The following is a 57,671-nucleotide window of genomic DNA, read 5'->3' on the forward strand; positions in this document are numbered from 1 at the left end:
GACGAATCCGCCATGCTGATTGCCACCGGGTCCAAGACCACCAGCGAGGTGCTCATGCTGGATTTGAATGAGCCAGAGGGCGAGTTTGTGCCCTTGATCCCTCGCAAGGAGGGGGTCGAGTACGACATCAGCCTGGCCAGGTTCGAAGATGCCGGTCCGGCAGGGGAGGATCTGCCGGTAGCTGTGGTCTACCACAATGTAAACAACCCCAACTTCGAGGTGGATCTGATCGATCTGCGCAGCCACCGTCCGCCTTTTCGACTGGGAGAAGGGGTGCGGCTGGCACAAGGCAGCCCCTATGGTTGCGAGCGCTCCGGAGACCTGGCCTCCCTGCCGCCCGAGAAGCCCTTTCGGGATCCGGGCAATCCGGCCATCCTCCAGGGCGCTCGCGGGCTGGGAATCGAAGGTCTGGGCATCCATCGCAGCTTCGTGGTCCTGACCTACCGGGCTGACAGTCTTCCTCATATGGCTGTTATTGCCAAGGATCAGGCATTTGAGGATCTGCGGGCGGGTCGGCCCTGGCGCTTCCGTGAGGTCCTGCCCGACCAGGCCAGGGACGGCATTGACCGTCTTTACAGCATCGGTCCCACTGATAACCCCTCCTACCAGGCTCCCGGGCTGCGCTACATCCGGGGCAGCTATGGGACCCCGGCCGAGCTGCGCGAGCTGGACCCGGTCCGGGGCGTGGATCGGTTGCTCAAGCGGGCCCGGGTGCTGGGTGATTTCCGGTCTGAGCGCTATGCCGAGCGTCGGGTTCTGGTTCGTGTCAGGGATGGGGCCCTGGTGCCGGTCTCTCTGGTCTGGCGGCGGGGCATGCATCCGGGGCTGGATGCCTGCGGGAGGACCGGGCCTGATGACACGATTATCCAGGCTCCCGACCATCCTGAGCGCCGTCCCTGGCCGGACCATGATCCGGACAGGTCCGCACCCATGTTCATCACCGGATACGGAGCCTACGAGATCAGCCAGGACCCGGGGTTCTCCACCGGTAGGCTCAGCCTGCTGGACCGAGGCGTACTCTACGCCGTCCCCCATGTGCGCGGCGGCGGGGAGATGGGCCGCGCCTGGTACGAGCAGGGCCGCCGGCTGCACAAGGTCAACACCTTCCTGGACTTCATCGACGTGACTGCCGCCCTGCAGGCCCAGGGTTGGGCGGATCCACGTCATACCGTGGCCAACGGTGGTTCGGCCGGCGGGCTGTTGATGGGGGCCGTGGCCAATATGGCTCCCCAGCTCTATGCCGGCATCGAGGCGGACGTCCCCTTTGTGGACGCGCTGACCAGCATTCTGGACCCGGACCTGCCGCTGACCGTGACCGAATGGGACGAGTGGGGAGACCCCCTGCATGACCAGCAGGTCTACCGGTATATGCGCTCCTACTCGCCCTACGAGAACGTTCCCGATGCGGATTGTCGGCGTCGGCTCTTTGGCAGCGACCATTTCCCTGCCATCCTGGTGACCACATCCATGAACGACACCCGTGTGCTCTATGTGGAGCCGCTTAAGTGGGTGGCCAGGCTGCAGGAGCCGCAGGTGGGGGCCGATGCGCTGATCAGGATCGAGGTCCAGGCAGGCCACGGAGGCATCAGCGGACGCTACCGGCAGTGGGAGGAGCTGGCCTTCGAGAACGCCTGGTGCCTGTCCATCATGGTTCCTGAAAGCCGCTGAACCTGGCCTGTCCGGGATTCGGTCGGGGTCGGGAAAGGGCCCTGGCAGGCTCGTTATGCTCGGGGTATGACAAATAGCAAGCAGAAAACATATCACATTGCGGTCATTGCCGGTGACGGCATCGGCAAGGAGATCGTTCCCCAGGCTCAGGCTGTGCTGGAGAAGGTGACCCGGGGCAAGGCTGATATCCGCTATGAGGACTTCGACCTGGGCGCTGAGCGCTACCTGCGCGATGGAGCCATTCTGCCCGACGAGGATCTGGACCGGCTCAAGCAGCAGGATGCCATCCTCCTGGGGGCCATCGGCGACCCCCGTATCAAGGCCGGCATCCTGGAGCGGGGACTGCTGCTCAAAATGCGTTTCGAACTGGATCAGTATGTCAACCTTCGTCCATCCAAGCTCTACAAGGGCGTGGTATCACCCCTGGCCAACCCGGGTGACATCGACTTCGTGGTCGTGCGTGAGGGCACCGAGGGGCTCTATGCCGGGGCCGGTGGCTCCATTCGCCGGGGCACCCCCCAGGAGGTGGCCACCGAAGTCTCCATCAACACGGCATACGGGGCGGAACGGGTCATCCGCTACGCCTTCCAGCTGGCTATGAAGCGTCGCCGTCGTCTGACTCTGGTTCATAAGAAGAACGTGCTGACCAACGCGGGAGATATGTGGCAGCGGCTGGTCGACCAGGTGGGTCAGGAGTACCCCGACGTGGAGCGCGAGTACCTGCACATCGATGCCTCCACCATATTCCTGGTGACCGAGCCCAGCCGCTTCGACGTGATCGTGACCGACAACCTCTTCGGCGACATCCTCACGGACGAGGCGGGGGCTGTGGTGGGAGGCGTGGGCTACTCGGCCTCCGGCTGCATCAACGCCTCGGGCACCTACCCATCCATGTTCGAACCCATCCACGGGTCCGCCCCCGACATCGCCGGCAAGGGGATCGCCAACCCCACGGCTGCCATTCTCTCGGCTGGGATGCTCCTGGATCATCTGGGCTTTGAGGATGAGGCGGCCAGCATCGAACGGGCCGTGGAGGACGACATCGAACGCTCCGGCTCCACCCAGCGGAGCACGGAGCAGATCGGCAGAGATATCCTAAGCCGGCTGTGATCGGGCCGGATGGCGGCTAGACTGGAGGGCATGACTATGGATGATGCCCCCCAGCCGGACGACCGGCAGTCCAGCGATATGCCGACAGGGAATCCCGGCTTCGGTCCCTCCCCGTCCCCGCAGGTTTCGCCCGAGCAACAGGAGCCTGCCGGGGGAGATGCCACTGCCAAAACAGCGCAGTCGGGCCAGTCAGGTCCAGATGCAGTCGACGGGCAGCAACAGGCTTCGGGCTATCCCGCTGGCCATGATTTTGGCGGGGGGAATCAGAATCCGTATCAGACCGGTCAGTATTCCTCCGGTCAGTATCCCACGAGTCAGTATCCCCATGGTGGGTATCCGACAGGTCAGAGGGCCAATGCCGGATACCCGTTTGCCCCTCAGAACGGTGGCCAGTATCCTGGGGCGTATCAGCCAGGGCCCTATCAGCCCGGTCAGTATCCGACCGCCGGGTATCCAGCTGGTCAACAATATCCAACCGGTCAGCGATATCCTGGTGGCCAGTATTCCGGTGGCCAGTATCCGCCAAGGCCCTATCAGCCGGGACCGGGCTATCCCGGCCAGTACCCGTCTGGCCAGTACCCACCGAGCGGGTATCCGGGCAATCAATACCCAACAGGCCAGTATCCGGGCAATCAATATCCTGGTCGGCAGTATCCCCCGCAGGCTCCTATGCCTTGGCCCTATCCGGGCATGCCCCAGGGCGGGTATCCAGGGGCTATGCCCACCGGCAGGAGTCCCTATCCAATATCACCCACTCCGCACAGCAAGTTGGCGGCAGGTCTGCTCAGCATCTTTCTGGGCTGCTTCGGCGTGGGCAACTTCTACCTGGGCAGAACCGGCCGGGGTGTGGCTCAGCTCATGCTCACCCTGATCGGCTTCCTCTTCTTCTTCATTGGGCCGACCATCGCCATAATCTGGGGGCTGATCGAAGGCATCCTGATTCTGACATCTTCAACCGGCTCCTTCTGGCATCGTGACGCTCGCGGATGGGAGTTGACGGATTGAATCCGGCCCCTCTGCGCGGCGTCGGCAAGCAGATGGGCGGTAAACTTGCGGGCGTAACCCTGACCTTGGGCCGGGGGGCAGACTCCCGTCCAGTCATCACTTCCTGCAGGATTGATGGCGACTTCTTTACGGAGCCGGCTCCTACCGCCTCCCGTGAATCCGAGGATGATCATGGGCCGGTATCCCGGCTGGAATCCGCAATTTGCCGTATCCCGCTGCCTTTGGATCCTGGTCTGGCTCTGAAGCGGCTGGGCAGGATCATGGCAGAAGGGGATGGCCAACGGGTTGTCGGCGTGTCCCCATGGACCCTAGTGACTGCACTGGAGCGCGCCCTGCCGTCTGGGCTGGTCATCCACAGGCACGAGGAGCCCGACCAGGCGTCTTTTCAACAGTCGCAGCCGGACGAGGTCGAATGCCGCCGCCGTTGGTCTGGCCTGAAGCTGGACCTGATCAGGGACCGTCCACGTCAGCCGGCCATGCAGATGGCCATGGATCAGGCTCTCAATGATGCCGTGGCCCAGGGCCAGCTGCCACCCACCCTGCGCATCTGGAACTGGGCGGCGCCAGCGGTGATCCTGGGACGCTTCCAGTCCCTGAGCCGGGAGGTCCACGTGGAGCGGGCGCGCAGTCTGGGCTTTACCCTGGTTCGCCGCTGTACCGGCGGTGGCACCATGGTCATCCAGCCCGACCGGGCCATCACCTATTCCCTCTATTTGCCCCTGGACTTCGTCAAGGGGACCGACCTGATCGACTCCTACCGGATCTGCGACTATTGGCTGGTTCGTGGTCTGCGCATGCAAGGGATTCAGGCGGGCTGGCAGGGCATGAATGACATCGCCTCCCCGCGGGGCAAGATGGGGGGCGCCGCCCAGCGCAGACTGCCGGCAGGCTCCCGCGGACCGGGCGGACTGCTCCACCACACCACCCTTTCCTACTCGGTGGATGCCGATCTGATGGCCCAGGTACTCAACGTGGACCCGGCGAAATTCCACGACAAGGCCGTGAACTCGGTCAAAAGCCGGGTGGATCCCATCGACAGGCAGACCAGTCTGACCCGTCAATCTCTGATCGATGCCCTTCTGGACACCCTGCCCTCCCTGGTGTCGGATCTTCGCATATCAAGTCCTGCGCCCGAGGTTGAGCAACGGGCCCGCACCCTGGCCCAGCAGCGCTACGGCCGTGGGGAGTGGACCGCCCAGATTGCATGACAGGCGAGGGGGTTGATGTGTGTGGGTATAATCGTGCTCAGTCGCGTCGAACCCGGCGTGAGGTCATCAACCATGCGTGAGTCGGTGCAGACCCGCCAGACATGGCGAAAAGGAGTGCGGAGTATGGCGGTTCACAAGCCCAACGAGATTCCCGATGACGGGAACGCCCTCCGGCAGACCGCCCTATTCAAACAGGTGCCCAGGCAGGATGCCGACCAGCTTTTGGACACCATGCACGAGTCCACTTATGCCAAGGGGTCCACGGTCTTCCGGCAGGGGGACACCGACCACCGGATGTATCTGCTGGAGGAGGGCAGGGTCAAGCTGGTTCGCCAGTCGCCCGACCGCCGCATCCAGCTGCTCAGTATCCATGGACGTGGGGAGATCCTGGGCGAGATTCCCGTCTTTGACCCCTCCGGCGGGCCGCGTACCGCCTCGGCTGTGGTCATGGTCAACAAGACCAAGGTGGCTGCCCTGGATCACGATGCTCTCTTTGACTGGCTCAATCAGCACCCCAAGGTGGCTGTGGACATGCTTCAGGTGTTGGCCCACCGCCTGCGGACCGACAACGAGCGCATCTCCGACCTGGTCTTCCTGGACGTGCCGGCCCGTCTGGCCAAGACCCTGCTGGATCTGGCCACGCGCTTCGGCGAACCCTTCGAGCAGGGGCTGATGGTCCCTTACGATCTGACTCAGGAGGAGCTGGCCCAGCTGGTCGGTGCCTCACGGGAGACCGTCAACAAGGCCCTGATGGACTTCTCCAACCGGGGATGGATCTCTCGCAAGGGCCGTACCATCATCATTTTCCAGCCAGGACCGCTGATTCGACGCTCACGCATGTGAACGCCGCTGTCCGGTAGAGCCAACGGCCTAGGATGGAGACCATGCCCGAACAAAAGAAATCCATGTCGGTCAGGCGCTTTTTCACGCTGCTGCTGGCTTACCTCATCTTCTGCGTCGCAGGTGGCGTGGTCGTCTCTGGTTTTCTGTTCCCCGCAGTCTTCGGCATCAACGCCGTCTCCAAGAATCTGATGCCTGCCCTGAAGACGGAGAACATCGACTTCAACGTCAATGATCTGCCCCAGCAGTCCCGCCTTTACGCCTCCGACGGGCATACCGTCATCGCCACTTTCTACGCGCAAAACCGGATTGTGGTACCCATCAAGGATGTTTCTGACTACATGCAGAAGGCCGTGGTGGCCCGTGAGGACCGTCGTTTCTTCGAGCATGCGGGCGTGGATACCCAGGGCGTGCTCAGGGCCTTCATCCAGACCTACATCAAGCAGGGTGACACCCAAGGTGGTTCCTCCCTGACCCAGCAGTACGTCAAGAACGTGCTCATGAACCAGGCCGAGGAAAACAACGACCCCATCGCTGAGTACCACGCCCAGGAGGAGACCATAGCCCGCAAGATGCGGGAGATGCTGATAGCGGTGCAGATGGAGAAGAAGTACTCCAAGGCCGAGATTCTTCAAGGGTACTTGAATATCGCCCAGTTCGGAACCAACGTCTACGGGGTTGAGTCGGCGGCCAGGCGCTATTTCAGCAAGTCGGCCAAGGAGCTGGATCCGGGCGAGTCGGCCACCATCGCCGCCGTGACCAAGAATCCCGCACGCTTCGACCCAACCGTCAATATCAAGGCCGCTCAGGAGCAGCGGAACATCGTCCTGGATCTGATGAGGCAGGAGAACTACATCAGCCAGCGTCAGTATGAGGAGAACAAGGCCAAGCCGCTGGATCAGATGCTGCATGTGCAGTCTGCGGACGCCGGCTGCCAGGCGGCCGGGGACGCGGCCTTCTTCTGCGACTACGTGACCAAGCAGATCCTCAACTCCAAGGAGTTCGGCAAGAGCCAGGAGGATCGCAACAAGCTCCTCAAGGAAGGCGGCTTGGACATCTACACCACCATGGACGTCAATGCCAACGCCGCAGCCATGAAGGCGGCTCGGGACACCATCCCCGTGGATGATCCGACCGGCTTCGAAGTCACGATGGCGGCCATTCGCCCGGGTACCGGCGAGGTTTTGGGCTTCGGCATCAACCGCATTTACGATGCCACCCAGAACTCCGGCGGTGGCACCCGCACGGCCATCAACTATGCAGTGGACCAGCAGGACGGCGGCGGCTGGGGTTTCCCCGTGGGCTCCACCTGGAAACCCATCAATCTGGTGGCCTGGATGAAGGCCGGCAAGTCCATCAATCAGCCCCTGCGCACCTCTACCAGCTATCCGCAGACCGCCTTCGCCTGCAAGACGGCTGACGGTACCTCCTACGGATTCGGCACTGGCAGCTGGCACGTTGAGAACTCGGGCGGCGGCACCACTTCGCCGGAGAGTCCCCTCCAGGGCCTGATCCGCTCGCACAATACCACCCAGGCCTCCATGGCCCAGCAGATTGGCCTGTGCAGCATAGCGGACACAGCCAAGGACATGGGCTACCACAATTCGCCCAAGGACCAGATGGACATCCACTCAGACAACAGCTTCCAGCCGCCCATGACCATCGGATCGGTCCAGGCCTCCCCGCTGACCATGGCCAACGTCTACGCCACCATCGCCGCCAAGGGCGTGGCCTGCAGCCCTATCGCCATGACCAAGGTGATCGATAAGAACAAGCGGTCCATCAAGGTGCCCAAGGCCAACTGCCATCAGGCCATCGACCCGGGCATCGCCGAGACCACCGCCTATGCCCTCAACCAGGGCGTGGTCCAGCCCGGAGGCGAGGCGGCCGTGACCCAACTGGACGGGGGCCGCAAGACCTTCGCCAAGACGGGCACCCATGAGGACAAGTACATGCTGACCGGCGGATTCGTGCCCCAGGTGGCCTCCTTCGTCACTGTGGGCAATGCTGAGGGCCAGGTCTCCTTCAATGGCAAGGTCATCAACGGACGGTCCATGGGCACTTGGTACGGCATGTACATCGCCACCCCGGCATGGAAGGAGTTCATGAACACCTACCTGGCCGCTGCCAACATTCAGCCCGATAATTCCTACGGCAACCCCGACGCTCGCTTTACCGGCGGGGTCCAGCCTCAGCAGTCGGCTCCGATGCAGCAGCGTCAGATGACCCGTGGTGTAGGCGTGCAGGAGCCGGAGAGCCAGGAGCTCGCTTCGGAAGCGACTCAGAGCGTGCAAGCGGCTGACTAGTACCTGGCCTGATCCGCTTGATGGGTTCCGGCTGGGACCCGAGCGAGGCTGTGCTTACAATGGAGACCATTAGGGATTCGTCGACGGGCGGGACCACGAGGGGTACGGCCGTCCGCCGGGAGAGGCAGGAACAGATGGTCCAGGAATATTCAGAGCTGGATGACAAGGCCCCTCGGGCCGACGGCCGGGTTCATGAGGATCAGGTGATGCCGGGGCCGGTAAGCGGCTCCGGCAGGTTGGATGTTTCCAAACCGATCTGGCCCTTTGAGCCGGATGCCGCCGAGGGCAAGAAGAAGACTGGCAAGGCTGCCAAGGGGATCAAATCGTCCAAGAAGGACAAGAAGGCCAAAAGAGTCAAAAAGGCCAGGAAATCAAAATCAGGAAAAAGGCGGGAGACGGCCCTGCCTGCGCTCTTCCAGCCCATGGAACTGCGCGACCAGCACATCCGCAATAGGATCTGGATGCCGCCCATGGACACCTATTCGTCCCTGCGGCATGACGGGGTTCCTACCAACTTCCACTATCAGCACTATGTATCCAGGGCCCTGGGCGGCTTCGGGGTCGTCATCGGGGAGGCCACGGCTGTAAATCCCCAGGGGCGGATCTCTCCCTGCGATGTGGGGCTATGGGATGACGAGCAGACCAGGGCCTGGCAGGGCATCGTCCGGGATGTCAAGGCCGCTGGAGCCGTCCCCATCGTCCAACTCAACCATTCGGGGCGCAAGGGTTCCTCCGGGTGCTCCTCCATGGGCTATATCAACGCCACCGTGCCCGTGGCCGAAGGAGGATGGCAGCCCGTGGGCCCCAGCCCCATCGCCTTCGGGAGGATGGCGGTCCCGGTTCAGCTCTCGCGGGCGCAGATAGCCTCCATCGTGGCTGACTTCCGTTCCGCTGCCGTGCGAGCCGTTCAAGCCGGCTTCCTGGGAGTGGAGCTGCACGCCGCCCACGGCTACCTGCTCTCACAATTCCTGGATCCCCTGATCAACCGACGCAGCGACGAGTACGGGGGTGACCTGTCCGGCAGAATGCGCCTGCTGATCCAGGTGACCGATGCCGTGCGCGAGGTCATTCCCTCGGGCATGCCCCTGCTGGTGCGCATGTCCGCCACCGACTGGGCCACTGGCGGATGGGGTCTGGACGAGACCATCCGCACCGCCAAGGTGCTCAAGCTGCACGGGGTGGATCTGATTGACGTTTCCACCGGGGGTCTGGTGCCAGGCGTGAAGATCCCAGCCGCTCCCAACTACCAGGTGCCCTTCTCCTACCAGGTGCGCAGCCAGGTGCTGATTCCCACCACAGCGGTGGGGCTGATCACCAAGCCCAGGCAGGCTGACCGGATCGTACGCAAGGGTCTGGCCGATGCGGTCGAGATCGGTCGAGCCAGTCTGCGCGACCCCTACTGGCCGCTCAGGGCCGCCTACAAACTGGGGCTGTCCGCTCAACAGGCCCCCTACCCTGAGCCTTACCGGCGCGGGGCCTACGGCATCGCACGCTGAGAGCGGCCATGGACGCTGTTCGTGGTGGAGCAGGGACCGTTGTGGTCATGCCTACGTATCAAGAGGCTGACAATATCGGAGTGACCCTTCCACAGCTGCTGGCCTGCTGCCCGGAAGTCGATGTTCTGGTCGTCGACGACAACTCGCCGGACGGCACCGGCGCCAAGGCCGAGGACATGGCTAAGCGCGACCCTCGCGTGCACGTCATCCATCGGCATGACCGCCGCGGGTTGGGCCCTGCCTACGTGCAGGGTTTCCGCTGGGCTTTGGGGCATGGCTATGGCCTGATCTGCGAGATGGACATGGATGGCTCCCATCGACCCCAGGATCTGGCCAGGATGCTGGCGGTGGCCCGAGGCGAGGCGCATCCGGATCTGGTCATCGGCTCGCGCCGGGTGCGCGGAGGCCGCACCCAACATTGGCCCTGGTATCGGGACCTGATCTCGCGTATGGGATCCTGGTATGCCCGCACCGCCCTGGGATCCTCAGTGCGTGACATGACCGCCGGCCTACGGGTCTATCGAGCGGATGTACTCAGGCGGATCGACCTGCGAAGGGTCCGCTCCAGCGGCTACGTCTTCCAGGTGGATATGCTGCGTCGGGTCCAGGCCATGGGTCTGAGCGTCGTCGAAGTGCCTATAGTCTTCGTGGAGCGGGTTCGCGGCAGCTCGAAGATGGATGCCGGGATCGTACTGGAGGCCATGGTACAGGTGACCCTGTGGGGACTTGAACGGTTGACCCATCGAAACTGACATTGCATCACCATCGTGTTCGCTTTCTCAGGCGACCCAGCAGGCCCTTGTGGGCGACTTGAAGACAGAATGTGCCTTGGTTGACAGATTGCTGCAATAGCCGCGGCAGGCCTCTGGCATATGGAAGAATGGTCGGGGTATCGAAGAAACATCGATTGTTCGCCCCTGTTTTTGGACCGCGACCACAGTCCAATGGTCGGCTTGCCAATTTGGGCGAATGTGTGCGATAATGTTCGAATGATATCGTCACAACGCCAACACCTGATATTGAACCGGTTGCGTACTCGTGGCGCAGTCCGTATCACCGCCCTCTCCAAGGAGTTGGGCGTTTCCGCCATGACCATCCGTCGGGACATTGCCGACCTGGCGGACAAGGGCCTGCTCAAGAGGGTCCACGGAGGGGCCGTCACCACCAGCTCGCTGCTGGCTGAGCCGCTCTTCTCGGTCAAGTCGCAGATGGACATGGGCCTCAAGGACACCATCGCCCGTCATGCCATCGACTATGTCTCCCCGGGCGATGTCATCGCCATCGGCGGCGGAACCACGGCCTATGTCTTCGCCCAGCACCTCCTGGAGAGCCGTCAGTGCGCTGGCGTGACCCTGCTGACCAATTCCATCCCCGTGGCCGAGCTGGTTCAGGCCATGGAGAGCAAGGACGTCGAGGTCATCGTCACCGGCGGCGTCATCACCCGGTCCAACTCCCTGGTAGGCCCCATTGCGGATAAGGTCATCGCCTCCCTGCGGGTCAACACGGTCTTTCTGGGGACCCACTCGGTCTCCATCCCACGCGGCTTCCTGATGCCCAATTCCCTGGAGGCGGCCACCGATATGGCGCTGATGGACATCGCCGACCGGACCATCATCCTGACCGACCATACCAAGTGGAGCTGCACCTCCCTGTCCCTGTTCGCCTCCTTCGACCAGGTGGACACTGTCATCACCGACGACCAGCTGGACCAGGAGTCGGCCGAGGCCACCCGCTCCCTGGTCAAGCGGCTGGTGTTGGTGCCGGTCAATCCCGAGGAAGGCCAGGCTCAACCCACCGATGGGTCTGAGGATCAGGCTCAATGAGCGGCCGGTCACACTGGAGTGCGCGGGTTGCCATAGCTGGTTGCCATGGATTGTCAATCATCACGGACGATGAAGGAGCAGCATGAAGTCAGAGCAGTATGTCCCTCAGCGGTATGTTCCCGGCGAGTATGCCAGGGAGCACATCCGCATCACCCCCACCAGGCTGGCCGACGGGCGCCGGTTCTTCTACCTGGACGATGATCCTGAATATGTCTCCGGCCGCAGGACCAGGCGTCTGGACGATCCCCGTCCGCTGACCGACCGGTTCGCCCCCCATCAGGATCAGGAGGGCAGAACGGTGCCCTTCCAGCCGCCGCAGATGCGTCGGGACCCTCTGACCGGCGACTGGATTCCCATGGCCACGGCCCGGATGAACCGGCCCATCACCGCCGGTCCGCAGGCCACCGCCAAGGGCAACCCCCTGGCAGCCAGAAAGCCCGGGGACCCCTACCAGGATGGGGAGATCCCCGATGTGGACTACAACGTGGCGGTCTTCGAGAATCGCTTCCCCTCCATGATGCAGGTGCCCAATACCCAGGCGGCTGACCAGCCCTCCCTGGTGGACGGCAACCCCCTCTGGCCGGTGCGCGAGGCCAACGGGCGCTGCGAGGTGGTCTGCTTCGACCCTGATGAGCACGCGTTGCCTGCCGATCTGCCGGTTTCCCGTCTGCGGACGGTGGTGGAGGCCTGGGCCTTCCGGACTGCTGAGATCTCGGCCATGGAGGGCATCGAACAGATCTTCCCCTTCGAGAACCACGGCCAGGAGATCGGCGTCTCCCTGGCCCACCCCCACGGACAGATTTACTGCTATCCCTTCATCGCCCCCAGGCTGGAGCAGGAGTTGAGGCAGTGCGCCGACTACCGGGAGCGCACCGGCGGCAACCTTCTGGCGGACATCCTTAAGGCTGAGCTGGACTCCGGACGGCGGGTGGTCTTCCGCAACGCCACCTGGGTGGCCTATGTGCCTGCCGCCGCCCGCTGGCCCCTGGAAGTCCACGTGGCCCCCGTCCGCGACGGGATCCTGAGCCTGGACCAGCTCAACGACCAGGAGCGCTGGGACCTGGCCGTCATGTATTCCACCCTGCTCAAGCGGGGCAACGCCTTCTTCGACAAGGGCGACGGCAGGGGGATGGATCTGCCCTACATCGCCGCCTGGCACCAGGCACCGCTGCACGATCCGCGGCGGGAGGACTACCGGCTCAACCTGCAGTTCTTCTCCTTCCGTCGGGCCGTGGACAAAATCAAGTATCTTGCCGGATCCGAGTCAGGCATGGCTGCCTGGGTGTCGGACACCACCCCTGAGCGGATCGCCGACCGTTTCCGCCAGCTGGGGCCCCTGGATCTGGAGAATGGAGAGAATCAATGACGACGACAGTGGAATTCATGCAGGCCTGGACCCAGGGCGCCGACGGCCAAGGTGCCACCAAGGCCCGGGAGCTCTTCCAAAAGGTCTATGGGGAGGATCCTCAGGGTGTCTGGAGCGCCCCCGGCCGGGTCAATCTAATCGGTGAACACACAGATTACAACGCCGGGCTCTGCCTGCCCATCGCCCTGCCCACTCGTACCTATGTGGCCGTCAGCCCCAGGACGGACAGCCGGGTCCGTCTGGTCTCCACCATGGATCCGGAGCATCCGGTCCAGACTGATCTGGATGGTCTTCAGGCTCGGGGAGTGAGCGGATGGGCGGCCTATCCGGGTCGGGGTGGCATGGGCCCTGCAGCGGGACGGCTTCCCTCAGGTTCGAGGGTTCGACCTGGCCCTAGCCTCCTGCGTGCCCGTGGGGTCCGGGTTGAGCTCTTCGGCGGCCATGACCTGTGCCGTGGCACTGGCCCTGGATGACCTGTTCGATCTGGGACTGGGCGGCGACGAGGCTGGCCGGGTCAGGCTGGTCCAGGCTGCCATTACGTCGGAGAACGATATGGCCGGAGCCTCCACTGGTGGCATGGATCAGAGCGCCTCCATGCGGTGTCGATCCGGTTGCGCCCTGCGGCTGGACTGCCGGCCAGAGCTGGATGCCATGAGCAATGTGCGCCAGGTCCCCTTCGACCTGGAGGCTGCAGGTCTGGAGCTGCTGGTGGTCGACACCAGGGCCCAGCACCAGCTCAACGATGGCCAATACGATCAGCGACGGGCCACCTGTGAGCAGGCTGCGCATCTGCTGGGAGTGGCCAACCTGCGACAGGTGGCAGACCAGGTCAATGGCGCTGCTGATCCCCCATCCGCCCTGGTTGCCCTGCTGGAGCAGCTGCCCGATGAGACCATGCGTCGGCGGGTACGCCACGTGGTCAGCGAGATAGGACGGGTGGACCGCTTTATCGAGGCCTTCGGTAGGGGCGATTACGTCCTGGCCGGCCGCCTGTTCAACGCCTCCCATGACTCCCTGAGGGACGACTACGAGGTCACCTGCCCGGAGCTGGATGAGGCCGTGGATGCGGCACGTCAGGGCGGGGCCTATGGGGCTCGCATGACTGGCGGCGGGTTCGGCGGATCCATCATCGCCCTGGCTGATGCCGGCAAGGGCTCCGATCTTGCCCGTGAGATAGCCGAACGATTCGCCTCCAAGGGATTCAAGGCCCCCAGAGCCCTGATCGCCCTGCCATCATCGGCGGCCGCGCGAGAATCCTGAATTCAGACTGCAGACCTCTACGACCCCGCTTCTCCCGGCGCTCCTCTAAGCTAGGGGAGCGGGGTCCCGGTTTTCAGGGGTCCAGTCAAGGGCGAGGTGGATGAGGAGGACGGTCATGGACAAGGCGATCATCACGGTGGTGGGCAAGGATGCCATCGGCATCATCGGCAAGGTCTGCACAGACCTCTCCCAGCAGGGTGTCAATGTGCTGGATATTTCGCAGACCATTCTGGACGGCTTCTTCACCATGATGATGATCGTGGACTGCACCGCCTGTAAGGATGATTTCGACGCGCTGAGCCAGCGGATGGAATCCCTGGGAGAAGAGATCGGGGTCTCCATCCGCTGCCAGCGCGAGGAGATCTTCACCAGGATGCACCGGGTCTGAGGAGGTGGCCATGATCACACGCGACGAGGTCCTGGAGACCAACGACATGATCGACCGGGAGCGCCTGGACGTGCGCACCATCACCATGGGCATCAGCCTGCTGGATTGTGTGAGCGGTGATGTGGACATGCTCTGTCGGAACATCCATCGCAAGATCGTCTCTCTGGCCGGCGATCTGGTGTCCACAGGCGATGCCATCGCCCGCGAGTACGGTATTCCCATCGTCAACAAGCGCATCACCGTCACTCCTATCTCCCTGGTGGCCGCCGGCGCCTGCCACACGGTGGAAGACTATGTAGCCGTGGCCAAGGCCCTGGATCGTTCGGCCCAGGAGGTCGGGGTCAACCTGATCGGCGGCTATTCGGCCCTGGTCGGCAAGGGCATGACTCCGGCCGAGCGGCTGCTGATCAAGTCCCTGCCTAGGGCGCTGAGCCAGACGGAACGGGTCTGCGCCAGCGTCAACGTGGGTTCCACCAGAACAGGCATCGATATGGATGCCGTGGCCCTGATGGGCCGGGTCGTCAAGGCCACTGCCGAGAGCACCGCCGACTCAGACAGCTCCGGCTGCACCAAGCTCGTGGTCTTCTGCAACGCTCCGGACGACAACCCCTTCATGGCCGGCGGCTTCCACGGGGTCAGCCAGGGGTCGGCCGTCATCAACGTGGGGGTCTCCGGGCCCGGCGTGGTCAAGACTGCCCTTGAATCAGCCAAGGGAGCAGACTTCGGGCAGCTCTGTGAGACCATCAAACGTACGGCCTTCAAGATCACCCGCGTGGGGCAGCTGGTGGCTCAGGAGGCCAGCCGCCGCCTGGATGTGCCCTTCGGGATCATCGACCTGTCCCTGGCGCCCACCCCGGCGGTCGGAGACTCAGTGGGGGAGGTCCTGCAGACCATGGGCCTGGAGCAGGTGGGTGCCCCCGGGACTACTGCGGCCCTGGCCATCCTCAACGATCAGGTCAAGAAGGGCGGCATCATGGCTTCCAGCTCGGTCGGCGGGCTGTCCGGGGCCTTCATTCCCGTGTCGGAGGACGCCGCCATGATCCAGGCTGCACAAGAGGGGAGCCTGACCCTGGAGAAGCTTGAGGCCATGACCTGCGTCTGCTCGGTGGGGTTGGACATGATCCCCATCCCCGGCGGCACCTCTGCGGAGTCCATCTCGGGCCTGATCGCCGACGAGGCGGCCATCGGCATGATCAATCAGAAGACCACCGCAGTCAGGGTCATTCCTGTCATCGGCAAGCAGGTGGGCGAGTGGGCCGAGTTCGGCGGGCTCATGGGCGGCGGGCCGGTCGTGCCCGTCAATACCCGTTCCTGCGCGGACTTCGTCAATCGAGGCGGACACATCCCAGCGCCCATTCACAGCTTTAAGAACTGAGTGCGCTCGCGGGGTTCAGCGACCACCTTGGAATCCCAGTTGCCGCCAGGCCTCGTAGATGGCGATGGAGGCGCAGTTGGTCAGGTTCAGGCTGCGCAGGCTGGGCCGCATGGGCAGCCTGACCTGTTCGGCCACGTGAGGACCGGCCATGATCTCCATGGGGTCGGGGATGTCACCCGGTTCGGGGCCGAACAGGAGGATGTCGTCCGGCCGGTAGCTGACCTCGGTGTAGAGCTTGTCGGCGTGGGCGGTGAAGGCGATGATTCGGCTGTCGGGCATGGAGCGGACCAGGTCGTCGAAGTCCGGGTGCAGGACCACGTGGGCCATGTCATGGTAGTCCAGGCCGGCCCGGCGCAGCTTAGTATCTTTGAGGTTGAAGCCCAGGGGCTCTATCAGGTGCAGGATGGTGCCGGTCACGGCGCATAGGCGGATGGCCGAGCCGGTGTTGCCGGGGATCCGCGGCGAGTAGTAGCACAGGTGGGGCGTAGAGGTCTTGACACGGCTGGCCTGATCGGCCTTCATCATGGCATCCACTACCGATATGGGGTTGCCGTGGGCATCGGTGACCAGCTCGTCGGGACCATAGTTCGATTTGCGGTATCCGTACTCGTACATGCTTTCGACGGCCTTCGAGGGGTCGCCGGACCGCTCCTGTTCCTGCCTGTTCATGAGGCCAACCTACCGTCGCCAAACGACAGGCCAGGCAGTGCCGGTCGGCACCGTCGGGCAGAATACGGCGGTTGAATGAGGCGGAATCGGATGGTGAAGGGCGGTGTGACCCATGGAGCGTGCGGAGACGACCCTGGCGGAGACGGAGCCCATCCGTCTGCGGCTGTTTGACTGGTGGAGCCGATATGCCCGCGACCTGCCCTGGCGCTTCGGGCGAACCACGCCCTGGGGGGTCCTGGTCTCCGAGGTCATGAGCCAACAGACCCAGATGAGTCGGGTGGTGCCCTACTGGACGGCCTGGATGAAAGTCTGGCCGGATGCGGCCTCACTGGCCGCCGCCCCCAAGGCTGAAGTCATTACGGCCTGGGGCAGGTTGGGTTACCCGCGCCGAGCACTGCGCCTGCAGGAGTGCGCGCGGCAGGTGGCCAGTCAGTACGCAGACCGGCTGCCCCAGGATTACGACCAGCTGGTGGCCCTGCCTGGCATCGGCGACTATACGGCCAGCGCTGTCATGAGCTTTGCCTACGGCGAGAGGATCGCCGTCATCGATACCAACATTCGCAGGGTGCTCTCCAGGGTCTTTCTGGGACGTGAATCCAAAGGGGGTGCTGCCAGCCGAGAGGAGCGCCAGCTGGCCTGGCAGGTCCTGCCTGAGGACGAAGATTCAGAAGTTTCTGATCATCACGTGAACGGTGACGACAGCTTGGGAACGGCTGACCCGCAGATCCGGTCGGCAGCCTGGCGGGAGCCGCCCTCGGCCCGATGGAATCAGGCCGTTATGGAGCTGGGCGCCACGGTCTGTGTGGCCCGCAAGCCGGCTTGTGACATCTGTCCTCTGGCCGGCCACTGCCGTTTCCTCAAGGCTGGTCTGCCCGGTCTGGGTACAGGCAGAACCAGGCCCCGGCAGCGCTTCGCAGGCACCGATCGGCAGATTCGCGGATCCATCCTCCAGGCGCTGCGGCAGGCTTCGGGCGCGCCCGTCTCCAGGAAGGACCTGAAATCCCTGTGCGACGACGAAATCCGACTTGATCGGTGTATCGCCTCCCTGGACGAGGACGGCCTTCTGGAGATCGGCCAGGACGGCCGCTTGAGTCTGCCGCAGTGAAGGCCGCCCTGACGATTAGACTGGAGAAGTATGGCCAAGCGACGCATGAGCGAGAAGAAGCGGCGGATGTACCGTCGCCGGAGGATTGCTGCCGCCCTGCTGGCGGTGCTCTTCCTGCTGGTCTGCGCTGGTCTGGTCTGGGGCGTGGGGGCAGGCATCCGAGCACTGCGTGGAGGCAATGGGGCCCAGGGAACCTCGACCAGTGTCCAGCAGAGCTCAAAGACAAAGTCCAAGGACAAAGACAAGCAGAAGAAGGATTCCGGCAAGAAGCGTTCCTCAGGAGCTCCTGACTGCGGCAAGGAGGACTTGGCCTTGGAACTGGCTGCGCCCGATCCCAGTACCGGGGTCGGCGGATCCATCGATTTTACGGCGACCATTCGTCACAAGGGAACAGGCTCCTGCTTGGTGGACGGCTCCGACGGCGGCCGGGTGCTGATTATCACCAGCGGCGAGGAGACCATCTGGCGTTCCGACGCCTGTCCGGTTGGGGCTCGCACCCTGCTCATGGCAACCGGCGACAAGGATGTGCAGACCATCACCTGGAATGCTGACAGCAGCCAGGACAGCTGCCTGCCCGACGATCAGCTGCCCCGCGTCAATGCCGGTTCCTACCAGGCCAAACTGGTCCTCAAGGCCAATCCCCGAGTGGTTTCCCAGCCAGTGCCGGTCATGGTCCAATAGCAGCTTTCCAAAAACGACACGCCGATTGCGTTCATGGTTATTGTCTGCTATAGTTTTGTCTTTGCATGAGGTGTGTCATATAGCGGGCATGCATCATCGAGGAGATGCCCGCGAATAGGCATATGGCGGCCATTCGGCATCTCCCTGGGGTAACAGGAATGATCGAGTACGGCGAGCGATAAGGAACGTCCATTTTGGCTGCCAATAAAGCTGTAAGAAGTACCACCACTACGCAGGCACGCGCTGACGAACACGACATCAAACTGCACAAGGCCACCGACCGTGTCAACTTCGGATCCATCCGCGAACCCATCGAGGTGCCCTACCTCCTGGGTGTGCAGACCGATAGCTTCGACTGGCTGGTCGGCAACGACCGCTGGAAGAAGCGGGTCGAGGAGGATCAGGTCAACGGGACCCATACCGTGGCCCCCGTCTCCGGCCTGGATGAGGTCTTCCAGGAGATCTCTCCCATTGAGAACTTCGCCCAGACCATGAGCCTGACCTTCTCGGATCCCTACTTCGAGGAGCCCCGGCACACGGTTCAGGAGTGCAAGGAGAAGGACTACACCTACTCGGCTCCTCTGTATGTGAACGCCGAGTTCGAAAACGGGGACACCGGCGAGATCAAGTCGCAGACCGTCTTCATGGGCGACTTCCCGCTGCAGACCCCTCACGGCACCTTCATTATCGGGGGCTCGGAGCGCGTCATCGTCTCCCAGCTGGTCCGCTCCCCGGGTGTCTACTTCGACCGCACCCAGGACCGCAACTCCGACAAGGAGATTTTCGGGGCCAAGATCATCCCCAGCCGGGGCGCCTGGCTGGAGTTCGAGATCGACAAGCGCGATGTGCTGGGCGTGCGCGTGGACCGCAAGCGCAAGCAGTCCGCCATCGTCTTCCTCATGGCCATCGGCATGACCAAGCCGCAGATCCGCAAGGCCTTCAAGGGCTACCCGCTGGTGCTGGATGCCCTGGAGAAGGAGACCATCGAGACCCAGGACGAGGCCCTGACCGACCTCTACCGCAAGATCCGGCCTGCGGACACCGCCTCTCCCGAGGCCGGCCGCAACCTGCTGGACTCCTTCTACTTCAACACCAAGCGCTACGACCTGGCCCGGGTCGGTCGTTACAAGATCAACCGCAAGCTGGGCCTTGAGGCCGATTTCAACGACCGCAGCCTGCATCCCGAGGACATCATCGCCACCCTGAAGTACCTGGTGACCCTGCATGCCGGCGGGCAGACCTTCCCCGGCCGCCGCGACGGCCAGGACATCGAGCTGCGGGTGGACGTGGACGACATCGACCACTTCGGCAACCGCCGCATCCGCCAGGTGGGCGAGCTGATCCAGAACCAGCTGCGCACCGGCCTGAGCCGTATGGAGCGTGTGGTCCGCGAGAGGATGACCACCCAGGACGCCGAGGCCATCACCCCGCAGTCCCTGATCAACATCCGCCCGGTCAACGCCACCATCAAGGAGTTCTTCGGAACCTCCCAGCTGAGCCAGTTCATGGATCAGAACAACCCGCTGGCCGGCGTGACCAACAAGCGTCGTCTTTCGGCCCTGGGCCCCGGCGGCCTGTCCCGCGACCGTGCCTCCATGGAGGTGCGCGATGTGCACCCCTCCCACTACGGACGCATGTGCCCCATCGAGTCCCCTGAAGGTCCCAACATCGGTCTGATCGGCTCTCTGGCCACCTTCGCCCGCGTCAACCCCTTCGGCTTCATCGAGACCCCCTACCGCAAGGTCATTGATGGCCAGGTGACCGACGACGTGGTCTACATGACCGCCGACCAGGAGTCCGAGCACACCATCGCCCAGGCCAACCAGGAGATCGACGAGACCGGACACTTCGTCGAGGACGAGGCCCTGGTCCGTGATGCCGAGGCCGAGGCCAAGGATGTGCCCGTCTCCCAGGTGGATCTGATGGATGTCTCCCCCCGGCAGATGGTTTCCGTGGGCGCCTCCCTGATCCCCTTCCTGGAGCACGACGAGGGCCACCGAGCGCTGATGGGCACCAACATGCAGCGTCAGGCCGTCCCCCTGGTCAAGTCCGAGCGGCCTCTGGTGGGTACCGGTTCCGAGTGGCGGTCCGCCATCGATTCCGGTGACGTCATCCTGGCCGAGAAGCCGGGCGTGGTCACCTACGTCTCCGCCGACATCATCCGCGTCATGAATGACGACGGCACCCAGTCCTCCTACAAGCTGGCCAAGTTCCAGCGGTCCAACCAGACCACCTGCTACAACCAGGTTCCCCTGATCAAGGATGGGGAGCGGGTCGAGGCCGGCACGGTCCTGGCCGATGGCCCCGCCACCCAGAAGGGCGAGATGGCCCTGGGCAAGAACCTCCTGGTGGCCTTCATGCCTTGGAACGGCTACAACTACGAGGACGCCGTCATCATCTCCCAGCGTCTGGTCCAGGACGACACCCTGAGCTCCATCCACATCGAGGAGTACGAGACCGACGCCCGCGAGACCAAGCTGGGCGCCGAGGAGATCACCCGGGATCTGCCCAACGTAGGTGAGGATGCAGTGGCCAACCTGGACGAGCGCGGCATCATCCGCATCGGTGCCGAGGTCGAGGCCGGCGACATCCTGGTCGGCAAGGTCACCCCCAAGGGCGAGACCGAGCTGACCCCCGAGGAGCGACTCCTGCGGGCCATCTTCGGCGAGAAGAGCCGCGAGGTGCGTGACACCAGCCTCAGGGTGCCCCACGGCGAGACCGGCACGGTCATCGAGGTCAAGGAGGTCACCCGCGAGGATGCCGAGGAGGACGGCGACGAGCTGCCCAACGGCGTCAACCGGATGATCCGGGTCTACATCGCCCAGCACCGCAAGATCACCCAGGGCGACAAGCTCTCCGGCCGCCACGGCAACAAGGGTGTCATCTCGAGGATCCTGCCCGAGGAGGATATGCCCTTCATGGCCGATGGCACCCCCATCGACATCATGCTCAATCCTCTGGGCGTGCCCTCACGTATGAACCTGGGCCAGGTTCTGGAGCTCCACCTGGGGTGGATCGCCCACTCCGGCTGGGACATCAGCCTGGATCCCAACCTGGAGGCCGAGTGGAAGAAGCACATCCCGGCAGGAGCCGAGAAGGCCGAGCCCGGCACCGCTGTGGCCACCCCGGTCTTCGACGGTGTGCGTCAGGATGCTCTGAACGGTCTGCTCAAGACCACCCTGCCCAACCGTGACGGTGAGCGCCTGGTCGGCGACGATGGCAAGGCCGTGCTCTACGACGGCCGCACCGGTGAGCCCTTCACCAAGCCGATTTCCGTGGGCTACATGTACATGCTCAAGCTCCACCACCTGGTGGACGACAAGATCCACGCCCGGTCCACCGGCCCCTACTCCATGATCACCCAGCAGCCCCTGGGCGGTAAGGCCCAGTTCGGCGGCCAGCGCTTCGGCGAGATGGAGGTCTGGGCCCTGGAGGCCTACGGTGCCGCCTACACCCTGCACGAGATGATGACCACCAAGTCCGATGACGTGGATGGTCGTGTGCGGGCCTATGGCGCCATCGTGCGTGGCGAGAACCTCCCGGCGGCAGGCATCCCGGAGTCCTTCAAGGTGCTCCTCAAGGAGATGCAGTCGCTCTCCCTGAACGTGGAGGTGCTCAACGCCGAAGGCAACGTGATCGAGATGAAGGACGAGGACGACGACCCCAACGCCGCCTCCGACGACCTGGGCTTCAACATCGGCGCCCGCCCGGACGCCGCCGCCAAGGCCGACCAGTCAGCTCCCGAGCCGGAGTACCGCTGAACCACCAGTCACAGGGATGCCCGCCAGACGGGCATCCCGCTAAAAGGCAAACTTCAGAGCAGTTACAAGATCAGAGACAGGACATAGAGTGCTGGACGTCAATGCATTTGACAAACTGAGAATCGGACTGGCCACGGCCGACGACATCCGCGGCTGGAGCTATGGCGAGGTCAAGAAGCCCGAGACCATCAACTACCGTACCTTGAAGCCCGAGAAGGACGGCCTGTTCGGCGAGCAGATCTTCGGACCCACCCGCGACTGGGAGTGCGCCTGCGGCAAGTACAAGCGCGTGCGTTTCAAGGGGATCGTCTGCGAGCGTTGCGGCGTGGAGGTCACCCGCTCCCGCGTCCGCCGCGAGCGTATGGGCCACATCGAGCTGGCCGCCCCCGTCACCCACATCTGGTTCTTCAAGGGGGTGCCCTCCCGGCTGGGATACCTGTTGGACATCGCGCCCAAGGACCTGGAGAAGGTCATCTACTTCGCGGCCTACATGGTCACCAAGGTGGACGAGGAGCAGCGTCACAAGGATCTGCCCGACCTGCAGGACGAGTTTGACAACGAGATCAACCAGCTGGAGAAGAAGCGCGACCTGGAGATCGACAAGCGCGCCAAGAAGCTGGAAGAGGACCTGGCCGAGCTGGAGAAGACCGACGAGGTCAAGGGTTCCATGAAGGCTCGTCTGCGCAACGGGGCCGAGCGGGACATGACCGCCATCCGCAAGCGCTACGACGACCAGATCCAGAGGATCACCGCCGTCTTCGACCGTTTCAAGACCCTGAAGCCCGGTGACATGGAGGGCGATGTGGATCTGTGGCGGGAGATGCAGGACCGCTACGGTGACTACTTCGAGGGCTGCATGGGCGCCGAGGCCATCAAGAAGCGTCTGCAGGACTTCGACCTGGAGGGTGCCGCCAAGGAGCTCCGCCACGAGATCGACACCGGTTCCGGCCAGCGCAAGGCCCGTGCCTTGAAGCGGCTCAAGGTGGTCTCCGCCTTCCTGAACACCGGTAACAAGCCCGAGGCCATGGTCCTGGACGTCGTCCCGGTCATTCCGCCCGATCTGCGCCCCATGGTGCAGCTGGACGGCGGCCGCTTCGCCACCTCCGACCTGAACGACCTCTACCGGCGCGTCATCAACCGCAACAACAGGCTCAAGCGCCTGATCGAGCTGGGCGCCCCCGAGATCATGCTCAACAACGAGAAGCGCATGCTCCAGGAGGCTGTGGACTCCCTCTTCGACAACGGCCGCCGTGGCCGTCCCGTCACCGGAGCCTCCAACCGCCCCCTGAAGTCCCTGGCAGACATGCTCAAGGGCAAGCAGGGCCGCTTCCGTCAGAACCTGCTGGGCAAGCGCGTGGACTACTCCGGTCGTTCCGTGATCGTGGTCGGTCCCTCCCTGCGCATGCACCAGTGCGGTCTGCCCAAGCCCATGGCCCTGGAGCTCTTCAAGCCCTTCGTCATCAAGCGGCTGGTGGATCTCAACTACGCGCAGAACATGAAGAGCGCCAAGCGCCTGGTCGACCGCGGCGATCCCGAGGTCTGGGGCGTGCTGGAGGAGGTCATCTCCGAGCACCCCGTCCTGCTCAACCGTGCGCCTACGCTGCACCGTCTGGGCATCCAAGCCTTCGAACCCATCCTGGTCGAGGGTAAGGCCATCCACCTGCCCCCGCTGGCCTGCGCGGCCTTCAACGCCGACTTCGACGGCGACCAGATGGCAGTCCACCTGCCCCTGTCGGCCGAGGCCCAGGCTGAGGCACGTTCGCTCATGCTGGCCTCCGACAACATCCTCAAGCCCGCCGACGGCCACACGGTCACCATGCCCTCCCAGGACATGATTCTGGGTCTGTACTATCTGACCACCGTGGTTGACGGTGCCAAGGGCCAGGGCCGGATCTTCTCCAGCCTGGCCGAGGCCCGGATGGCCTTGGACCTGGGTGAGATCGACATGCAGGCCAAGATCCTGCTGCGGGTCCCCGCCGACTTCGTCATGCCCAGGGATTGGAAGCCCGGCGACCTCAAGGTCGTCGACCCCGAGCCCGGCAGCCCTGACGTGGTCAAGGAGGAGGTCTTCAAGGACGGTTCCAGGCTCTTCGCCACCAACTACGGGCGGGTCCTGTTCAACCGGACGCTGCCTGTGGACTACCCCTTCATCAACGAGCAGGTGCCCAAGGGCAAGCTGTCCGGCATCGTGGACGACATCGCCACCCGGTACTCGACCGCCCAGGTTGCGGCCACCCTGGATGCCCTGAAGGATCTGGGCTTCACCCGGGCCCAGTGGTCCGGCGTGACCATGGCCTTCTCCGACATCGTGGTGCCGCCCGAGCGCGAAAAGATCGTCAACGAGTACCAGGGGCAGGCCGCCAAGGTCAACTCCCAGTACGATATGGGTCTGCTGACCGACGAGGAGCGCCGTCAGGAGCTGATCAACCTGTGGACCGAGTGCACCGACAAGGTGGCCGACGCCATGCAGGAGCACTTCACTCCGGACAACAACGTGAACATCATGGTCCAGTCCGGGGCACGAGGCAACTGGATGCAGATCCGCCAGATCGCCGGTATGCGAGGCCTGGTGGCCAACCCCAAGGGCGAGATCATCCCCCGACCGGTCAAGTCCAACTACCACGACGGCCTGTCGGTGCTGGAGTACTTCATCTCCCAGCACGGCGCCCGCAAGGGTCTGGCCGACACCGCACTGCGTACCGCCGAGTCGGGCTACCTGACCCGTCGTCTGGTCGACGTCTCCCAGGACGTGATCGTGCGCGAGGAGGACTGCGGCACCATGCGTGGTCTGACCATGAAGGTGGCCGAGCGCGACGAGCAGGGCAACCTGGTCCTGGTCAAGGCCGCCGACGGCGGACCTTACTCCAGGCTCCTGGCCGCCGACGTGATCGACCCCAAGGACGGCAAGACCGTGCTCTACAAGCGCGGCGATGCCCTGTCCATGGATGTGCTGCGTGACATGGTCGCCCACGGCGTGGAGGAGGTCAAGGCCCGTTCGGTCCTGACCTGCGAGTCCACCCGCGGGGTGTGCGCCAAGTGCTACGGCTGGTCCCTGGCCACCAACAAGCTGGTGGACGTCGGCGAGGCCGTGGGCATTGTGGCCGCCCAGTCCATCGGCGAGCCCGGTACCCAGCTGACGCTGCGTTCCTTCCACTCCGGCGGTGTGGCTTCGGCCTCCGATATCACCCAGGGTCTTCCCCGTGTCACCGAGCTCTTCGAGGCCCGTACCCCCAAGGGCGAGGCTCCCATCGCGGAGTTCCCCGGCACCGTCAAGGTGGAGGATACCGACCGTGGCCGTCAGGTCACCCTGACCCCCGACGACACCTCTGTTGAGGCACTGACCTACCCGGTCACCCGCCGTGCGCCCATGATGGTCAAGGATGGACAGCACGTCGAGGCCGGCACCCAGCTGATCGAGGGCTCCGTGGATCCCAAGAAGATCCTGCGCATCCTCGGCCCACGCGCCGCCCAGGTGAACATCGTCAACGAGGTGCACACGGTCTACCGCTCCCAGGGCGTGGACATCCACGACAAGCACATCGAGGTCATCGTCCATCAGATGCTCCGCCGCGTTACGGTCATCGACTCGGGCGACACCGATCTGCTGCCCGGCGAGCTGGTCGACCAGGCCAAGTTCAAGGCCGCCAACATGAAGGCCGTCAAGGCCGGAGGCAAGCCGGCCGCGGGACGCCCCGAGCTCATGGGCATCACCAAGGCCTCCCTGGCCACCGACTCCTGGCTGTCGGCCGCCTCCTTCCAGGAGACGACCCGCGTGCTCACCGAGGCCGCCCTGAACCAGAAGGTCGACGACCTGAAGGGCCTCAAGGAGAACGTGATCATCGGCAAGCTGATTCCTGCCGGCACCGGCCTGGCCAGGTACCGCAACGCCACCGTGGAGCCCGACAAGGCCATCCGCGACACCATCTACCCCAACTTCGGTCTGGGTGGCGGTGACGTGGATCTGAGCGACGCCGACCTGAACGATGTGGACTTCTCCAACATCGACTTCGGGGATCTGAAGCTGGGCGACGACTTCAACCCGGACGACTTCCTCAACGACCAGGGCGGCCAGAGCCATCTGGACACCCCCAACGTGCAGGATCCGTCAGCTGAGGCCGGCGATCAGACGGCTGCCACCACGAACACGGGATCTTCGGATGCCGCCGATGGCAGTGACTCCGCCCAGAATCGGTCCCAGCAGTCCGGTTCGGCCACCTTCTCCTCTTCGGAGGATCAGCACTCCAACCAGTGAGCGTCTGAACAACCGGTAGCCGCAGATCCGCTTGGGCCGGATGACCCGGCCTGGCGGATTCGGCTGCCGGATATGTGACAAATGATGAGGGCCCGTGCAATCGTAGTGATTGCACAGGCCCTCATCTTGTTTTCTCGCGGTCCAGGTTGCAGACAGGTCAGCGCAGGTGCCTAGGGGAAAGCAGGGTGCGCCAGCGTCGGGTTCGCGGCAGAGATGCCAGGATGGCGGATCGGAGCTTGTCGACCAGCTGCCAGCAATCCTCGGCCTCCTGCTCATCTGAAGGATGACGGTCGAACGAGGCCTGATCAGCCATGTTGCGCAGTCGATCCAGATCCCGACGCAGCCCAGCCGACGAGGACCCTGGGGGGTCGGTCAGCAGGGTCCGGGCGATCAGGGCTGCCTGCTCGCTACGGGTGCCCTCCAGGGACAGGCCGGTCTGTCTGCCCAGGTTGCCGATCTGTCGCCAGCCGGCGCGGATGCGTGTCTTCGGATCGCCGGTCGACCGGGCCCGTCGGCGCAACCAGGCCTTGACGGCCAGCAGGAGCAGAACCAGGAGAGCGGGCAGCCAGACCGGCATGGTCCAGAGCGTCACTTTGGCTATCAAAGGGCCGTACCGCTTCCAGAAGGAGGGTGAAGACTGCCGGGATGCTTCCTGTCCGCCGACGGTAGTCCGACCCTGGGTGGTCCGGTCGTCGCGGGGAGGATCGACCAGCGGGGGCGGTGGCTGGCGGACCAGGGTGCGCGGGTTGGGTGGCGTAGAGTCCAGGGACCTGTCCGGGGTCTTGGTCTCCGGTGGCGTGGGGTAGAAGGGGACCCATCCTAGACCCTCTAGGTTGACCTCCACCCAGGCCTGGGCATCGCGGCCTGTGAAGTCGATTCTGGTGCTGCCGTCCGCCTGGGTCCTGGTCCGTTCCCTGCTGATGGAGCCGTCACGGTTCTTGGGCAGGAATCCCAAGACCACCCGGGATGGCAGACCCATCTGCCGGGCCAGGAGGGCCATGGCTGAGGCGTATTGCTCGCTGTCGCCCACCATGGCCTGGCCCTGTAGGAGTTGATTGATTCGATAGTCGCCGTGGCCGGAGGCCGAGGGGTAGTCGCCGGCCAGACCGTGGGAGAACCACCCCTCCCGGTGCAGCCGTTCCTCGATGGCCAGAGCCCTGGCACCGCCGCGCACCTGCATGGAGGTCATGGAGGCAGCCGCCTTGGGCAGGCTCTCAGGAGCATCCGCCAGGGGAGGCACCTGCACATCGCCCGGATCGCTGTCGGCGATGCGACGGGTTGCTGGTCTATCTTCGGCCAGGCCATGCACTGTATAGCTGGTCCCCTTCTGCAGGGCCTGATCGGTCAGGGCAGTGTCTGTGGCCTTGTTGAAGTAGAGGTCCTCCCGTTGCAGGCCCTTAGCCGTATCGATGCCGTTGACCTGTCCGGCGGAAGGCAGCCATGCGTGGTTGAATCCCTCTCGAATCTCGAAGGTCGCTGTAAAAGGTCGTCCGGTCGATTTGGTGTCTTTGGCCTTCTCCTGGTGTGTTTCTGTCCGGATCTGGGCGCCGATGCGCCGGTAGTCGGCGGCTCCTGCACCTGAGGAGTCGGACAGATTCCAGACCTTGCCGTCATAACGGTCCATGACGGCCATACGAACTGGGGTGCCAGCGGGCAGGTTGCGGACCGTGACCAGGGTATCGTCGCTGTGGCGTTTGATGTAGGCGCGGTAATCGCTCAAGGGGCTGGTGAACTGGTAGGGGTCTATGGGCGGCTGATAGTGGTCGCGAATGACCAGTCGGGTCGGGGCGGGCAGGAGCCCAGCGGAGAGCATCAGTCCGGCTGCCAGGGTTAGGGTCAGGAGGGCGGATGCGGGCCCCTGCAGACGCAGCAGTCCCAGCCCACTGGCGCACCAGATCAGCAGGAGCAGCCAGAGGATGCCACCTGTCAACGCCGGATAGAGGCCTCTGCTGGTGCCTAGTGCTGCTGACAGAGCCATGGTGGCCAGAATGGGCAGGGTGGCTGTCAGGACAGCCACGGGGTGCGCCGGCCGTCCCAGGTTGCGGCCCAGGCCATGACGGGCCAGCAGCACGGCCAGGTAACAGGTCCAGAGCATCAGCGTCCACAGGGCCATCAGTCCGCCTGCCTCCTGTCCAAGGGGCGGATCGATGGCTGCCAGGGTCTTGAAGGCGCCGAAGGTGGCGGACCACCCTTGCGCCAGGGTTGCCCAGGTGGGCAGGACATGGGCCAGGGTGGTCCCGTTCAGAGCGAATACAGGCCCTAGCAGGAACTGGGCGGCAATCAGCAGCAGAGGCTGCAGGAGGGCTGTGGCGATCCCACGGCGGGGGAGCATGGCGATCAGCAGTCCGGTCAGACAGGCGGCGGCTCCCACTGTCAGCCAGAAGGGCAGGCTGCCATAGACCGGCAGCAACTGGAGTCCGGCCAGCAGATCGAGTGGGGCCAATGCGGCGACCAGAATAGCGGGGGAGCGGCGCCTGGTCGGATCGACGGTGGATTGCAGACCAGACCGGTCGATCAGGCGGATAGGTTCCCTCTGGGCTTGGTCCATCCATGATGCGGATGTGCTCATGGCTGGTTCTCCAAGAGGATGGGAAGGTCCTTCCTGTTGCCCACGACAGCGTTGACCAACCCCGGTTGCGTCTGCAGGCTTGGATGGGCATCCAGGTCAGCAGCTAGCAGCATGACCGGGGATGCGTTCTGGGCCGATCCGTCCGCTAGGACTGAGGGTTGGCGGTCACCCAGCGAACCGGTCACCAGGATGGTCAGACTGGTTTGCTTGGGAGCATCAGTCAGATCGGGCTTGTCGTAGCTGTCCTGGCGGGGGCGGATGGCGCTGCAGGCATCCAGAAAGCTTCGGGGATCCTCCGTAGGCAGGGTGGTGGTCCCATGGGCATCGGGATCGTCCGGTTCTGGAGCCAGCGCTTGCAGCCAACGGCCGTCAAGCAGGCATCGGCAGCCCAGAGAGGCATAGATTTCGACTGCCAGCTCGAACTCATCCGCGCTCCTATAGGAGGTGGCCTGGCCGTCCAGGATCAGTTTGATTCTGGTGCGCAGGGTGGGCTCGTACTGACGGACCATCAGGGTACCGGCCCGGGCGGTGGACAACCAGTGAACCCGTTTTATGTCGTCGCCCGGAACGTAGGGGCGTAGGGCATGGAATTCCAGATCGTCGTCGACAATGCCGGGGCTAGGGTCTCCCTCCAGGTCGCGCTCCAGCCCGGCTTCAAGGGGCGGCAGTGCCACCGTGCGGGGATGGATATAGAGCCTTCGGGCGCCGGTCAGAATTCGGCGACGACGGATGAGTCCCAGCGGATCCCCAGCCTCCATGGTCACCGGGCCTAGGTCAATCACGCCACGGGATCTGGCCTCCAGTTTCAAGCGGATCTGGTGACTCTGACCGGGTGCCAGGGCTGGCAGCGGTGCCATGACGGTTCCTTGGCCTAGGGCCAGGCCGATTCGGCCGCGGCGGGTGGAGCGGCTGCCTGGGTTGGTCAGCACCAGGATCAGCTCGGCCTGGCCACCCACCTCCAGATGGCCTTGGTCCAGGCTCGTTTCAGCGCTACAGGACAGGTTGCCCAGGCTCATCAACAACCCCAGTAGGAGCATGCCCACGCCCAGCAGAGCGCCCGCCAGCAGTTCACGCCAGCCTGTAGGGGCGAAGGCCAGAGCGCACAGAAGCGTGGCCAGAGCCATAGCCCGGCCCAGGGCAGTGATCGACTGCCATAGGCCGGCGGCCCGGGATCGCAGGCTCTGTTCGGATCCTGTCGAGGATGCCGGTCTAGCTTTCGGGGCAGTTCGGCTGGCGAAGGCGGTCATGACTCACTGCTCTCCTGTGGGGACGGGGACCTTGGCCAGGGCTTCGGCCAGCGCCTGGTGTTCATCCATGTCCGCCAGCCTGCTCTGGGAGGTCAGGATCAGCCGGTGGGCCAGGATGGGGTCGACCAGTTTCTTGACATCATCGGGGATCACGTAGTCGCGGCCCTGGGCGCAGGCTCGGATCCTGGCACAACGGACCAGAGCCAGCCCGCCTCTGATGGAGGAGCCGACCCGGATGGCGGGACTGTGCCGTGTGGCTTCGATGATGTGGATGACGTATTCCATGATGGAGGAATCACAGAAAACCTTGGAGGCGCAGGCAGCCATGGCCTCCACCTGGGCGGCGTCGACCACCGGTCCCACCAGGCCTGCCCGGTCGCGGATGTCGGCCTCTTCAAGAATGCGCATGCTGGCATCGTGTCCAGGCGCCCCAAGCGAGGTGCGGATCAGAAAGCGGTCCATCTGAGCCTCGGGCAGGGCATAGGTGCCCAGCTGTTCGATGGGATTCTGAGTAGCCATCACCATGAATGGCCGAGGGAGGCGGTAGGTGCGGCCATCCACGGTCACCTGACCTTCCTCCATGACCTCCAGCAGGGCCGACTGGGTCTTGGGGGAGGCTCGGTTGATCTCGTCGGCCAGAACCAGGGAAGCAAAGACCGGGCCGGGCCGGAAGGAGAATTGCCCTTGAGCCTGGTCATAGAAGGTCACACCCAGCAGGTCGGAGGGCAGCAGGTCCGGGGTGAACTGGATCCGCTTGCAGTCCACGGCGATGGAGGCAGCCAGGGCGCGTGACAGCTGGGTCTTGCCAGTGCCCGGATTGTCTTCCAGGAGCACATGGCCTCCCGCGATCAGGGCAGTGACGCATAAGGCGACGGTTTCCTCCTTGCCCAGCACCGCCTGGCCGACGTTGTCCACGATGGAGTGGAAGAGGTTGGCGAAGGTCGACACATCCACGGCGGTCTGGCTGTTGCCTGTGGCATGGCCTGAACGTCGCTGCTGCCTGGTCTCTGATGCCTGACCTCCTGCTTCGGTGGGAGGCCGTTGGTTCTGCCCGGTCTCGACTTCGTATCTGGGAACTGAGGTGCGTTCCAGCTGAGGGTGACGGGATTGATCGGTGGCGTCGACGAGGTCAGGCCCTGCAGGAGCTGAGGAGGACCGGGAGAACAGGTCACGGACCGGCTGATGACCGGGGATAGTCCCGTCTTCCACCATGGTGCGGTCCGATGGGGCAGATTCCGTCCCGGATTTCTGATTCATTCCTTGTCCGGCAGCCACGGGGATGCGGCCGGGCCTGGTCCGGTCGTCGTTCGCCGCCGAGTCAGATTCCTGCTGACCCAGACCGGCCATGAGGGCCTGGCGCTGTCGCTTGAGTACATCCAGTCGGTCGGCGGGGATCCGTCGGCCTTCGTTGCTTGCCTCGCGGGCGGCTTTGGGGGTACTCCTCCTGGTCGCGTCATCCGGGATGGTGCCGTCCTGCTGGATGGGTTCCTGTGCGCTTCGATCATCCATGGTCATTCATCCTTGTCTGCTGAGGGATCCCTGACGGGTAAGGGTCTTGTCGCTTGGTTTGTCGGCATCCTCGGGCAGGGTCAGCTCCTTGGTGGCGGCGGGCGAATAGCCTTCGGACCCCACCCCACGGATGCGAGCTACCGCCCGGAAGTTCAGCCTGGCACCAGGTTTGACTGATCCGGCGGGCAGGGTGATGACATCACTGACCTCAGGCTGACCGCATGGCAGGGTCCAGGAAGCCTTGCCGGGGTCGAGGCCATCGATGCTCACCTGGATGTCTGCGCAGGGTCGGCCGTGTTCGGCACCAGGGTTCAGGACCAGCTTGACCTGATCCTTGCCTTGGTACTCCAGAGTCTGGAATGCAGGCGGATCCGGGTGCGACCAGGTGGCTCCAGAGGCTGAGGCCACAGGTCCTGATCCGGCCATATTGGCTGGGGTCACGCTCACTGTGCAGGTGCCTCCGGACTCGTCATGACCCACATCGAAGACCGCCTTGGTGGAGGTGGCCGACCGCCATCGTGGCGAACCGCAGCCGGAACCCTCACCGTGGACCGTATAGCCCTGGATGGGTGAGCCATGATTCTCTGGCGGACGCCAGGTGACCGTCAGGGTTTCCTTGCTGCCGCCGTCCACAGTCAGTGCCTGCACGCCTCCGGGGAGTGCGTCTGGCCTGGCTGCCGCCGGCGAGGAGGCGGGGGACCAGCCCACCTGGTTGTGGGCTTGGACAGTGAAGGAGTAGTCATGGCCGTTGGCCAGCCCGTCGACCCGGCAGGTGACGGCATTGCCGCAGGAGCGTTGTCCCGAGCCTGCCGATGAGGTGTAGGAGACTCGATACTCGTCCACCGGACTACCGTTGGCTGCACCCGGCTCCCAGGCCAGGAGAACCGTTCCATCGCCTGCCTGGGCCGCGCCCGCCAGCATTCTGGGGGCCTGAGGGCGGTCGATGATGCCCACGGTGATGGTGGCGCTCACCCGGCGGCCCGGATCCCGGCTGCCATCCTCGACCGTGGCCAGAATGGTATTGGTGGAGGCGCCGATGTCACGATCGGCTTTGATGGTGATCCTCCCGTCGCCCAGGTTGCTGGCTGTCAGACGTGAGGTGTCGTCGCTGACCAGGCCGACCAAGCGCAGCGGGGTGTCGGGGAAGGGGTTGAGGGCATCGTCGAGTAGGTTCAATTCCAGACTCTGACCGGCTTTGAGCCCCACCTGGCGTGAGGGGACCGAAGCCAGAGGCCGGGTGGTGGCGACGATGCGGAAGGTCAGAACCGTACGCACCTGGCCGGATGAACCGGTGATGGTTACCGGCAGGGTGGCCTTGGTACCAGGTGTCGCGGTCTTGTCAGCGGACACGTTCAGCTGGCCCCGAGGACTCAGCTTGGCATGGATCGGCCCCTGGGGGTCCCCGGAGGAGAATGTGCTGTCTGCCGGGTCGCTTCCCTGAGGCCAACGGGTCATGGCAGGCAGGGAGATGGTCTGTGCCGGCTCCCCGGCCACCAGATCGATGACCGGTGCCGAGAGGACAGGCGGGGATGCTCTGCCGCCTGTCACGGTGATGGGCAGGGTCAGCACCGACTCGTTGACGATGGCCTGGCCGCCTGGATCCCCATCACGGACGGCAAAGGTCAGTGATGCTGGACCGGCATAGTCCTTGGCGGCGGTGAACCTCAGGGTGTGCTCGTCCACATAGGGATCGGACCCGTCGGACTTGGTGGCGGAAACGGACTGGCGGGAGGAGATCCGTGCGGTCTTGCCTGCGCCCACCCTGACCTGATCGGCGATGTCGATGGTGATGCTCTGACCAGCCCGCACTTTGAGGGCCGGAGCGCGTGGCCTTAGGACCGGAGGGAATACCCCATAGGCGGGGACCTTCACAAAGGCCATTGAGGTGATCTTGTACCGGGTGTTGGTGACGGTGTAGGGCACGGCCCTGGCCTGGTCGGTCAGGTCGATGACCAGCTTGGTGGAGCCGGCATCGCCTACGGTCCTGGCGTGGGCCTTGGCCCCGGGATGAATCCCCAAGCGCAGGTCATCGAGGGTGCCGGATGGATTGCTGATGGAGTCGGCCAGATTGACTTCCACGCTGCGCTTGTCCACCGTATCCTCGGGAGCCACCTGGTAATCCTGGGCTATGGGCGGCTGGATGGGGGCCTGGGGATCCGTGACCACGGTCAGGGTGGCCTGGTCGCTCAGCCCTGCCCGGTTGTGAGCCCGGTAGACCAGATAGGAGGTGCCTGGCTGTGAGGGGGCGGTCAGCCGGATCATGTCGTCCTTTACGCTGGCTTGATCCAGGCCCTGGCGCTCCAGGTGGGGGTCCAGACTCAAGGAGTCATCATTCCCGGAGATGTCGTTGAGCAGAACCGGCACGTCGGCCACGGTCCCGGGCCGCAGCCTGACCTTGTCGTCCCGGGCGAAGACCCCGGTTACCGACGAGTCGGGGAAGACGCCGATGCGCACGTGTGCCTGGGCGCGCTGCCCCATCCAGTCCTCCACGGCGTAGGTGAACTCGTCAGTGCCATGCGAGTCGGGATAGGCCTCATAGATCAGGTAGTCGGCACCGGCTTTGACGATCCTGCCCAGCCTGGGTGCCTGGTTGCCCAAGCCGGACAGGGTGTCGCAGTCTCCGTCCGGGTCGATGCCGGTCAGGGGGACGGGGATGCGTACCTTGGTTCCTGCAGCCACCTGGGCCCGCAGATCCTTGGGTGTAGGCGCGGGCTTGCTGGCCGGGTCGGAGGTATGCACCCGGAAGGTGATGGTGCCTGAGGCCGCGTTGCCCAGATCGTCCCTGACCGTATAGGTGGCCGGGAAGTCTCCGGTGCGCTCGCTGGCCTGATATCTGACCGTATCCCCGGATACGAAGGCCAGGCCCGCAAAGGTTCGCTGATCCGTAGTCAGCTGCTGGTCCAGGGTGACGCTGGTCCCATCAGCGTGGGTGACCTTGTCCATGACCGGAACCGTGACCAGGCCCGATGAGCGGACCCCCACCGTCAGATTCGGGGCCTTGGGCGCTGAGGCTGCCCTGCTCAGGGAGGGAGGCTGCAGGACGATGGTCCCCTGGGCGCTGCCGCTGGCGTTGGCAACTGTGTAGGCAATGCTCAGCGGCCGCGTGGGGATTTTTCTGGCAGACAGGTAGACCCGGCGGTGGTCCACGATGCCGGCCTTGATGCCGGAGTCCGGATCCACCCGCACATCGGTCAGGGCCAGCACTCCGCCCATGGGATCCAGGTCGTTGTCGAGCGGATCGACGATGGCGGTCTGGTCGGTCCCCAGTAGGGCTACATCGTTGACAGGAACCGGCAGCGCGGATCCGCTATGGTCGTGTTCTACCTCCAGCCTGACCAGCCCTTGGGTCTCCCGGTCACCCTGGGCCACCCGGTAGGGCACGTAATAGGTGCCCGGGTTGGCGGCGGTGGCAGTGAAGGAAAGGCTCTCGGTGTTGACCTTTATCTGGATTCCGTCGGGCTTGTCGACCCGGATCAGGCGGAGGGGTTGAGCGGCATTGGCGTGTACGCTCCTGCTCAGGTCCACGGTGGCCTCTCGGCCGACAGCGGCCTGGCGAATGACCGGATCGACCAGTGGAGCCAAGGTGTTGACGGGTCTAATGGTGAAATAGATGAGTCCCTGACCGCTCATGACTCCGTCTGAAACAGTGACTTTGACTGCCAGCCGACCGGAGGTGGCCGATCCGGCACTCATGGTCAGCTGTCCGTCAGCCCTGGTGGACAGGGAAATCCGATCCGAATTGACGGACTCGGCACCGGCCAGGGTCAGGGGGTCCCCGTCGGGATCCTCGAAGCCGGCCAGGGCGTTGACGGTGGTTGTGGCTCCCTGCTCCACCTCGTACTCGGGAGGGGTATCGTTCTGGACCGGTGCCTGATCGCCTCGGTCCATCTTGGCCGGGGCGATGTTAAGGTCAATGCCAGCCGAGGAGACCTGGCCGCGTCCGTCGGTGATGGAGTAGTTGATCCGGGCCCGGCCGACAGGTGCGTCGCTGGCATCCACCTGCAGGTAGCGGCCGTTCATGACCGGGGTCAGGCGAAGGTTGCCCTGTGAGCTGCGTGCATCCTCGATTCGCAGAACCGAGCAGTCGGTCTGGTGATCGTTACGCAGGGGATCCAGCAGGGCTCTGGATCCGGCTCGAATGCCCAGACTGTCGTCCTCGGCCTGGATGGTTTGGGATCCTGATCGACAGGTGGCCGCGAACCGCTGACGATTGTCGGCCGAGTCCTGACGCTGATCCGTCCTGTCCGTGTGTTTGACTTCCATGGTCTGCCACTGCGGCCGAATCACCTTGGTGGAGGTTCGGGGATTCCAGACATCGCCGGTCAGTACGTCGTTGAGGATGACCCTCCGGTGGTTGGCTCGGAAGACCAGATCCGAGGTGGGGCCGATGGCCTCCAGGGTGGAGGTACGCGGCTGCGGTGACCGAACCTGCGGCATGGCTGTCCCTGTCGCGCACAGTCGCAGGAAATTGTTTCCCGAGGAGGCCCAGGCTGTCCACAGGCATCCGCCAGAGGAGACCGGTTGAGCGGGTTGACCGCTGCCGCCGGTGTCTACTGTCTCAACCTTATTTCTGGGGTGATCCAGATCAACCAGGTGGACGCTTTCCTGATCGGTCAGGCCCACCCAGGGTCCCTGGCGGTCCATATCCACTGGAGTGGATTGGAGCTGCAGGTCTCCTCGGTGCGGTATCCGGATGGATCCCTGGGGCCAGTAAAGCCGGTCGCTAGCCAAAAGGACGGGCCTTCCGTCGATGACGCTGAAGGCAGTGGCCCGGACGGGGGTGTGGTTTGTCAGGGAGTCCAATTCACGGTGGGCCCGGGAGTCTGGTCCGTCGATCTTTGACACGACCCCGTCCGAGGGCCGGTAGGCGTAGACGGCTCCGGAGGCATCCACGGTGACGGAGGCCCCGGGGCCCAGGGTCAGCACAGGGTCCCGGCGCTGCGGGTCCAGATCTCCCGGCGAAGCGGCCCGGCCCACCCAGATTTTGCCGGTCCGTGCTTGGAAGAGAGCCAGTGTGGGTCCGTTGACCATCCGCTGAACCCTGGCATCCGAACGCGTGGTGTCCCCCAGGGTGGCGGTGGAGGCAGCTATGGGTGCCATGCCTCCCTCCCGGCCCAGGATGACTGCGTATCCGCTTTGGGCCAGGTCGAAGTGGTCGGTGCCCGTCGACAGGGCCACGTCCGCCTCTCCGATGTCGGGCTTGAACCGGGCGACCTTGCGCTCGTTCTGGGAGGTGATCCAGATGCTGCCGTCATCCACCTGAACGGCACGGCGGTCCACCCCATGCACGAATAAGACACCCAGGATGAGCAGGACCAGCGCCGTCAGCGTGACGGCCAGGATGGCGGCAGGGTTCTTGGCGCGGATGGCCAGAGCATGCCGCAGGCGCAGCCCGGCCCGGCGCATCCGCAGGAATCCTCCCTGCAAGTCCATAATCCCCTGGGTTCCTTTCCTGTCCTGCCACACAGGCTTAGCTTCTTAACTCGTCCCGGACCGCCGTCAATGCTCTCTCTGAGGACTGATTTTAGCTGGTTTGCAGGGGCTTGGCGGTCTGTGAAAGTCGGGGTGGTCGAATGTGAAAATTCATCCACCGAGGGTTTACTGAACAGCGCAGATGATGGTCGGTTCCTGGGACATGCTGCGGTCGGCCCGCACCAGGGTGACGCTGATGCAGGTCTGGCCCCCCTGCGGATCGTCGATGCGGGCGGTCGGCTGTCGGGTCTGCACGCTGCGGCCACGGTCGTCGTTGCCACCTTGGTCCAGGGGATGCCAAACGTAGCTGTCTCCCGGTTTGGGGTCGGGATTGGTCCAGGTGAAAACTGCCGTGGTGCCCTGGTAACGGCCCTGACCTTGGGTGGGTGAGGGAACCGCGCCCTCCTGCAGATCCTGGGGGCCACTCGAATCCGTCGGGTCCGGGGACTGCGCCTGCTGGGTTTGGATCTGGGAGGCTCCTGTAGTCGGCTGTGAACCTTGCTCGGATCCGTTTGGCAGGCCGACAACCAAGACCCAGACCAAGGCGACGGCTAGGACGGCAGCGAGGATCAGCGCCAGAAGAATCAGGCGGCGGCCGCCAGGAAACCGCCTGGCTTGGTTGCCTTCATGGTCAGCGACCGCCTCCCTGTCTGGTTGCAGACGCGATTCGGAATTGGTCCCTGTCCCGGTCCAGGAGTGACCGGACTTCTTATTTTCCGTCCCGCCCGCAATGGCTCCGGTATGGGCGTGCGGGCGTACATCCCCCTTGGGATAGGGGTCGATTCCCTCGCCTATGAAAGGCGTCGCATGGCCGTAGAACTGCTGCTGGACCTTCTGAAGGGCGCGGCCGAACTCCAGGGCCGAGTAGTAGCGGTCGTCCCGGTCATGGGCCATGGCCTTCTCCAGAACCGCAGCCAACATAGGAGAGGCCTCACCCATGTGCAGAACCGGGGTCTCAGCTCTCAGAATCAGCTGTGCCAGGTGATCCTCATCCCTGGCCCGGTAGGCGTACTCGTAGGGGGAGCGGCCGGCCAGCATGCCGAAGAGCGAGGCACCCAGGGAGTAGATGTCGCTGGCCTCGGATCCTCCCGAGCGGTTGGCCAGGACCTCTGGAGCCGCCCAGGGTATGGAAAGGCCGCCGGCCCGTTCGCCTCCATAGATGCCCGAGGAGATGCCGAAGTCGGCCAGGACGGGCAGGCCCTGGTCGGTGATCAGAAAGTTGCTGGGTTTGACGTCCCGGTGCAGGATTCCGCGTTCATGGGCGCAGTAGAGGGCCGAGGCCATGCGCACTCCCAGGTCCAGCACGCCTTCCTGATCCATGCCCCCATTGAGCATGATGGCCTTGCAGCTGCCGCCCGGAGCGTATTCGAGCACCAAACAATCCCGTCCGTCATCGCTGACCAGCGCCTGGTGGATGCTCAGGATGCAGGGATGGGTGGAGAGCTTGGCCAGGGTCTTGGCCTCGCGAAGAAAGAGCTGATGGGTCTGCTGGTCCATGCTGCCTTGGAGGGCCACCTTGACCGCCACAGGTCGGCTGAGCCCCTCCTGCTCATACAGGTAGACGGCGGCGGTGCCTCCCAGGTCCAAGGGACGAATAAGCTGCAGCCCGGGCAGCGCTGGCGCATCGTCCATGGCTGGAACCGCACCTGGGCGCCGGGGGTGGGAACCATTCTGCTGCAAGGGACATCACCTCCTAAGAACTGCCTGGAAACTGCTATCCACGATAACAGCACGCCGTTCCCGATCAGGCATCGATTGAGCCTCCTGCGGGCGGTTCCGGACCAGCGGGTTCCTGGGCCTGTAGATGGACCATGCCGGACCCTATTCTTGTAGCTATGAGCAAGCAGCCACCGGTGGATCCGCAAGAGGCCATGGAACCGGTCCGCGCCCTTATCGGCGATCGGCTCCAGAACAAGGAGGGTCGGCCCACTCGGGCCCTAGTGGTGGCTGGTCCTCCCCGCAGTGGCAAGACCAGGCTGGCCACCCGGGCTCTGCTGGCCGGTATGGAGCAGTTCGGTGACGGAGCCAGCATGGCCGTATCAGGTAGGACCGCAGCCGACCAGGTCAGCCGCCAGGTCATTCTGGAGCGGGGCAGGTCCGACCGCACACGACCGGTGGGCACCCTGCAAGCCCTGGCCTTCCGTCTGCTGACACGGTCCCGGCTGGCCCAGGGGGGCCACGATCCGCTTCTGCCCAGGCTGCTCAACGGTGCCGAGGAGGATGCCCTGCTCAGGCAGGTCATGACCGTCCATCTGGAGCATGTACAGGCCGGGGACGATTGTGCGGTCTGCCGACTCCTGGAACGCTACTTCCGCAACGGGGCGGGCTGGTCGTCCGTCCTGGTTGGCGATGACCAGGGACGGGTCGTAGGGGTCGCGGACAGATTCATCGCCCAGCTGCGGGACATGTTCGCCCGCATGACGGAATTGGGCCTGGACAGGGATGACCGGGACCAGCTTCTGGATGCTTTGGCTGTTCAACCCATGGATCCCGACCGCCGCGACCGGTTAGGCCTGCAGTGGCGGCTGGCCTTCGCCTTGGAGGATGAATACCGCCAGAGCATCACCGAGAGCTACCCGGACGAATTCCGTCTGGATCCCTCCATGCTCATGGTCGAAGCTTCCCGCAGCCTGGACGGTCTGGCCGATGACGACCTGCCTGACCTGCTGGTCGTGGACGACTGGCAGGACATCACCTTGGCCGGGATGGGCCTGTTGCAGGGCTTGAACCAGGCTGGCTGCCGACTCCTTCTGGTGGGCAATCCCGACCAGTCGGTCCAGTCCTTCCGCGGCTCCTACCCGGAATTTCTGTCCACTCGCCTGACGGCCTTGTCCAAGCCCATGCCAGGCGCCGCCGCCCCCCTGCTGGCCCAGGATTTCGCCTGCCTGGGCGCCGCCACCGTGACCCTGAAACCCCGGAGGATGGTGGTTCCGGAAGCAGTGGCAGAGCATACCGAAAGCGGCCGTGGTTCCGACCCGGCGGCTCCAGGTTCCTACGCCGATCTGGTGGCTGCCAGGGTCAGCCTGGGCATCGCCGGGGTCGAGGAGAACGACATCCCCCTGCCCGACAGACCCGGCAAGCTGCCCGCCTGGCCCGGTGCCGGACCTGTGGCGCCCCTGACCGATGGCGACGGTCTTATCCGTGATGGCAGCGTACAGACCAGGCTCTTCCACACCCCCGACCAGGAGGACGATGACCTGGTTTGGCAGATCAAGCATGAGTTTCTGGCCAATCAGCGTGACTGGAACGACATGGCCGTCATCGCCCACGACAACATGACCCTGCGTACCCTGGGCCGCAAGCTACGCGTTCAGGGTGTGCCGGTGCGCTTCTCCTCGGTGACCCGTCCGCTCAGCCAGGAGCCCGCCATCCAGGGTCTCTTCGCCCTGGTCGAGCTGGCCCAATCGGTGCTGGATCCTGGTACCGCCGGAAGCGATCCGGACGATCCTGCCCAGGTGGCCGCCTGGATCCGTTCTCGTCTGCGCACCCTGATGGCTGGCCCTCTCTTCCGTGTTCCCGCCACCGCGGCTCGCGCAGAGCGTCCCGTCAGGATGGAACGCCTGGAGTCCATCATGGAGACGATGGCTGCATTGGCCCCCCTGTCCGACCAGCAGGGGAGCGGCCCGGACTCATCCAGCTCCTTGGAGGACCTGCCGCTCCTGGGACAGGCCTGGCAGACCTGGGTTAAGGGCCTGACCGAGCGACGGGCTCAAAGGGACCGTTCATCCGGCATCAGCGTCGATGACTCCCTGTTGACCAGGCACGATTCCGCCGAGCCAGGGGACGGGTCTGGTCCCTTCTCCACCGCCTCGGCCCCGGACCAGCCGGTGGATCTGGGAGACCGGGGTGCTCAACAGCCAGCCATTCTGTCGGTTCAGGCCCTGGAGACCCTGCTGGTGCTGGACCCGGATGACCGATCCTCGGGAATCATTCTGGAGGCCATGACCGCCATCGCCGGAGGTCGCCGGGAGGACCCTGACGTTCAGGTCCTGGACAAGGCCCTGCAGGTTCTGCATCTGACCGCCACCCGCATCAGCGCCCTGGAGGACCGTCAGCCCCAATACGTGCTCTGGGAGGCCTGGCAGAGCCTGAACCTGGCTGATGACTGGCAGCGGCGAGCCCTGATGGCCACCCAGGAGGGGGAAGAGGCCAACGACCGTCTGGACGCGCTCATGCGGCTCTTCCAGTACGCGGCTGGCTCCCGTCGTTTCCCAACGGTCGAAGCCTTCATGGACCAGGTGCGCACCATGCAGATCGAGGCCGACTCCCTGGCACGGATCGGGCCCATCGAGCACGCCGTCACCCTGACCACACCCGCAGGCGCTGCCGCCCTGGCCACCGACTGGCCCCTGGTCTGGCTGCCCGCCATCCAGGACGGGGTCTGGCCCAATCTGATCCCCCGCGACACCATGTTCGGGGCCGAGGAGCTGGCCGACCTGGTCCTGCACGACCGCATCGGCGACCCCCTGGCGGACACGCTCAGCCACGATCCTGCCCTGCGCTCCATCCTCTACGCCGAGAAGAAGGGTTTTCTGGAGGCGCTGACCCGGGCCCGGATCCAGGTACGCATCAGTGCGGTCTGGAACGATGACCTGGTTCCATCGGACTTCCTCTACGGCTATCTGCCCGAACGCTATCCACGCACCGCCGATATGAGCCAGGCCGAGTTCAGCATGGTCGGCGCTGGCTCCGGCGGCAGTGAACGCTACGGGGGGCTGGAGGTGTCTGCTAGGGGGCTGACTGCGGCCGCCCGGTCCATCCTGGCTGTCCAGGCGTTGCTCCCGGAAGATCAGGTCGACCGTGAGCGAGTGGACGATGCCGTGCAAGCCCTGCGGCTGCTGGCCGACCAAGGCCAGGATTCGGCCGATCCCGGGCATTGGCCCTTCCTCTATGACCATGACCAGGAGGGCGCTGCTGAACCGGCTTCGGGGGAAGAAGTTCATACTGCACAGGCCGCCGAGTCAAGGGCCATGGGCGCCGCCACAGGTGTCGCATCGGTTACTGAAAGGGACCATGCCCCTCGTTCTGCACATGCTTCCGTCAATCAAGCCGGGCAGACAGATCGAACACAAAACCGTGACCAGGGTCGTGAGCACCGCCATGAACACCGGTCCGACCGTCAGGTGGTCCTCCTTTCGCCCTCAGCGGTCGATGCCATCTGGAACTGCCCATTGGAGTGGGCCATAGGAGACCAGTTCTCCGGCCCCTCACCGTCCAGGGTGCCCACGGAGTTCGGTTCCCTGATTCACAAGGTGGCCAGCGAGGGCACAGCCCAGGGTCTGGACCGTCCCGGCCAGGGCGATCCGGACGCTCGCCAGCAGCAGGTGCGGGATGCGCTCCTGGACATCTACCAGGAACTGGCTCCTCAGGAACAGCGCCTGCGGGACCCCGACGAGCTCTATGACCAGCGCGGTCGCAGGAGCCGGGTGGAGTCCATCCTGGATAACCTGGCCTCTTATTTCGTCCGCTCATCGGATTCCGAATACGGTCTGGGGGGCAAGAGCCCGGTCCCGGTCGGCGACCTGCTTGGTGTGCAGAGCGAGCGCTCCTTCGACGTCAGCCTGTCTGTGGAGGACCTGGTTCCTCTTTGGAAGGCCACCTTCCCCGACAGGCCTCTGGATGCCGACGGGCTCTTCGCCCTGATGTCCGGCCTGGTCGATGGCTTCCCAGCAGCCCTGGATGCCAGGACGACGGTCAGGTTGACCGGCCGCATCGACCGTCTGGAGGTCAGGTCCCTGCCCGAGGGCATCCGTCTGCGGCTGGTGGACTACAAGACCGGCAGGGTCCCCTATACCCAGGGGCAGCTCTTCAACGATCTGCAGCTGGTCTGCTATCAGCTGGGACTGGCCTTCCCGCCCACGCCCGGCAGCAGCCCGGAGGTGGGGGCGGCCTGGAGCTCGCCCCAGGCTCCCGACCTGGAGAGGACCGAGGGGATGAAGCTGAGTCAGTCCCTGCTCCTGCAGCTGCAGGCCGCGCCCAAGGATGCTCAAACAGGGCTGCGCCGGGAGGAGATGGCCTATCAGCCGCCACTGTTCGAGCGTAACAGACTGGTCACTGTCGCTCAGCCCAGAACCGGCATGCCTTCCCCGCTCAAGTCCAAGGCCGAGCCTGCGGATCTGCCTGATCAGGTGCCGCCTGGGGTGGATGCGGACCTGTGGGGCATGGTCCGAGCCGCCCGAGTCTCCTCCCAGGCTGTATGGGGGCTGACCATGATAGCCAGGGTCTTCTTCGCTGCCGGAGTCAAGCTGACGGCTGGCCGGGATGACGCGATCTTTGACCCTGCCCGTTGCCATCGGGCCGGCAATGGGCAGGAATGCCAGGCATGGCAACTGGTGGCGCCCAATCTACTGGAGGATCAGGAATGAAGCAGACTGCCGAACAGTCCGCCATCGTCGATGCGGATGTCAATGAGGATCTTCTGGTGGTGGCCGGCGCCGGCTCGGGCAAGACCATGACCATGACCAGCCGGATCATCGCCCTGATCCGTCGGGGAGTGCCCTCCGAGCAGATTCTGGGATTGACCTTCACCCGCAAGGCCGCATCCGAACTCCAGTCCAGGGTGGGGGCGGCGGTCATCCGACGCGACCAGGGCAGAGGCACCTCGGGCGTAGACCCCGAACGCAATTTTCTCAAGCCGACCGTGTCCACCTATGATGCCTTCTTCCAGTCCATCGTGCGCCAGTACGGTCTGCTGGTGGGCATGGACCAGGACACCCGTCCCCTGAGTTCGGCGGGAGCCTACCAGCTGGCCTCACAAGTGGTCGCCGACCATCTGGATCTGATCTTTCCTGCCGGTTCCTCGGCGCAGGATGGCGAATCCGACGACCTGGGCTCTGCGACCTTCTCGACCACCGTCAATCGGGTCCTGGGGCTGACCGGAGCGGTGACCACCTCCATGATCAGCAGCGACTGCCCTGATTTCGACCAGGCTGTGGAACGGATCCGTACCTGGGATCGCGCCTTTGTGGATCGCGCGGACCAGCTGATCGGCGACCAGCCCGTGCCGGACACCGAGCCCAGAGCCGGCAAGACGCCACCCAAACGAAGCAAGAAGGAGACCGACGAGCACTATCAAGGCAAAATCGAGGCTTTTCGAGACACCAGGCAGAGCATTCGCATCTACCGGGTGGATGCCATGCGACGGGCGGTTCTGACACGAGAGAAGCTGCTGACCCTGGTCCAGGACTACCAGCGGGCCAAGAGGCAGGCCAACATGGCCGAGTTCGGCGACTTCACCCTGGCCGCCTTCCAGCTGGTCGAGCGTTTCCCCTCCATCAGCGCCCAGCTGCGTCGCCGCTACAGCCACGTTTTTCTGGACGAATACCAGGACACATCCACCACCCAGGCTCTGCTTCTAGCGGCCATCTTCCACCCGCAAAATCGACAGGAGGATCAGGGGAGTGCGGAACAGGCTCCCGGCAGATCCTCCGTGACCGCCGTGGGTGACCCCTTCCAGTCCATCTATGCCTGGCGAGGGGCCAGTCCCGGGGCCTTCCGCACCTTCCAGGCCCAGTTCGGCATGTTGGCCGACCGACCCGCCTCCGGCAATGGTCCCTTGTCTGGCGTGACGGCCTTTGGGCGCTCGCAGGACCAGGACCCGCTGACCCTGTCGCGCACCTTCCGTAACTCCAGCTGGGTGCTCAAGGCCGCCAACCAGCTGACCGTCCCCCTGCGCCATCGAGGCCAGGAGAGCCGGTCCGAAGCAGAACTGCGCGAGGTGGACGTGGCCAGGCTCCGTCCCCGTGAGGATGCCGACCCGGGTACCGTGGGCCTCCTGGGCTACAGCACCGGCGGCCAGGAGATTGATGGGGTGGTCAGGTTCGCCCTCAGGGCACGCGAACTCTATGGCAATCACGGTGACGCGCCGCACGTGGCTGTTCTCTTCCGCTCCAAGGCCGCCCTGCCCAGGTACCGCGAGGCCATGGAGGCTGCAGGGCTGAGCTGCCAGGTCGTCGGGTACTCCTCCCTCTTTGATCGACCCGAGGTCATGGATCTGCGGGCCCTGCTCTCCCTGGTCTGCGACCACACCGACAGTGATTCCCTGATGCGTCTGCTGGCCTCGGCCCGGTTCGGCATGGATGCGGCCGATCTGAGCGCTCTTGCCTCCCTGGCCGCCAAGGTCAACGAGGACAGCCAGTATCGGGCCCTGGTCCGTGCCGGCCTGGTCGAGTCCGACCCCGACCCGCGCCGCCGTCGTGAGGATCTGCACCGTTACCGTGACCAGGTTCCCAACGATGTCTTCCTGGTGGACCTGCTCCTGCGCGACGATCTGCCAGACCTCTTGAAGGGCTCAGGCCTATCCGCCAGGGGGCGGGTCCTGGCCGCCGAGGCCGCCAGGGTCATCTGCCAGGTCCAGGCCGAGTCCTCGGCCCCCCTGCGCCAGGTGGTCATCGCCGCCATCCGTGCCTTGGATCTGGACGTGGACCTGGTCTTGTCTCGTTCCCTGGCCAATCCCCAGCGTCCTCTGGAGCCCAGCCAGGCCAAGGTGGGCATCCAAGCCCTGCTGGATCAGGTTGATGTCTACCTGTCCGAGCTGCCCCAGGGTCTGGGGCCCAGCCTGCGCGGGTTCGTCTCCTGGCTGTCCTCCCTGGATCAGAGTCCAGAAATGCCCACTGACGGGGACGACCGGCAGGCCGATGTGGCCCTGATGACCGTTCACCAGGCCAAGGGTCTGGAGTGGGATGCCGTGGCGGTTGTCGGGCTCAAGCGTGGAGCCTTCCCCAGCAGCCAGGGCGACCGGCTCACGGTCAAGCCCGCCTCGGATCAGCCGGTGGTCCAATCCCCGGATGGCCCGGTCTACCAGTACAACTGCACGGCCCGTACCTGGCTGGTCGATCCCGAGTCTGTGCCGGTGCCGGTGCGGGCTGATGCCATGATTCTGCCCCGCTTTCCTCACGATGCCCAACTGGGAGCTGACCCTGAAGATCTGCTGGGTCGGCTGGACCTGGTGGGCTTGGAGGAGGAGGCCATGGGCCTGTCTCGAGAGAGCGGGCTGGATGACCAGGCCCGCCCGGTCCGTGCCGATGCCATAGCCCCCTCTCAGCGCGAACAGTACGGCCGTCGGCTGCTGGACGACGAGCGGCGGCTGATCTATGTGGCGGCGACCAGGGCCCGACATGACCTGCTGCTGACCTTCAGCCAGGATTCCCAGTCGGAGTCTGCGGCCCTGAACACGCCGGCTCCGGACTCGGATAAGGCCTCCAACTTCTGGACCGAGCTGGTGGAGCTCTTCCAGGAAGAGCCCGATGCGGTCAAGCTGGAGCAGGCAGAGGATGCGCAGGAGGGCGAACCGACGCCGCCCTTGGGGCTCTTTGTCGGTGAGAACGCCCAGTCCTACCGCCAGGCCATTGTCGACCGCGCGCTGGATCAGGTGGATCAGGTCGCCGCCCGCGACGGCGAACGGGATCAGGCGCTCTGGCCTCCGGTGCTGAGTGCGCGCACACGCCAAGCCCTGGATCGTTCGGCCGCTTGGGTGCGCGCCGGGGAACCGGGCGAGCCCACAGTTGATGAGGAGGGCGATGACGGGCTCTACGCCAATGCGGTCCGCGTCCTGCAGGTCAGCACCGGCCGTCTGGGTGTCGCTGACGACCAGCTGCTCACGGATCTGGATCTGCTGCGGCGCACCGGCCGACGGATCCTGGGGCACGGGGCTAGCAGCGTCACCGCAATCCAGGCTGGTTCGGCAGGGGGCGACCCCAAGATGGAGAGGGATTACTGGCAGGGGCTGGTCAGACCCATACCTCAGGTGGCCTCCCCGCAGGCCGAGGCAGGCACCCGCTTCCATGACTGGGCCAGGCGCTTCATCCTGCCCGAGATTTCCGACCCTCAAGGACTGGTGGATCTGCCCGATCAGGCGGAATCGCCGAATCTGCTTGATGGTCCGCTGGGTCCCGGGGCCATGGCCGAGCGGGCCCGCATGCTGGCCGGGCTTGACCAGGAGCGGGAGTCCCTGGACCCCCAGGCCGATCCCGTGCAGGCCCGTCTGCTGACCTGGGAGCAGCGGCTGGCCGAGTCTGACTGGGCCCAGCGCACCCCCGTCTGGGTGGAACGGCCCATCGTGGCGGTGCTGGCAGGCCAGATCGTCAAGGGCAAGCTGGATGCCGTCTTCGCAGGCGGACTGGACCCAGATCGAACGGATCTGCGCTACACCATCGTGGACTGGAAGACCGGTGCCCGACCGCACGGAGAGGAGTCGACCAACCGCCGTCTGGTCCAGCTGGACTTCTACCGGCTGCTCCTGTCACGCTTGCAGGGTATCGGCCTGTCGACCATCGACGCCTGCCTTTATTATGTAAGCGAAGACCGGCCCCAGGATCGACTCATCAGGGCCCGTGCCAGGACCGAAGAAGAAATTCTTGCATCCCTGGCCGAGGGCATACCAGAGCAGTCGGACGAGGACTGAGTCTGCGGCAGACCCCGCCAGATAAGGCGATGGGTGCCGCGCATCAGCAATCATGAACAGCAGGCGATCGGCAGACGGCCAAGTGCCGTCGTTGGGCCGGGCACGCCCGAATGGAGCAATGAGACAGATGACTACGTCCAGTATTCACGACCAGGCCTCCCGGCGGAGGGGGAGCGTGGAAATACGACCCATGGTCTGGGCGGATATGCCCGACTTGGTGGGGACTTTCGACGCTACTTGGAAGGTGCAGGAGGATCCCGAGGGCACCGTGTCCCGGCTGAGCGCCGCCCACTTCATCCTGCACTACCTGGTAGGTACCACCAGGGCCCGGATAGCTGTCGATGGGCAGGATTTTCTGGGAGTGACTCTGCTTGCTGAGGGGCGTGGCGAACTGTGCTTCCCCCAGGCCGAAGAGGAGCTGGAGCAGGTCGATCAGCAGCTGTCTGCCACGACCTTGGGCGCTCAGACCCTGGAACGGGCCCGCCAGTGGCAGCTGACCGAGGTCAAGCTGGAGGAGCAGTGCGATCTGGCTGTCCCACCCCAGGCTGAGCTGAGGCTCTTCCTGGTCTCCAGCCGTGCCCGGGGACGCGGTGTGGGTGGCGCCCTATGGCGGGACACCCTGGAGCATCTGGACCAGGCGGGGATCGAGCGCTTCTACCTGCACACGGACTCCTCCTGCGACGTCGGCTTCTACGACCACCAGGGCATGGAGCGGCTGGCCGAGCTCAAGGGGCGGGACCATGCGGCCTTCGCCGGGCGCGACCCCTCTGACGATCCGCAGTTCTTCGAGGGTATTGACGACATCTTCATTTACGGAGGCCGTGTGAGCGACCAGCTGGGCAAGGACGGTGACCGTGGCGGCCGCTAAATCCCCATTCCTGCGCCTGTTCACCTACCCGGGCGCCGCCGGCTTCTGCCTGTCGGCCGTTCTGGCCCGCCTGCCCCTGGGCATGATGGGTCTGGGCATTGTACTGGCCTTGAACAACATCTATGACAACTGGACCTCTGCCGGTCTGATGAGCGCCGTCTACACGCTCTGCGCGGCTCTGGTCACCCCCTTCTACGCCCGCTTGTTCGACCGGTTCGGCCAGCGTCGGGTCGGAGTGACCGCCCTGATTGTGCAGGCTCTGGCCATCCTGGGATTCGCCGTGGGGGCCATGCGCCGGGTTCCCCTGGGAGTGCTCTTTGTGCTGGCAGCTCTGATGGGCCTGACCCAGTTCGCCTTCGGAGCCCTGGTGCGTACCCGCTGGGCCTGGGTGCTGCGCGAGGATAAGACCAATCTGCTCAACACCGCCTACGCCCTGGAGTCGGGCCTGGACGAGTGCGTCTTCATCCTGGGACCCATCCTCTCCGCCTACCTGGCCACCTCGGTCAGCCCGGTCTCCCAGCTTTACCTGCCTGCCCTGGCCCTGTTGGTCGGCGGGCTGACCTTCTTCGCCATGCGTTCCACCGAGCCTCCGGCCGTCGTTCGCATGGAGGCCGTCAGCCAGTCTGCAGCGGATCATTCCCCGGTGGACGCCCATGGGGACGTCCTGCCAAGCGACACTGACGGCCACCAGGGATCGCGCTCGGCCCTGGTCTACCCGGGCATCCTCCTGTTGGTCGTCATCTTCGTCGTCTTCAACATGAGCTTTTCTGCGGTGGACGTCTCGGTGACCGCCCTGACCAAGTCCATGGGCCGCGAGGGTGCTGTGGGCCTGCAGCTGGCCCTGTTCGCCCTGGGCTCCCTGTGCGGGGCGCTGATCTTCGGCTCGGTCAAGCTCAAAGGATCCCGCTGGCGCTATCTGACGACCTTCCTGGTGCTGCTGACCCTGGGGTACGTGGTCTTCCGCCTGGTCATGGACAACCTGGTCCTGCTGGGTCTGGCCGAGGTGTTGACCGGTCTGTGCGTCTCGCCCATCTTCGCCACCGGCAACCTGATTGTGCGCGAGAACGTGGATGCCCGCGCTCTGACCGAGGGGCTCTCCTGGCTGTCCACCGGCGGCTCCATCGGCACCTCCCTGGGATCCACCCTGGCCGGAGTCGCCCTGGATCAGTTCGGGCCCCATGGCGGCATGACCATTCCTGCGGTGGTCACCTGCTGCGCGGTCCCTCTGGCCCTGCTGGGCTGGGCCAGGAGCCGCAGGAGGGGTATGGTCGAGAAAAAGACCGAAAATACACAGTGAAATGAAATAAACAGTTAAGAAGGAGGCAGCCGATGATCCGCGTATCGGTGCTGGGCGCAGGCGGACGCATGGGAACCGAGGTGGTGCGTGCTCTCAAGGGCGCGCAGGATATGCAGACGGCCCTGTTGCTGGGGCCGGATGACGATCCGTCGTCCATCAATCCGAGCAATACGGATGTGGCGGTCGACTTCACCAGCCCCGATGCCGTCCTGGGCAACACCCTGACCCTGATAGGGCAGGGGGTCCATTCCGTCATCGGCACCACCGGATGGACCAAGGAGCGCCTGGACCAGGTCAGGCAGGCCCTGGACGGGCATCCCGGACTCAGCGTCTTCATTGCTCCCAACTTCGCCATCTCCGCAGTGCTGGCCGACCGGTTCGCAGCCATGGCGGCCCGCTACTTCGAGTCGGCCGAGGTGGTCGAGCTGCACCATCCCGACAAGGTTGATGCCCCCTCTGGCACGGCTCTGGGGACCGCTTCCGCCATCGCTGAAGCCCGCCGTCAGGCTGGGATGGGTCCCATGCCCGACGCGACCCAGCAGGCTGATGCTTCCAGAGGCCGGGTGGTTGACGGTGTCCATGTCCATGCCGTCCGGCTGCGGGGCCTGAACGCCCACGAGGAGATCCTCATGGGCAACCCCGGCGAGCAGCTGACCATCCGCGCGGACAGCTTCGAGCGTGTCTCCTTTATGCCCGGAGTTCTCCTGGCCGTGCGCCGTGCTGGAAGCATTCCAGGACTGACCGTGGGCCTGGACCACTACCTGTTCTGATATCCGCAAGAGCGTCCCCATCTGCAAGTAGCGTGAAGATATGACTGAGACCGTTACCCATCTGCTTCCTTCTGCACCCTTCGGACGGGTGATCCCCGCCATGATCACGCCTATGAATAAGGACGGATCCGTGGATTACGAGGCTGCCGCCAATCTGGCCCGCACCTTGGTGGCCGATGGGGCCGACGGCATTCTGGTCAACGGCACCACAGGCGAGTCTCCCGTCACCCATATGGAGGAAAAGGTCAACCTGGTCAGGGCCGTCAAGGATGCTGTCGATGTGCCCGTCATCTCCGGAGCTGGCTCCAATGACACAGCGCACACGGTACGCATGGTGGAGATGACCCAGGAGGCCGGGGCCGATGCCCTGCTGGTGGTCATGCCCTACTACTCGCGGCCCTCCCAGGACGGGGTGGTGGCCCACTTCCGCTCGGTCTGCCAGTCGGCTCAGCGACCGATCATTCTCTACGATGTGCCCGGACGGACCGGACTGCACGTCGAGCTGGACACCTACCGGCGGCTGGCTGAGCTGGATGGGATCGCAGCCGTCAAGGATGCCACGGGCGACCTGGTCTCCATGACCCGCAAGCGCCAGGAGACCGGCCTGACCTGGTATTCAGGCGACGACGGGCTCTATCTGCCTTTCCTTGCCCTGGGCGCGGTCGGCGTCATCTCGGTCATCGCTCATGTGGCATCCGGGCCCATGAAGCGTCTGGCCGACGACTTCGATGCCGGCGATCTGAATGGCGCAAGGGAACTGGCCGCACGTCTGGATCCGCTGGTCCAGGCTCTGAACGGTCAGGGTCAGCAGGCCGTCATGGCCAAGGCCGCTCTGAAGGTGGCAGGCAGACTGGATCAGACGGCCATGAGGCTGCCCAATCTAGGTCCCGATGAGGACCAGGTGGCTCTCGCCCGCAAGGGAATGAAGGCCGCGGGGCTGATCTGAATCAGTCCTGAAAGCAACGTCGCCCCTGTATAGGCAGGGGCACAGATGATAGAAACACAAGTGACAATGGCAAGAAAACAAGAAGAATCAAACACGACCGGCAAGAGCAGAAATCGTCGGTCCTCCTCCAAGAACGGCAAGCAGGGGTCAGGCAGGTCCCGGGGCGAATCCCGCAGCCGTCGCAATGGCGCCATCGCCCGCGGCAAGGGCACTCAGACTGAGCAGCGTCTGGTGGCGCCCCCCAAGTACCGCAAGGGCTCCATGCGCATCGTTCCCCTGGGTGGCCTAGGCGAGATCGGCCGGAACATGAATGTGATCGAGTACAACGGCCACATCCTGCTGATAGACTGCGGCGTGCTCTTCCCCGAGGAGGAGCAGCCGGGCGTGGACCTGATTCTGCCCGACTTCAGCTACATCAAGGACAAGCTGGACCAAGTGGACGCCCTGGTGCTGACCCACGGGCATGAGGACCATATCGGCGGTGTGCCCTATCTGCTCAAGCTGCGTCCGGACATCCCCCTGATCGGCTCCAAGCTCACCCTGGGATTCGTCGATGCCAAGTGCGAGGAGCACCATCTCAAGCCCACCGAGGTGGAGGTCAAGGGCCGTGACAAGCTCAAGGTAGGCCCCTTCAACCTGGAGTTCGTGGCGGTCACCCACTCCATTCCTGACGCCCTGGCCGTCTCGGTGCGCACTCCGGCGGGTCATATCATCGACACCGGCGACATGAAGATCGACCCGTTGCCTCTGGACCACAGGCTGACCGACCTGCGCGAGTTCGCCAAGCTGGGCGAGTCCGGCGTGGACCTGCTCATGGTCGATTCAACCAACGCCGAGGTCCCCGGCTTCGTCAAGCCCGAGATCTCCATCGCCCCCGCCCTGGACAAGGCCTTCGCCGAGGCGCAGCGCAAGATCATCGTGGCCTCCTTCTCCAGCCACGTCCACCGTGTGCAGCAGGTGGTCGACGCCGCCCACAAGTTCGGCCGCAAGGTGGTCTTCGCCGGCCGGTCCATGGTCCGCAACATGTCCATCGCCTCCGACCTGGGCTACCTGCACCTGCCCGAGGACACCGTGGTCGACCTCAAGGATGCCCACAGCATTCCCGATGAGAAGATCGTCTACATGTGCACCGGGTCCCAGGGCGAGCCCATGGCGGCTCTGGGCCGCATCGCCGACGGGACCCACCGTGACATCACCATCAACGAGTTCGACACAGTCATCCTGGCCAGTTCGCTGATCCCCGGCAACGAGCATGAGGTCTACAAGGTCATCAACAAGCTGGTGCGCCTGGGCGCCAAGGTGGTCAACCGCGACAACGCGGCCATCCACGTCTCCGGCCACTCCGACGAGGGCGAGCTCCTGCACTTCTACAACATCGTGCAGCCCAAGTGCGCCATGCCCATCCACGGCGAGAACCGGCACCTGGTGGCCAATGGGCTGATTGCCGTCAAGACCGGCGTGGATCCGCAGAACGTGGTCCTGGCCGAGGACGGCGACGTGGTGGACCTCTACCATGGCCAGGCCGCTGTGGTCGGATCCGTGCCCTGCGGATACGTCTATGTGGACGGCGACTCCGTGGGCCAGCTGACCGACGACGAGCTGGAGCAGCGCCGGATTCTGGGCACCGAGGGCTTCGTCTCCGCCTTCGCCGTGGTCGACACCGAGACCAGCAAGGTCGTCTCCGGCCCCAAGCTCTACCTGAACGCCGTGGCCGAGGACGAGAGCGAGTTCAAGTCCATCAACGCCCAGATTGTCGATCAGCTTGAGGACGCCATGTCCAAGGGAACCACCGGCACCTACCAGCTCCAGCAGATGATGCGCCGCACCCTGGGCGGCTGGATCTCTCGCAAGCTGCACCGCCGGCCCATGATCGTGCCCGTGGTAGCCGACATCGCCACCGACGTGCAGCCGCAGGACTGACGCCACTGCCCGCATACTGATACCGAAGGCTCCGGTCGCCCAGATGGACGGCCGGAGCCTTCAGTGTTATCAGTAAATAGGGAGCGTTTACATGCTCACGATGATCTTGACGTGGTTTTCCGCGTCCTCACGCAGCTGGCGGAACCCCTTGTCCACGATGTCCTCGACCTTGATCCGGTCGGTGATGAAGGTGGACAGATCGATGTTCCGGTCATGGATGAGCTTGATGGCGTCAGGATGGTCGTTGGCGTATCCCATGGTACCGCGGATGAACTTCTCGCCGAAGCCCAGCTCCTTGGTCAAGTTCAGCGTAATGGGCTTGCCATGCAGGGCTACGACCATGAGCCCGCCAGTGGCCTTCAGGGCCTCCAAAAGCTGGTGGTCGACCGGTTCGGCTCCAGCTGCATCGAAGGCCAGATCAGCCCCGGCTTCGTCGGTCTCCTGGCGGACCCGCTCCGCCAGATCCTCCTTGCTGGGATCGACCACAATGTCGGCCGAATGGGACTGCAGGGCCTTCTCCTTACGAGCCGAGGAGAGCTCGGACATGATCACCCGGACTCCCTTCGCCCGCAGGATGGTGCCGATGAGCAATCCTACGGGCCCGGCGCCGCCGACCACTGCGGTCTGTCCTTCGTGGGGATCCATGGCGCGGATGGCGTGATGGGCCACAGCGAAGGGCTCGATCATGGCAGCCTGGTCCAGAGGGATGTCGCCCACGGGAAAGACGTGCTCTGCCGGAACCACGATGTGCTCGCTGAGTCCGCCGCCGCCTCCGTTGATGCCGATGCCGGCCAGCTTGTCGCAGTCATTGTAGTTGCCGGCCTTGCAGGCTGGGCATTCGCCGCAGGCGATTTCGGCCTCGACTACCACCGAGTCGCCCACCTTCATGTCAGTGTGCACGTCGTCGGCGATGGCCTCGACGGTACCAGAGATCTCATGGCCGAAAACCACCGGCAGGGTCTCTCCCGTCAGGGGATGGGGATGGTCGGGCGAATTGCCTCCCCCGTTGACTGCTCCGTCGTAGTACAGATGGACATCGGAACCGCAAATGCCAGTGAAGGCGGGGTGGATCTTGATGGTCCCGGGTTTGAGCTCAGGCTCGGGCACGTCCTCCAGACGCACATCTTCCTTGCCGTAGTACATCAACGCTTTCATATCGTATATCCTCTCTGATATGCGTATAGATCCTGCACGGACGCAGTTGAACACCCAACATGACATCCTTGCTGGTGGGTGACGCTCCTTCGTTGGAGACCACCTGATTCCCATATTACCGCTGATATGCAGCCCCAGTAATGGGAGTTTCAGTAAGGACCTCGCCGCCCTGGTCGAAGTCGAAGTCGCCCAGCCAGTGTCCGAACCTGCTGGGCCCCTTGCCGCACCAGACCACACAGGCGCTGCGGTCGGCCTGACCGCTCAGCAGACGGTTGGCGGTTCCGGTCACCCTGTCGTTGCCCAGACGGTAGTCAAGGAACTTGCCGTCCCCGTAGTGACGGGCCACCCGCTGACGCTGCTCCTGGTCCAGCACCCGCCATGGGTCGGCGGCGCAGAAGACCCTGGCGGGCAGGTCCTGCTCCGCCGCCTGGATCAGGGCCAGGCCGCCGCCCAGGCTATGCCCGGTAAAGAGGACTCCGCGTTCGGTTCCCGCCTTGCGTCGGGCCAGGTCAAGCGCCTGCTTGGCCAGGATGCCTGCCTGCTGTGTCTGTCCTGGTTCCCCGTTCAGCGGCGGCAGGAAGCAGGTCAGCGCGGCGTGGATGTCATGGCGAGGGTCGTCACGCAGGTTGGTGCCCGCATAGACCACGATCAAATGGGCGTAGTCCGGACCGTTCTCCAGGCCCTGGGCGGCGATCATCCCTTCGAAGCCGTTTTCGGGGCAGTAGCGGGATCGCAGCACCCAGTAGCTGCCCAGGGCCGGATCCTCGAACCAGTGCAGCCCCGGCCGGGTCTTGGCATCCCCTCGACCAATCCCGTAGGAATACTGGCAGAGCATGTTGAGCTGCTGTGTGGTAAACCCGGTCCGGACCTGCATGGCGTTCCCTTTCTGCCAGACTCGTGAGGCATCGAGCATGACCAACCGCCTTTAGGCCCGACTATTCCCGTCTGGACTGCGCCGTGAGAAAAGAGGGAAACCGTCCTGCTGGCCCGTCGGCTGGTGCCCGCATTAGACTTGACATGCCATATCCATACAGGACCTATGCCGATGCCGGTGGGGGCACCGACATCCATGCGCGAAAGGAAATTCATGCCCGGAGCAAATCTGACTCGTGTGGAAGCCGAAGAGCGAGCCGTCGTCGTATCCAATGTCAGCTACAAGGTCAATCTGGACCTGACCAAGGGGCCTGCCACCTTCCCCTCCACGGCCCTGATCGACTTCGATGCCCGGCCGGGGGAGTCCACCTTTGTGGACCTGATCGCCGACCAGGTCAGCCTGATCGAGCTCAACGGCCAGCGTCTGGACCCGGCCCTGGCCTTCCGGGACGACCGGATTGAGCTTAACGACCTGCGCGAGCACAACCAGCTGCGGGTGGAGGCCCTCTGCCGTTATTCGCGGACAGGCGAGGGGCTGCATCGCAGCGTGGACCCCTCGGATGGCAACGTCTACCTCTACTCCCAGTTCGAGGTGCCCGACGCTCGCAGGGTCTACGCGGTCTTCGACCAGCCTGACATCAAGGCGGTCTTCGACTTCACCGTGGATGCCCCTGCATCCTGGACGGTCCTGTCCAACATGCCTCCAGCCTCCCATCAGGACCTGGACAGCCGCACCGCCGAGGGAACCCTGGAGGGCGGCCGCACCGAGGGCGTGACCCGCTGGGTCTTCCAGACCACCCCGGTCATGAGCTCCTACCTGACCGCCTTCGCCGCCGGACCCTATGCCCAGTGGACCAGCGAGTATCAGAACGAGGATGGGCGGACCATCCCCATGGGCCTGTACTGCCGCCAGGCGCTGAAGGACTCCCTTGACGGGGATGCCGAGTACCTCTTCGACGTGACCAAGAAGGGCTTCGCCTTCTACGCCAAGACCTGGGACCTGCCCTTCCCCTGGGCCAAGTACGACCAGATCTTCGTACCCGAATACAATGCGGGCGCCATGGAGAACATCGGCCTGGTCACCTTCCGCGACTCCTACGTCTTCGAGTCCAAGGCCACCGGCGCCCAGATCAACCGCCGCGTGGAGACCGTCCTGCACGAGCTGGCCCACATGTGGTTCGGCGACCTGGTGACCATGAAGTGGTGGAACGACCTGTGGCTGAACGAGTCCTTCGCCGAGTTCATGTCAACCCTGGCCACCGCCGAGGCCACCGAGTGGACCGACGACTGGGCCACCTTCTGCTCCGGCGAGAAGAGCTGGGCCCTGACCGAGGATCAGCTGCCTACCACCCACCCCGTGGTGGCCCCCATCCGCGACCTGCACGACACCGAGGTCAACTTCGACGGCATCACCTATGCCAAGGGCGGTTCCGTCTTGAAGCAGCTGGTTGCCTATGTGGGCCGTGAGCGCTTCTTCCAGGGCATCCACAACTATCTGACGGCCCATGCCCACGGCAACGCCACCCTGAAGGATCTGCTGACCGAGCTGGAGAAGACCAGCGGCCGCGACCTGGGCAACTGGTCCCGGCTCTGGCTTGAGGAGGCCGGCATCACCACGCTGACCAGCCAGGTGCAGACCGACGAGCAGGGGACCATCACCGCCATGCGGATCGACCAGACCGCCCCCGAGGAGCATCCGGTCCTGCGGCCGCATCGCCTGGCTGTGGGCTTCTATGACGAGGACCAGTCCGGCAAGGTGGTGCGGACAGACCGGTTCGAGCTGGATCTGGAGGGCCAGGGAGCCGAAGTGCCCCAGGCTGTCGGCAGGAAGCGTCCGGCCCTGATCCTGATCAACGACGATGACCTGACCTATGCCAAGCTGCGCCTGGACCAGGACTCCTTGGAGTATGCCACGCAGAACCTGTACCGGATCGAGGATCGCCTGGCCCGGGCCGTGGTCTGGCTCAGCCTGTGGGACATGACCCGGGATGCGCAGTTCCCTGCTGAGCGCTTCATCAGCCTGAGCCTGAAGGCCCTGGCCACCGAGCACCAGTCCACCACCTTCCGCTACGCCCTGTCGCAGATTTCCACGGCCGCCCACCACTTCACCGCCTCCCGTCGCCGCCAGCCCATGCTGCAGCTGGTGGCCGGCACCCTCTGGGACCTGGCCATGAAGGCCCAGCCGGGTTCCGACGAGCAGTTCCAGCTGGTCCGCGCCTACCTGGGCTATGGGGACGACGCCGACTTCGAGGATCACGCCCGCGGTCTGCTGAGCGGCGACCTGAAGCTGGAGGGGCTGACCATCGACAACAACACCCGCTGGCTGATCG

33 protein-coding genes and 1 pseudogene (2 of these 34 cut by a window edge) are annotated in these 57,671 nt (G+C 64.5%); 25 read left to right on the forward strand and 9 right to left on the reverse strand.

All coding sequences use genetic code 11. The annotated features are described in order from the left end of the window. Both P273_RS0105395 and P273_RS0105400 read left to right on the forward strand, forming a co-directional pair. Positions 1-1,668, forward strand: partial view of a S9 family peptidase gene (locus tag P273_RS0105395; protein ID WP_024627453.1) — the 3' portion only. The gene continues 756 nt to the left of window position 1, outside the view; only the last 1,668 of its 2,424 coding nucleotides appear in the window; the start codon falls outside the window, past its left edge; the stop codon is at positions 1,666-1,668. A 66-nt stretch (positions 1,669-1,734) separates the two neighbouring features. Further along, positions 1,735-2,778: a 3-isopropylmalate dehydrogenase gene (locus P273_RS0105400; RefSeq protein WP_024627454.1), complete on the forward strand. Its 1,044-nt coding sequence runs from the start codon at positions 1,735-1,737 to the stop codon at positions 2,776-2,778. A 189-nt stretch (positions 2,779-2,967) separates the two neighbouring features. On the opposite strand, the gene P273_RS0105405 is transcribed toward P273_RS0105400, so the two are convergent. Further along, a complete protein-coding gene (locus P273_RS0105405; RefSeq protein WP_024627455.1) occupies positions 2,968-3,384 on the reverse strand; it encodes a hypothetical protein in 417 nt (138 codons plus the stop codon). 111 nt (positions 3,385-3,495) lie between these two features. Here P273_RS0105405 and P273_RS0105410 point away from each other — a divergent pair, with 111 nt between their 5' ends. From P273_RS0105410 to P273_RS0105460, 11 genes and pseudogenes are all read left to right on the forward strand, one after another. After that, complete coding sequence (locus tag P273_RS0105410) at positions 3,496-3,783, forward strand: TM2 domain-containing protein (RefSeq protein ID WP_024627456.1); 288 nt, start codon at positions 3,496-3,498, stop codon at positions 3,781-3,783. Continuing rightward, positions 3,765-4,991, forward strand: a complete 1,227-nt coding sequence (locus P273_RS0105415) for a biotin/lipoate A/B protein ligase family protein (RefSeq protein WP_121914433.1) — start codon at positions 3,765-3,767, stop codon at positions 4,989-4,991. The genes P273_RS0105410 and P273_RS0105415 overlap by 19 nt, the downstream gene beginning before the upstream one ends. A 123-nt stretch (positions 4,992-5,114) precedes the next feature. After that, positions 5,115-5,834: a Crp/Fnr family transcriptional regulator gene (locus P273_RS0105420; RefSeq protein WP_024627458.1), complete on the forward strand. Its 720-nt coding sequence runs from the start codon at positions 5,115-5,117 to the stop codon at positions 5,832-5,834. A 41-nt stretch (positions 5,835-5,875) separates the two neighbouring features. Then, the gene (locus P273_RS0105425) at positions 5,876-8,137 is read left to right on the forward strand and encodes a transglycosylase domain-containing protein (RefSeq protein ID WP_024627459.1); all 2,262 of its coding nucleotides are present in this window, start codon (positions 5,876-5,878) and stop codon (positions 8,135-8,137) included. A gap of 134 nt (positions 8,138-8,271) precedes the next feature. Then, positions 8,272-9,633 carry an NADH:flavin oxidoreductase/NADH oxidase gene (locus tag P273_RS0105430; RefSeq protein WP_024627460.1) on the forward strand — a complete coding sequence of 454 codons (1,362 nt, stop codon included), beginning with the start codon at positions 8,272-8,274 and terminating at the stop codon, positions 9,631-9,633. A gap of 47 nt (positions 9,634-9,680) precedes the next feature. Continuing rightward, positions 9,681-10,385: a polyprenol monophosphomannose synthase gene (locus P273_RS0105435; RefSeq protein WP_253269581.1), complete on the forward strand. Its 705-nt coding sequence runs from the start codon at positions 9,681-9,683 to the stop codon at positions 10,383-10,385. Positions 10,386-10,604: 219 nt separating this feature from the next. Further along, entirely contained in the window at positions 10,605-11,456 is an 852-nt protein-coding gene (locus P273_RS0105440; protein ID WP_081709277.1) for a DeoR/GlpR family DNA-binding transcription regulator, read from the forward strand. An 82-nt stretch (positions 11,457-11,538) separates the two neighbouring features. Continuing rightward, positions 11,539-12,822 carry a galactose-1-phosphate uridylyltransferase gene (galT, locus tag P273_RS0105445; protein WP_024627462.1) on the forward strand — a complete coding sequence of 428 codons (1,284 nt, stop codon included), beginning with the start codon at positions 11,539-11,541 and terminating at the stop codon, positions 12,820-12,822. A gap of 17 nt (positions 12,823-12,839) precedes the next feature. Then, a pseudogene (gene galK / locus P273_RS09280) lies at positions 12,840-14,082 on the forward strand (galactokinase). 115 nt (positions 14,083-14,197) lie between these two features. Next, positions 14,198-14,470, forward strand: a complete 273-nt coding sequence (locus tag P273_RS0105455) for an ACT domain-containing protein (RefSeq protein WP_024627463.1) — start codon at positions 14,198-14,200, stop codon at positions 14,468-14,470. Positions 14,471-14,480: 10 nt separating this feature from the next. Beyond that, positions 14,481-15,845 carry a PFL family protein gene (locus P273_RS0105460; RefSeq protein ID WP_024627464.1) on the forward strand — a complete coding sequence of 455 codons (1,365 nt, stop codon included), beginning with the start codon at positions 14,481-14,483 and terminating at the stop codon, positions 15,843-15,845. Between the two features lie 15 nt (positions 15,846-15,860). On the opposite strand, the gene P273_RS0105465 is transcribed toward P273_RS0105460, so the two are convergent. Next, positions 15,861-16,514: a tRNA (cytidine(34)-2'-O)-methyltransferase gene (locus P273_RS0105465; protein ID WP_081709278.1), complete on the reverse strand. Its 654-nt coding sequence runs from the start codon at positions 16,512-16,514 to the stop codon at positions 15,861-15,863. A 112-nt stretch (positions 16,515-16,626) separates the two neighbouring features. Between P273_RS0105465 and P273_RS0105470 the strand changes: the two genes are divergently transcribed. The 4 genes from P273_RS0105470 to P273_RS0105485 all read left to right on the forward strand — a co-directional run bounded on the left by P273_RS0105470 (position 16,627) and on the right by P273_RS0105485 (position 26,313). Further along, positions 16,627-17,619: an A/G-specific adenine glycosylase gene (locus P273_RS0105470; RefSeq protein WP_024627466.1), complete on the forward strand. Its 993-nt coding sequence runs from the start codon at positions 16,627-16,629 to the stop codon at positions 17,617-17,619. Between the two features lie 30 nt (positions 17,620-17,649). Continuing rightward, positions 17,650-18,300 (forward strand): hypothetical protein, encoded by a 651-nt coding sequence (locus P273_RS0105475; protein ID WP_051354142.1) that lies wholly within the window; start codon positions 17,650-17,652, stop codon positions 18,298-18,300. 194 nt (positions 18,301-18,494) lie between these two features. Then, positions 18,495-22,061 carry a DNA-directed RNA polymerase subunit beta gene (gene rpoB, locus P273_RS0105480; RefSeq protein ID WP_024627468.1) on the forward strand — a complete coding sequence of 1,189 codons (3,567 nt, stop codon included), beginning with the start codon at positions 18,495-18,497 and terminating at the stop codon, positions 22,059-22,061. 88 nt (positions 22,062-22,149) lie between these two features. After that, positions 22,150-26,313, forward strand: a complete 4,164-nt coding sequence (locus tag P273_RS0105485; protein WP_024627469.1) for a DNA-directed RNA polymerase subunit beta' — start codon at positions 22,150-22,152, stop codon at positions 26,311-26,313. A gap of 157 nt (positions 26,314-26,470) precedes the next feature. On the opposite strand, the gene P273_RS0105490 is transcribed toward P273_RS0105485, so the two are convergent. From P273_RS0105490 to P273_RS0105515, 5 genes are all read right to left on the reverse strand, one after another. Further along, positions 26,471-28,882 carry a transglutaminase family protein gene (locus P273_RS0105490; RefSeq protein WP_024627470.1) on the reverse strand — a complete coding sequence of 804 codons (2,412 nt, stop codon included), beginning with the start codon at positions 28,880-28,882 and terminating at the stop codon, positions 26,471-26,473. Next, the gene (locus P273_RS0105495; protein WP_024627471.1) at positions 28,879-30,129 is read right to left on the reverse strand and encodes a DUF58 domain-containing protein; all 1,251 of its coding nucleotides are present in this window, start codon (positions 30,127-30,129) and stop codon (positions 28,879-28,881) included. Before P273_RS0105495 ends, P273_RS0105490 begins: the two co-directional genes overlap by 4 nt. Positions 30,130-30,132: 3 nt before the next feature. Then, the gene (locus P273_RS0105500) at positions 30,133-31,644 is read right to left on the reverse strand and encodes a MoxR family ATPase (protein WP_051354143.1); all 1,512 of its coding nucleotides are present in this window, start codon (positions 31,642-31,644) and stop codon (positions 30,133-30,135) included. Further along, positions 31,645-37,071 (reverse strand): Ig-like domain-containing protein, encoded by a 5,427-nt coding sequence (locus P273_RS0105510; RefSeq protein ID WP_024627473.1) that lies wholly within the window; start codon positions 37,069-37,071, stop codon positions 31,645-31,647. Positions 37,072-37,236: 165 nt separating this feature from the next. Next, on the reverse strand, positions 37,237-38,742 hold the full coding sequence (locus P273_RS0105515; RefSeq protein ID WP_024627474.1) for a serine/threonine-protein kinase: 1,506 nt from the start codon (positions 38,740-38,742) through the stop codon (positions 37,237-37,239). Positions 38,743-38,945: 203 nt separating this feature from the next. On the opposite strand from P273_RS0105515, the gene P273_RS09285 reads away from it, so the two are divergent. The 7 genes from P273_RS09285 to P273_RS0105550 all read left to right on the forward strand — a co-directional run bounded on the left by P273_RS09285 (position 38,946) and on the right by P273_RS0105550 (position 53,313). Next, positions 38,946-43,475 carry a PD-(D/E)XK nuclease family protein gene (locus tag P273_RS09285; RefSeq protein WP_024627475.1) on the forward strand — a complete coding sequence of 1,510 codons (4,530 nt, stop codon included), beginning with the start codon at positions 38,946-38,948 and terminating at the stop codon, positions 43,473-43,475. Then, on the forward strand, positions 43,472-47,512 hold the full coding sequence (locus P273_RS0105525) for an ATP-dependent DNA helicase (RefSeq protein ID WP_024627476.1): 4,041 nt from the start codon (positions 43,472-43,474) through the stop codon (positions 47,510-47,512). Before P273_RS09285 ends, P273_RS0105525 begins: the two co-directional genes overlap by 4 nt. Positions 47,513-47,639: 127 nt before the next feature. Continuing rightward, positions 47,640-48,380 carry an N-acetyltransferase gene (locus P273_RS0105530; RefSeq protein ID WP_024627477.1) on the forward strand — a complete coding sequence of 247 codons (741 nt, stop codon included), beginning with the start codon at positions 47,640-47,642 and terminating at the stop codon, positions 48,378-48,380. After that, complete coding sequence (locus P273_RS0105535; RefSeq protein ID WP_024627478.1) at positions 48,367-49,677, forward strand: MFS transporter; 1,311 nt, start codon at positions 48,367-48,369, stop codon at positions 49,675-49,677. Before P273_RS0105530 ends, P273_RS0105535 begins: the two co-directional genes overlap by 14 nt. A gap of 32 nt (positions 49,678-49,709) precedes the next feature. Continuing rightward, complete coding sequence (dapB, locus tag P273_RS0105540) at positions 49,710-50,447, forward strand: 4-hydroxy-tetrahydrodipicolinate reductase (RefSeq protein ID WP_024627479.1); 738 nt, start codon at positions 49,710-49,712, stop codon at positions 50,445-50,447. A gap of 40 nt (positions 50,448-50,487) precedes the next feature. Then, complete coding sequence (dapA, locus tag P273_RS0105545) at positions 50,488-51,393, forward strand: 4-hydroxy-tetrahydrodipicolinate synthase (protein ID WP_024627480.1); 906 nt, start codon at positions 50,488-50,490, stop codon at positions 51,391-51,393. Positions 51,394-51,459: 66 nt separating this feature from the next. Next, complete coding sequence (locus P273_RS0105550) at positions 51,460-53,313, forward strand: ribonuclease J (protein WP_024627481.1); 1,854 nt, start codon at positions 51,460-51,462, stop codon at positions 53,311-53,313. A gap of 87 nt (positions 53,314-53,400) precedes the next feature. Here P273_RS0105550 and P273_RS0105555 read toward each other — a convergent pair whose 3' ends face one another. Both P273_RS0105555 and P273_RS0105560 read right to left on the reverse strand, forming a co-directional pair. Further along, positions 53,401-54,468 carry a 2,3-butanediol dehydrogenase gene (locus P273_RS0105555; RefSeq protein WP_024627482.1) on the reverse strand — a complete coding sequence of 356 codons (1,068 nt, stop codon included), beginning with the start codon at positions 54,466-54,468 and terminating at the stop codon, positions 53,401-53,403. Positions 54,469-54,583: 115 nt separating this feature from the next. After that, a complete protein-coding gene (locus tag P273_RS0105560) occupies positions 54,584-55,381 on the reverse strand; it encodes a hypothetical protein (protein WP_024627483.1) in 798 nt (265 codons plus the stop codon). Between the two features lie 174 nt (positions 55,382-55,555). Between P273_RS0105560 and pepN the strand changes: the two genes are divergently transcribed. Beyond that, positions 55,556-57,671 carry the 5' portion of an aminopeptidase N gene (gene pepN / locus P273_RS0105565; RefSeq protein ID WP_024627484.1) on the forward strand. 500 nt of this gene lie beyond the right edge of the window, so the window shows 2,116 of its 2,616 coding nt (coding positions 1-2,116); its start codon is at positions 55,556-55,558; its stop codon lies beyond the right edge, outside the window.

This window comes from Bifidobacterium sp. A11 (assembly GCF_000499185.1).
Lineage (GTDB): Bacteria > Actinomycetota > Actinomycetes > Actinomycetales > Bifidobacteriaceae > Bombiscardovia > Bombiscardovia mizhiensis.

Coding starts and splice junctions, on each gene's coding strand:
- P273_RS0105400 (WP_024627454.1), top strand. CDS start 1,735: ATGACAAATAGCAAGCAGAAAACATATCACATTGCGGTCATTGCCGGT.
- P273_RS0105410 (WP_024627456.1), top strand. CDS start 3,496: ATGCCCACCGGCAGGAGTCCCTATCCAATATCACCCACTCCGCACAGC.
- P273_RS0105415 (WP_121914433.1), top strand. CDS start 3,765: ATGGGAGTTGACGGATTGAATCCGGCCCCTCTGCGCGGCGTCGGCAAG.
- P273_RS0105420 (WP_024627458.1), top strand. CDS start 5,115: ATGGCGGTTCACAAGCCCAACGAGATTCCCGATGACGGGAACGCCCTC.
- P273_RS0105425 (WP_024627459.1), top strand. CDS start 5,876: ATGCCCGAACAAAAGAAATCCATGTCGGTCAGGCGCTTTTTCACGCTG.
- P273_RS0105430 (WP_024627460.1), top strand. CDS start 8,272: ATGGTCCAGGAATATTCAGAGCTGGATGACAAGGCCCCTCGGGCCGAC.
- P273_RS0105435 (WP_253269581.1), top strand. CDS start 9,681: ATGCCTACGTATCAAGAGGCTGACAATATCGGAGTGACCCTTCCACAG.
- galT (WP_024627462.1), top strand. CDS start 11,539: ATGAAGTCAGAGCAGTATGTCCCTCAGCGGTATGTTCCCGGCGAGTAT.
- P273_RS0105455 (WP_024627463.1), top strand. CDS start 14,198: ATGGACAAGGCGATCATCACGGTGGTGGGCAAGGATGCCATCGGCATC.
- P273_RS0105460 (WP_024627464.1), top strand. CDS start 14,481: ATGATCACACGCGACGAGGTCCTGGAGACCAACGACATGATCGACCGG.
- P273_RS0105465 (WP_081709278.1), bottom strand. CDS start 16,514: ATGAACAGGCAGGAACAGGAGCGGTCCGGCGACCCCTCGAAGGCCGTC.
- P273_RS0105470 (WP_024627466.1), top strand. CDS start 16,627: ATGGAGCGTGCGGAGACGACCCTGGCGGAGACGGAGCCCATCCGTCTG.
- P273_RS0105475 (WP_051354142.1), top strand. CDS start 17,650: ATGGCCAAGCGACGCATGAGCGAGAAGAAGCGGCGGATGTACCGTCGC.
- P273_RS0105490 (WP_024627470.1), bottom strand. CDS start 28,882: ATGAGCACATCCGCATCATGGATGGACCAAGCCCAGAGGGAACCTATC.
- P273_RS0105495 (WP_024627471.1), bottom strand. CDS start 30,129: ATGACCGCCTTCGCCAGCCGAACTGCCCCGAAAGCTAGACCGGCATCC.
- P273_RS0105500 (WP_051354143.1), bottom strand. CDS start 31,644: ATGACCATGGATGATCGAAGCGCACAGGAACCCATCCAGCAGGACGGC.
- P273_RS0105510 (WP_024627473.1), bottom strand. CDS start 37,071: ATGGACTTGCAGGGAGGATTCCTGCGGATGCGCCGGGCCGGGCTGCGC.
- P273_RS0105515 (WP_024627474.1), bottom strand. CDS start 38,742: ATGGACGATGCGCCAGCGCTGCCCGGGCTGCAGCTTATTCGTCCCTTG.
- P273_RS09285 (WP_024627475.1), top strand. CDS start 38,946: ATGAGCAAGCAGCCACCGGTGGATCCGCAAGAGGCCATGGAACCGGTC.
- P273_RS0105525 (WP_024627476.1), top strand. CDS start 43,472: ATGAAGCAGACTGCCGAACAGTCCGCCATCGTCGATGCGGATGTCAAT.
- P273_RS0105530 (WP_024627477.1), top strand. CDS start 47,640: ATGACTACGTCCAGTATTCACGACCAGGCCTCCCGGCGGAGGGGGAGC.
- dapB (WP_024627479.1), top strand. CDS start 49,710: ATGATCCGCGTATCGGTGCTGGGCGCAGGCGGACGCATGGGAACCGAG.
- dapA (WP_024627480.1), top strand. CDS start 50,488: ATGACTGAGACCGTTACCCATCTGCTTCCTTCTGCACCCTTCGGACGG.
- P273_RS0105550 (WP_024627481.1), top strand. CDS start 51,460: ATGGCAAGAAAACAAGAAGAATCAAACACGACCGGCAAGAGCAGAAAT.
- P273_RS0105555 (WP_024627482.1), bottom strand. CDS start 54,468: ATGAAAGCGTTGATGTACTACGGCAAGGAAGATGTGCGTCTGGAGGAC.
- P273_RS0105560 (WP_024627483.1), bottom strand. CDS start 55,381: ATGCTCGATGCCTCACGAGTCTGGCAGAAAGGGAACGCCATGCAGGTC.